This window comes from Noviherbaspirillum humi (genome assembly GCF_900188095.1).
Classification (GTDB): domain Bacteria; phylum Pseudomonadota; class Gammaproteobacteria; order Burkholderiales; family Burkholderiaceae_D; genus Noviherbaspirillum; species Noviherbaspirillum humi.
The window spans coordinates 1-55,717 of the sequence record NZ_FZOT01000017.1; the positions used below are offsets into that span (position 1 = coordinate 1).

56 protein-coding genes and 1 tRNA gene (1 of these 57 cut by a window edge) are annotated in these 55,717 nt (G+C 61.9%); 33 read left to right on the top strand and 24 right to left on the bottom strand.

Going from position 1 to position 55,717, the window contains the following annotated elements; genetic code table 11:
* Window positions 1-156 precede the first annotated feature (156 nt).
* The 4 genes from CHB88_RS19420 to CHB88_RS19430 all read right to left on the bottom strand — a co-directional run bounded on the left by CHB88_RS19420 (window position 157) and on the right by CHB88_RS19430 (window position 1,504).
* Window positions 157-405 carry a hypothetical protein gene (locus CHB88_RS19420; RefSeq protein ID WP_089401006.1) on the bottom strand — a complete coding sequence of 83 codons (249 nt, stop codon included), beginning with the start codon at window positions 403-405 and terminating at the stop codon, window positions 157-159.
* Between the two features lie 184 nt (window positions 406-589).
* Window positions 590-862, bottom strand: a complete 273-nt coding sequence (locus CHB88_RS19425; protein ID WP_089401007.1) for a hypothetical protein — start codon at window positions 860-862, stop codon at window positions 590-592.
* Between the two features lie 177 nt (window positions 863-1,039).
* Window positions 1,040-1,174: a hypothetical protein gene (locus tag CHB88_RS25915; protein ID WP_281255033.1), complete on the bottom strand. Its 135-nt coding sequence runs from the start codon at window positions 1,172-1,174 to the stop codon at window positions 1,040-1,042.
* Window positions 1,175-1,504 (bottom strand): type II toxin-antitoxin system HicB family antitoxin, encoded by a 330-nt coding sequence (locus tag CHB88_RS19430; RefSeq protein ID WP_089401008.1) that lies wholly within the window; start codon window positions 1,502-1,504, stop codon window positions 1,175-1,177.
* Between the two features lie 375 nt (window positions 1,505-1,879).
* Here CHB88_RS19430 and CHB88_RS19435 point away from each other — a divergent pair, with 375 nt between their 5' ends.
* The 3 genes from CHB88_RS19435 to CHB88_RS19445 all read left to right on the top strand — a co-directional run bounded on the left by CHB88_RS19435 (window position 1,880) and on the right by CHB88_RS19445 (window position 3,700).
* Window positions 1,880-3,121, top strand: coding sequence for a sensor domain-containing phosphodiesterase (locus CHB88_RS19435; RefSeq protein ID WP_089401111.1), 1,242 nt, complete (start codon window positions 1,880-1,882; stop codon window positions 3,119-3,121).
* 108 nt (window positions 3,122-3,229) lie between these two features.
* A tRNA-Arg gene (locus tag CHB88_RS19440) sits at window positions 3,230-3,306 on the top strand.
* Between the two features lie 205 nt (window positions 3,307-3,511).
* The gene (locus CHB88_RS19445; RefSeq protein ID WP_143131380.1) at window positions 3,512-3,700 is read left to right on the top strand and encodes a hypothetical protein; all 189 of its coding nucleotides are present in this window, start codon (window positions 3,512-3,514) and stop codon (window positions 3,698-3,700) included.
* A gap of 34 nt (window positions 3,701-3,734) precedes the next feature.
* On the opposite strand, the gene CHB88_RS19450 is transcribed toward CHB88_RS19445, so the two are convergent.
* Both CHB88_RS19450 and CHB88_RS19455 read right to left on the bottom strand, forming a co-directional pair.
* Window positions 3,735-5,750 (bottom strand): spermidine synthase, encoded by a 2,016-nt coding sequence (locus tag CHB88_RS19450; protein WP_089401010.1) that lies wholly within the window; start codon window positions 5,748-5,750, stop codon window positions 3,735-3,737.
* Window positions 5,747-6,127 (bottom strand): aminoacyl-tRNA synthetase, encoded by a 381-nt coding sequence (locus CHB88_RS19455; RefSeq protein WP_089401112.1) that lies wholly within the window; start codon window positions 6,125-6,127, stop codon window positions 5,747-5,749. The genes CHB88_RS19450 and CHB88_RS19455 overlap by 4 nt, the downstream gene beginning before the upstream one ends.
* Before the next feature lie 151 nt (window positions 6,128-6,278).
* Here CHB88_RS19455 and CHB88_RS19460 point away from each other — a divergent pair, with 151 nt between their 5' ends.
* Window positions 6,279-6,596, top strand: a complete 318-nt coding sequence (locus CHB88_RS19460; RefSeq protein ID WP_217900203.1) for a hypothetical protein — start codon at window positions 6,279-6,281, stop codon at window positions 6,594-6,596.
* A gap of 61 nt (window positions 6,597-6,657) precedes the next feature.
* Here CHB88_RS19460 and CHB88_RS19465 read toward each other — a convergent pair whose 3' ends face one another.
* Window positions 6,658-7,830, bottom strand: coding sequence for an L-lactate dehydrogenase (locus CHB88_RS19465; protein ID WP_089401012.1), 1,173 nt, complete (start codon window positions 7,828-7,830; stop codon window positions 6,658-6,660).
* Window positions 7,831-8,184: 354 nt separating this feature from the next.
* On the opposite strand from CHB88_RS19465, the gene CHB88_RS19470 reads away from it, so the two are divergent.
* Window positions 8,185-9,327, top strand: coding sequence for an ATP-grasp domain-containing protein (locus CHB88_RS19470; protein ID WP_089401013.1), 1,143 nt, complete (start codon window positions 8,185-8,187; stop codon window positions 9,325-9,327).
* Between the two features lie 39 nt (window positions 9,328-9,366).
* Here the strand turns inward: CHB88_RS19470 and CHB88_RS19475 are convergent, their stop codons facing one another.
* From CHB88_RS19475 to wrbA, 4 genes are read right to left on the bottom strand one after another with little or no spacing between them, the layout of a single operon-like run.
* The gene (locus CHB88_RS19475; RefSeq protein ID WP_089401014.1) at window positions 9,367-9,798 is read right to left on the bottom strand and encodes a DUF4124 domain-containing protein; all 432 of its coding nucleotides are present in this window, start codon (window positions 9,796-9,798) and stop codon (window positions 9,367-9,369) included.
* Window positions 9,795-11,201: an FAD-binding oxidoreductase gene (locus tag CHB88_RS19480; protein WP_089401015.1), complete on the bottom strand. Its 1,407-nt coding sequence runs from the start codon at window positions 11,199-11,201 to the stop codon at window positions 9,795-9,797. Before CHB88_RS19480 ends, CHB88_RS19475 begins: the two co-directional genes overlap by 4 nt.
* Window positions 11,198-11,593 (bottom strand): DUF2069 domain-containing protein, encoded by a 396-nt coding sequence (locus CHB88_RS19485; protein WP_089401113.1) that lies wholly within the window; start codon window positions 11,591-11,593, stop codon window positions 11,198-11,200. The genes CHB88_RS19480 and CHB88_RS19485 overlap by 4 nt, the downstream gene beginning before the upstream one ends.
* Window positions 11,593-12,201: an NAD(P)H:quinone oxidoreductase gene (gene wrbA, locus CHB88_RS19490; RefSeq protein WP_089401016.1), complete on the bottom strand. Its 609-nt coding sequence runs from the start codon at window positions 12,199-12,201 to the stop codon at window positions 11,593-11,595. Before wrbA ends, CHB88_RS19485 begins: the two co-directional genes overlap by 1 nt.
* A gap of 48 nt (window positions 12,202-12,249) precedes the next feature.
* Between wrbA and CHB88_RS19495 the strand changes: the two genes are divergently transcribed.
* Window positions 12,250-13,545, top strand: coding sequence for a YihY family inner membrane protein (locus CHB88_RS19495; RefSeq protein ID WP_143131381.1), 1,296 nt, complete (start codon window positions 12,250-12,252; stop codon window positions 13,543-13,545).
* Between the two features lie 32 nt (window positions 13,546-13,577).
* On the opposite strand, the gene CHB88_RS19500 is transcribed toward CHB88_RS19495, so the two are convergent.
* The 3 genes from CHB88_RS19500 to CHB88_RS19510 form a co-directional block, all read right to left on the bottom strand.
* The gene (locus CHB88_RS19500) at window positions 13,578-13,895 is read right to left on the bottom strand and encodes an Mpo1-like protein (RefSeq protein WP_089401017.1); all 318 of its coding nucleotides are present in this window, start codon (window positions 13,893-13,895) and stop codon (window positions 13,578-13,580) included.
* A 62-nt stretch (window positions 13,896-13,957) separates the two neighbouring features.
* Window positions 13,958-14,761 (bottom strand): alpha/beta fold hydrolase, encoded by an 804-nt coding sequence (locus CHB88_RS19505; RefSeq protein ID WP_089401018.1) that lies wholly within the window; start codon window positions 14,759-14,761, stop codon window positions 13,958-13,960.
* 2 nt (window positions 14,762-14,763) lie between these two features.
* Window positions 14,764-16,077, bottom strand: coding sequence for an O-acetylhomoserine aminocarboxypropyltransferase (locus tag CHB88_RS19510; RefSeq protein ID WP_089401019.1), 1,314 nt, complete (start codon window positions 16,075-16,077; stop codon window positions 14,764-14,766).
* A gap of 157 nt (window positions 16,078-16,234) precedes the next feature.
* Between CHB88_RS19510 and CHB88_RS19515 the strand changes: the two genes are divergently transcribed.
* From CHB88_RS19515 to purF, 19 genes are all read left to right on the top strand, one after another.
* Window positions 16,235-16,681, top strand: coding sequence for a CBS domain-containing protein (locus CHB88_RS19515; RefSeq protein ID WP_089401020.1), 447 nt, complete (start codon window positions 16,235-16,237; stop codon window positions 16,679-16,681).
* Window positions 16,682-16,819: 138 nt separating this feature from the next.
* The gene (gene aroC / locus CHB88_RS19520) at window positions 16,820-17,929 is read left to right on the top strand and encodes a chorismate synthase (RefSeq protein ID WP_089401021.1); all 1,110 of its coding nucleotides are present in this window, start codon (window positions 16,820-16,822) and stop codon (window positions 17,927-17,929) included.
* A gap of 116 nt (window positions 17,930-18,045) precedes the next feature.
* On the top strand, window positions 18,046-19,221 hold the full coding sequence (locus CHB88_RS19525) for an MFS transporter (RefSeq protein WP_176442562.1): 1,176 nt from the start codon (window positions 18,046-18,048) through the stop codon (window positions 19,219-19,221).
* Window positions 19,222-19,257: 36 nt separating this feature from the next.
* Complete coding sequence (locus CHB88_RS19530) at window positions 19,258-20,055, top strand: M48 family metallopeptidase (protein ID WP_245845093.1); 798 nt, start codon at window positions 19,258-19,260, stop codon at window positions 20,053-20,055.
* Window positions 20,056-20,209: 154 nt separating this feature from the next.
* Window positions 20,210-21,613: a 3-isopropylmalate dehydratase large subunit gene (gene leuC / locus CHB88_RS19535; protein WP_089401114.1), complete on the top strand. Its 1,404-nt coding sequence runs from the start codon at window positions 20,210-20,212 to the stop codon at window positions 21,611-21,613.
* Window positions 21,614-21,644: 31 nt separating this feature from the next.
* A complete protein-coding gene (locus CHB88_RS19540) occupies window positions 21,645-21,776 on the top strand; it encodes an entericidin A/B family lipoprotein (RefSeq protein WP_089401024.1) in 132 nt (43 codons plus the stop codon).
* Between the two features lie 60 nt (window positions 21,777-21,836).
* Complete coding sequence (leuD, locus tag CHB88_RS19545) at window positions 21,837-22,484, top strand: 3-isopropylmalate dehydratase small subunit (RefSeq protein WP_089401025.1); 648 nt, start codon at window positions 21,837-21,839, stop codon at window positions 22,482-22,484.
* A 17-nt stretch (window positions 22,485-22,501) separates the two neighbouring features.
* Window positions 22,502-23,572, top strand: coding sequence for a 3-isopropylmalate dehydrogenase (leuB, locus tag CHB88_RS19550; protein ID WP_089401026.1), 1,071 nt, complete (start codon window positions 22,502-22,504; stop codon window positions 23,570-23,572).
* A gap of 27 nt (window positions 23,573-23,599) precedes the next feature.
* Window positions 23,600-24,739, top strand: coding sequence for an aspartate-semialdehyde dehydrogenase (asd, locus tag CHB88_RS19555; protein WP_089401027.1), 1,140 nt, complete (start codon window positions 23,600-23,602; stop codon window positions 24,737-24,739).
* A gap of 244 nt (window positions 24,740-24,983) precedes the next feature.
* Window positions 24,984-27,785 carry a motility hub landmark protein FimV gene (locus CHB88_RS19560; protein ID WP_089401028.1) on the top strand — a complete coding sequence of 934 codons (2,802 nt, stop codon included), beginning with the start codon at window positions 24,984-24,986 and terminating at the stop codon, window positions 27,783-27,785.
* Between the two features lie 79 nt (window positions 27,786-27,864).
* Window positions 27,865-28,686: a tRNA pseudouridine(38-40) synthase TruA gene (gene truA / locus CHB88_RS19565; RefSeq protein ID WP_176442563.1), complete on the top strand. Its 822-nt coding sequence runs from the start codon at window positions 27,865-27,867 to the stop codon at window positions 28,684-28,686.
* Between the two features lie 80 nt (window positions 28,687-28,766).
* On the top strand, window positions 28,767-29,435 hold the full coding sequence (locus CHB88_RS19570) for a phosphoribosylanthranilate isomerase (protein ID WP_089401029.1): 669 nt from the start codon (window positions 28,767-28,769) through the stop codon (window positions 29,433-29,435).
* A 32-nt stretch (window positions 29,436-29,467) separates the two neighbouring features.
* Window positions 29,468-30,736, top strand: coding sequence for a tryptophan synthase subunit beta (gene trpB, locus CHB88_RS19575; RefSeq protein ID WP_089401030.1), 1,269 nt, complete (start codon window positions 29,468-29,470; stop codon window positions 30,734-30,736).
* Between the two features lie 95 nt (window positions 30,737-30,831).
* Window positions 30,832-31,644 carry a tryptophan synthase subunit alpha gene (gene trpA / locus CHB88_RS19580; RefSeq protein ID WP_089401116.1) on the top strand — a complete coding sequence of 271 codons (813 nt, stop codon included), beginning with the start codon at window positions 30,832-30,834 and terminating at the stop codon, window positions 31,642-31,644.
* Window positions 31,645-31,725: 81 nt separating this feature from the next.
* The gene (accD, locus tag CHB88_RS19585) at window positions 31,726-32,598 is read left to right on the top strand and encodes an acetyl-CoA carboxylase, carboxyltransferase subunit beta (RefSeq protein ID WP_089401031.1); all 873 of its coding nucleotides are present in this window, start codon (window positions 31,726-31,728) and stop codon (window positions 32,596-32,598) included.
* A gap of 94 nt (window positions 32,599-32,692) precedes the next feature.
* On the top strand, window positions 32,693-33,994 hold the full coding sequence (gene folC / locus CHB88_RS19590) for a bifunctional tetrahydrofolate synthase/dihydrofolate synthase (RefSeq protein WP_089401032.1): 1,302 nt from the start codon (window positions 32,693-32,695) through the stop codon (window positions 33,992-33,994).
* Between the two features lie 15 nt (window positions 33,995-34,009).
* On the top strand, window positions 34,010-34,975 hold the full coding sequence (locus CHB88_RS19595) for an SPOR domain-containing protein (RefSeq protein ID WP_089401033.1): 966 nt from the start codon (window positions 34,010-34,012) through the stop codon (window positions 34,973-34,975).
* An 11-nt stretch (window positions 34,976-34,986) separates the two neighbouring features.
* Entirely contained in the window at window positions 34,987-35,475 is a 489-nt protein-coding gene (locus CHB88_RS19600; protein ID WP_089401034.1) for a CvpA family protein, read from the top strand.
* 25 nt (window positions 35,476-35,500) lie between these two features.
* Window positions 35,501-37,018 carry an amidophosphoribosyltransferase gene (gene purF / locus CHB88_RS19605; RefSeq protein ID WP_089401035.1) on the top strand — a complete coding sequence of 506 codons (1,518 nt, stop codon included), beginning with the start codon at window positions 35,501-35,503 and terminating at the stop codon, window positions 37,016-37,018.
* Window positions 37,019-37,121: 103 nt separating this feature from the next.
* Here purF and CHB88_RS19610 read toward each other — a convergent pair whose 3' ends face one another.
* The gene (locus tag CHB88_RS19610; protein WP_089401036.1) at window positions 37,122-40,271 is read right to left on the bottom strand and encodes a two-component system response regulator; all 3,150 of its coding nucleotides are present in this window, start codon (window positions 40,269-40,271) and stop codon (window positions 37,122-37,124) included.
* Window positions 40,272-40,789: 518 nt separating this feature from the next.
* Here CHB88_RS19610 and CHB88_RS19615 point away from each other — a divergent pair.
* Window positions 40,790-42,031, top strand: coding sequence for a cystathionine gamma-synthase family protein (locus CHB88_RS19615; RefSeq protein WP_089401037.1), 1,242 nt, complete (start codon window positions 40,790-40,792; stop codon window positions 42,029-42,031).
* A gap of 49 nt (window positions 42,032-42,080) precedes the next feature.
* Here CHB88_RS19615 and CHB88_RS19620 read toward each other — a convergent pair whose 3' ends face one another.
* The 8 genes from CHB88_RS19620 to CHB88_RS19655 all read right to left on the bottom strand — a co-directional run bounded on the left by CHB88_RS19620 (window position 42,081) and on the right by CHB88_RS19655 (window position 47,361).
* Window positions 42,081-42,674, bottom strand: a complete 594-nt coding sequence (locus tag CHB88_RS19620; RefSeq protein ID WP_089401038.1) for an LOG family protein — start codon at window positions 42,672-42,674, stop codon at window positions 42,081-42,083.
* 64 nt (window positions 42,675-42,738) lie between these two features.
* Window positions 42,739-43,425: a TetR/AcrR family transcriptional regulator gene (locus CHB88_RS19625; protein ID WP_089401039.1), complete on the bottom strand. Its 687-nt coding sequence runs from the start codon at window positions 43,423-43,425 to the stop codon at window positions 42,739-42,741.
* A gap of 97 nt (window positions 43,426-43,522) precedes the next feature.
* Window positions 43,523-43,945 carry a fasciclin domain-containing protein gene (locus tag CHB88_RS19630; RefSeq protein WP_245845090.1) on the bottom strand — a complete coding sequence of 141 codons (423 nt, stop codon included), beginning with the start codon at window positions 43,943-43,945 and terminating at the stop codon, window positions 43,523-43,525.
* A 154-nt stretch (window positions 43,946-44,099) separates the two neighbouring features.
* On the bottom strand, window positions 44,100-45,050 hold the full coding sequence (locus CHB88_RS19635) for an esterase/lipase family protein (protein ID WP_089401040.1): 951 nt from the start codon (window positions 45,048-45,050) through the stop codon (window positions 44,100-44,102).
* A 105-nt stretch (window positions 45,051-45,155) separates the two neighbouring features.
* On the bottom strand, window positions 45,156-45,683 hold the full coding sequence (locus tag CHB88_RS19640; RefSeq protein ID WP_281255034.1) for an RDD family protein: 528 nt from the start codon (window positions 45,681-45,683) through the stop codon (window positions 45,156-45,158).
* 9 nt (window positions 45,684-45,692) lie between these two features.
* A complete protein-coding gene (locus CHB88_RS19645) occupies window positions 45,693-46,391 on the bottom strand; it encodes a DUF3106 domain-containing protein (protein WP_089401042.1) in 699 nt (232 codons plus the stop codon).
* Window positions 46,391-46,795, bottom strand: a complete 405-nt coding sequence (locus CHB88_RS19650) for a DUF3619 family protein (protein WP_089401043.1) — start codon at window positions 46,793-46,795, stop codon at window positions 46,391-46,393. Before CHB88_RS19650 ends, CHB88_RS19645 begins: the two co-directional genes overlap by 1 nt.
* A complete protein-coding gene (locus tag CHB88_RS19655) occupies window positions 46,792-47,361 on the bottom strand; it encodes an RNA polymerase sigma factor (RefSeq protein ID WP_089401044.1) in 570 nt (189 codons plus the stop codon). The genes CHB88_RS19650 and CHB88_RS19655 overlap by 4 nt, the downstream gene beginning before the upstream one ends.
* Before the next feature lie 502 nt (window positions 47,362-47,863).
* On the opposite strand from CHB88_RS19655, the gene CHB88_RS19660 reads away from it, so the two are divergent.
* The 6 genes from CHB88_RS19660 to CHB88_RS19685 all read left to right on the top strand — a co-directional run bounded on the left by CHB88_RS19660 (window position 47,864) and on the right by CHB88_RS19685 (window position 54,803).
* Window positions 47,864-49,591: an acetolactate synthase 3 catalytic subunit gene (locus CHB88_RS19660; RefSeq protein WP_089401045.1), complete on the top strand. Its 1,728-nt coding sequence runs from the start codon at window positions 47,864-47,866 to the stop codon at window positions 49,589-49,591.
* The gene (ilvN, locus tag CHB88_RS19665; protein WP_089401046.1) at window positions 49,591-50,082 is read left to right on the top strand and encodes an acetolactate synthase small subunit; all 492 of its coding nucleotides are present in this window, start codon (window positions 49,591-49,593) and stop codon (window positions 50,080-50,082) included. The genes CHB88_RS19660 and ilvN overlap by 1 nt, the downstream gene beginning before the upstream one ends.
* Window positions 50,083-50,114: 32 nt before the next feature.
* Complete coding sequence (gene ilvC, locus CHB88_RS19670; RefSeq protein ID WP_089401047.1) at window positions 50,115-51,131, top strand: ketol-acid reductoisomerase; 1,017 nt, start codon at window positions 50,115-50,117, stop codon at window positions 51,129-51,131.
* A gap of 284 nt (window positions 51,132-51,415) precedes the next feature.
* Window positions 51,416-52,054, top strand: a complete 639-nt coding sequence (locus CHB88_RS19675; protein WP_089401048.1) for a phosphatidylserine decarboxylase — start codon at window positions 51,416-51,418, stop codon at window positions 52,052-52,054.
* A 27-nt stretch (window positions 52,055-52,081) separates the two neighbouring features.
* Window positions 52,082-52,960 (top strand): CDP-diacylglycerol--serine O-phosphatidyltransferase, encoded by an 879-nt coding sequence (gene pssA, locus CHB88_RS19680; RefSeq protein ID WP_089401049.1) that lies wholly within the window; start codon window positions 52,082-52,084, stop codon window positions 52,958-52,960.
* Window positions 52,961-53,264: 304 nt separating this feature from the next.
* Entirely contained in the window at window positions 53,265-54,803 is a 1,539-nt protein-coding gene (locus CHB88_RS19685; RefSeq protein ID WP_089401050.1) for a 2-isopropylmalate synthase, read from the top strand.
* A gap of 7 nt (window positions 54,804-54,810) precedes the next feature.
* Here the strand turns inward: CHB88_RS19685 and CHB88_RS19690 are convergent, their stop codons facing one another.
* Window positions 54,811-55,320: a hypothetical protein gene (locus tag CHB88_RS19690; protein WP_089401051.1), complete on the bottom strand. Its 510-nt coding sequence runs from the start codon at window positions 55,318-55,320 to the stop codon at window positions 54,811-54,813.
* Between the two features lie 160 nt (window positions 55,321-55,480).
* On the opposite strand from CHB88_RS19690, the gene rpsO reads away from it, so the two are divergent.
* Window positions 55,481-55,717: the 5' portion of a 30S ribosomal protein S15 gene (gene rpsO, locus CHB88_RS19695; RefSeq protein WP_089401052.1), read on the top strand. Its footprint extends 33 nt past the window's final position; 237 of the gene's 270 nt are visible here — the first part of the coding sequence; the start codon lies at window positions 55,481-55,483; its stop codon lies off the right edge, out of view.

Consider the following 55,717-nt stretch of genomic DNA (forward strand, 5'->3'; position numbering starts at 1 on the left):
GACGGCCATCCCGATGAAGGCGGAGTGCCGATAGGGATAGCCTCTACAGACTTGGAATCAGAGGATGCTCTTGACATGCTGCTGGCGTCTGAAAAACTCGCTCGGGAGTTGATTGGAGCGATTTCATTGACGAGCGGGAGAAGGCGGTAATACCACTTATCTAAGAAAACTTAGAGGTAAATTGCCCTCGAAATTGCCAAAACCGGCCGCTTCGGCTTGCCCATAGCGGCGAGCTTTTCCCCATAGAACGTCCATAGTTTCCTTCGTGCGTTCCCGATCCGCTGGCAGCTTCGCGAGCAGCTCGGCGAAGCAAATCATTGCGTTCTGTTCCGCTTGCGAGAGCTTATCGAAATGGATCAAAAGCTCTTCCGTATGCGAACCAGCTTGAGTCGCTATGTCTTTCATGGCTATCAGTGTTGATTTGCATCAATCAATGCTAAACCAAAAATGTTTTACGAGCCATTTTTTCTGCGTTCGAGGAACCCAATCGGTTCAAAGAGCGCAAAAAAACCCGGCGTCTTTCGAGGCCGGGCAGATCGCTTTGGTCACTTGTTGCACCTCTGACCTTACTCCCCGCACAAGCGGCCAGTTAGATCTCCATCAAGCCGCGCAGCATCTTCGACCGCTGCACCAACTCATCACGCTCGGCAGATATAGGCGACCGCCTGGCGAAGTCCGTCAGATCCCGTAGCAGCTCGCCGAGCGCCTTCTTCTCTTCGTCAGTCCATGCGGCCTGAGCGACCTTCACCAGTTCCAGTATCGATTCCGGATCCACAACGGCGCGGAAAGCGGAATGGCCTTCCGGCGTGTCTTCCTCGATGGCTTCGAGGCAGGCTTGTTCGATGACGGGGAGGGCGTGCATAAGTTGGCAATCCAGAAATATTGGCGAAATTGGCAGCCCAACCTCTCTAATATATATAGAGGGATAGCCCGCAAACCCGCATAAATCCTAGGCTGTTAGAAACGTGTTGAATTAGAGGAAAACTGCGGGAAGCCAGATTTTATGCGGTTTCCCGGCTGAAGCGTGGCTAATTTGGGATCAGGTGGTCGGACGTTCGAATCGTCTCGCCCCGACCAGGAATTCAAGCAACACCGGAAAAGCCGCCTCGAGCGGCTTTTCTTTTTCTGTTTCTTCAGCGGATAGGTTCAGTCTCCGCATCTCGCCGCGTTCCATTCAATGCGCCCGCGGCCTCCGCCGCCTGTCCTCCTGCACCAGATTGATCGGCCCGGCGCCCGTGCCTTGGTCCGTATCGATGTCCAGGGATTCCCACATGCCTTCGGTGAACTTCGGATCCTGTATCAACCCCTCTACGGGGGATAGGTACAGGCATACATCCTGCCCGAACGATTGCAGGGTTTCCCAGCGCCCGAATAACCACGTCCTCATGTCTTGCAGCGCTTCTTCTGGCGTGGCGCCGCGGGCGAAGGAGCCGGGAATGTCGGGTGCCACCGCCGTAAAGTCACCGATTGGCGTGCGCTTGATGAATACCGGAACATGGACCATTTTTCCCGTCCTTGTCGGAATAGTGGGTGAATGACGACATTGCTCTTTCAAGCTGTCGCATGAGGCTTGAGAATTCGGTTCTCATCCTCAGATTAGCGAATGAATCACGAAGTGCGACCCACGCCTGCGGATTTTTTCTAATGACAGCCTTCCGCGTCCGCGCAAATGGCATTGCTGCCGGGCTGACTCATCGCAAGTATTCATGCATGCGATGCGCATGGAAATAGTCTGCCACGGTCAAAGCCTGTAAAGTTATCTCTTGATGGATGAACCGTGCGACAGGCAGGCGTTTGTCCAGTTACGCCATGCCAATCGGCGAAGCCCGGCCACGAGGCTTGCAACCGCCATGGCGTGCATCGGGGAACGACTTTTATGATGAGCGACAACACTTTCAACGGCACCGGGTTCGCATCCTTGCTGCCTGCCGGGTATGGCTGGGCGGAATCTACCGATAGAACCTTGCCCGAAGTAATGCATTCCATCCGCGAGCATCTCGGAATGGATATTGCCTTCATTGCCGAACTCAGTGACGGCAAGCGCATCTTCCGCGAAGTTGATGCGAAGGACGATGCTTGCCCGATCCGGGCCGGCAACAGCGACCCGCAGGAAGAAACCTATTGCCAGCGCATTGTTGATGGGCGTTTGCCGGAACTGATTCCCAATGTGTCGGCGGTGCCGGAAGCAGCCAGCCTGCCGATCACCGGGATGCTTGGCATCGGTTCCTACATGGGGGTTCCGATCCGGCTTGCGGATGGCAGCGTCTATGGCACCTTCTGCTGCTTCAGCCATGAGCCCGATACCACGCTCAACAAGCGCGATCTCGGCATGATGCGGGTGTTCGCAGACATCGCCGCCAGACAGATCGAGCGCGACCTCGGCGCGCGCCGGCAGCAACGCGAGAGCGAGGACCGCATCCGGTCGATGTTGAAAAGCGACGAGCTGTCCATCGTCTATCAGCCCATCGTGGATCTGCGGCAGCATCGAATAGCCGGCTTTGAAGCCTTGTCGCGATTCGCCGCGGTGCCGGCCCGGACGCCGGATCTGTGGTTCAACGAGGCGTCGCAGATCGGATTGGGCGTGCCGCTGGAGGAGAAGGCCATCCGCGCCGCGCTGCTCGGTTTCGACAGGCTGCCCGAAAATGTGTATGTGTCAATCAATGCTTCCCCCGAACTGATTCTCGAGGACCGATTGCATCATCTTTTGTCCGGGACGCCCCTGGAGCGCATCGTGCTGGAAATTACCGAACACGTTTCCATCGACCGCTACCAGGAAATCGGCGAGGTCACGCGCAAGCTGCGGGAACGCGGGTTGCGCGTGGCAGTGGATGATGCCGGGGCAGGCTATGCCAGCTTCCGCCACATCCTCAAACTGTCTCCTGACCTGATCAAGCTCGACATCAGCCTGACGCGAAACATCGATACCGATGCGCCGCGTCGCGCGCTGGCGTCGGCACTGATCCGCTTCGCCAAGGAGACGGGAAGCAAGGTGATCGCCGAAGGCGTGAAGACGCCTGCTGAACTTGGCGTCCTCCAGGATCTGGGCGTCGACATGGCCCAAGGCTTTTTGCTGGGCAAACCCTTGCCCTTGATGGAAAGCTTGATGACGCACTTGCATTGACGACATGCGCAAGATGCCTGTCCGTTCTTGCCGTTGAAACATCATGTGATACAAGGTAATATCCCTCGTCCGGTCGCCGCTGGCGCCGCAATCCATTTTCTTCATTGACTGTCCGTAGCTCAGTTGGATAGAGCAACAGCCTTCTAAGCTGTGGGTCGGGGGTTCGATTCCCTCCGGACAGGCCAGTCTCCCTGCGGCGCTTCTCCCGCCGCCGCCTCTGCATGTTCTTGTCCCGCTCCCTCAACCTGCTTCAGCTGCAAGATGAAATGGTCTGGAGACTTACGCCATGTGCCGCTCCTCTGACGGCGTAGGCGAACCCGGCCCACCCGCTATGGTCTAAATCGCATCATGCGAAACCGAACTTCCATGCGCAGCATGGCTGCGCTCATCATGGCTATCACCCTCGGCGGCTGCGCTTCCACCGTCGATCATCCTGGGCTGAACCAGACTCGGGCAATGACCGACGCCAACGGGACGCCGATCTCGCCCGGCCTTTCCGGCCTGGGTCCGGTTGGGGTTGGAATAGGCATCGGCAGCTGGGGCGGAGGAGGCGGCGTCGGCTTTGGTCTAGGCTTCTGAGCAGCTTTCCAACGCGCTGGCAAAAGTTGGCGGCTTACTTGAGCACCTGGAACAGGTTGTTGTAGTCGTCGCGCCATACGCCCAATCCGGGGATGGACTCGATCGGCGAAGACGCCTCGTCGAAAGCGTCGTTCAGCGCTTGCGCATCGCGGCTCACCAGTACCCAGTCGGTCACGGCGAAGCCGGTGCCCTCCGCATCGTCCGAGATCAGCACGCTCGCGAGGCCGGCTTCTTCCGCCAAGCGTTCCACCACCGGGGCCAGCGCCAGGAAGCGATTGGTGACGTGGAAAGCGATGATGCCGTCCGGCTTCACGTGCCTGAGATAAAGGGCGATCGCTTCCCTGGTCAACAGGTGCACCGGGATGGCGTCGCCGGAAAAGGCATCCACCGCCAGGATGTCGAAGCCTTGGGGCGCTTCCTTTTCCATCGAAAGCCGCGCGTCTCCCATCACCGTTTCGATCCGGGCTGCGCTGTCGCGCATGAAACTGAATTCCGTCTGCGCCAGATGGAGCACGTGCGGATCCAGTTCATAGAACCTGAATACATCGCCTTTCCTGCCGTACGCTGCCAAAGTGCCCGTGCCCAGTCCGATCAGCCCTAGCCGACGCGGCCCCTGCCGCAGATCGAGAGCGAGACCGATGCCGGAATCGGGACCATAGTAAGTGGTTGGTTCACGGCGGCGCTCCGCCGCCAGGTATTGCTCGCCATGCTTGATCGAGCCGTGCAGGAACTGGCGCACCACGCTGCGGCCATCGGCGGCCAGCACATCCTGGGTGCGCAAGGCGCCATAAAAACTGCGTTCCATTCGCCGCGCCTCGCGCAGGCCCTGGCTGATTTGTTTGGTCAGGAAGAAGCCGCAAAAAAGCGCCAGTGCGGCTGCGCCGCCGGCCAGCAACAGGGTGCGCCGCGGCAGCAGCAGTGCCAGCAGCGCCGCCGCCGCCAGTCCCAGCCCGAGTTCGTAGTAGGAAGCCAGCAGGCGCGGAGCCAGAAGGCCGACACCGATGCCGCCGATGGCGCCGCCGAGCGACAGCATCAGATAGAAACGGGTCAGATGGCGCGGTGCAGGCCGCATCTGCGCCAGTTCGCCATGCAGGCACATGCAGGCGAGGAACAGGCCGCCGGCATACAAGGGCACGGCCAGTTTCGCATTGAAGGCCACCGCATGATTCTGCAAGCCCCAGGCACATGCGCCCAGTACCAGGGCCGTGGGCAGCATGAAGCGCCTGCGTGCATACCAGCGATCGCTCTCGAAGCACAGCACGAAGCTCAGCAGGTAGAGCGTCAGCGGCAGCAACCAAAGGAAAGGGATGGCGGCAATGTTCTGGGTAATATGGTTGGTGACCGCGAGCAGCAGCCACGAGCCCGCGGCGGAGAGCGCCAGCCACAGCAACTGCCGGCGCCAGCCGGGCGCGGGCTCATCTGCCGCGTGCTTGCCGGCTTCGGTTTCAACGCTGCCGGCCGCGGCCCGTCGCACCAGGCTGAGAGTGCAGCCCGTGCATAACAGGGTGAACAGCACATAGCCGCCCGACCAGACACTGGCTTGGGTTGATACGGCGGCGTGCGGTTCGATCAGAAAGGGGTAGGACACCAGCGCAGCGAGCGAAGCCAGGTTGGAAAGGGAGTAGAAGCGATACACGGCGGCGCTGATCTGCAGCCGGCTGGCCCAGGCCTGGATCAGCGGCCCGGTGGTCGAGAGCAGGAAATAGGGTAGGCCGATGGAGGCCGATAGCAGCAACAGAATGCGCCAGGCAGGATCTTCGCTGCCGTGGGGCTTCCAATCGGGACCGGCCAGCACGGAAAAGGTCAAGGCGCTGACCGCCAGCAGCGACAGATGCAAGCCCGCCTGAAGGCGCGGCGGCAGGTGCCGGGTGATCCAGTCGGCGTAGGCGTAACCGGCCAGCAGGGTCACCTGGAAGAACACCATGCAGGTCGCCCAGACCGACGCCGATCCGCCGAACCAGGGCAGGATATGCTTGGATACGATCGGCTGGATCAGAAACAGGAGGAAGGCGCTGCAGAAAATGGTGGCGGCAAACAGCAGCCGGGTCATGACATGCTGGGGTGGTCGCCGTGGTGCCGATGACGCGCGTGCTCGATGCAGTGGATGGCCGCCTTGACGATGCCGAAGCGCAGCGCCGCGTCCGCGTTCGGATGGTCCGACAGATGAACCGTGACGGGGCCGATCGCCACCATGTCCGACTGGCCGCCGGCCGGCTCCTGAAGGAAGCGGATGTCGAGGTGGTAGCGCGACAGCAGCGGCCCGCAGGCCTGCCAGTCCCGGGTCCACTTCGGCAACGCCTTGCTGTTTTCCCAGAGCGTGCCGGCACTCTCATAGCACTCTTCGATATTGTGGTGGCCGAGCAGCTGGGCGAGATGACGTTCCTGTGCCACACAGCTGCGGAAATACTGGTCGTCGCTCATTCGCATGGAAGGCATTCCCGTCAATAGGCAGATAAGAGGCAGATAGCTGATCCAGCTTAGCAAACCGGCGCCGTCATCCCTTGGGCTGGAATAAGAAATCGCAATGAACTATTGGCGCAACACGACTCCAATCCGGAAGCGGCCCAAGCCGCCGTGATTGCAAAACCGGCCGGGGTTTCATGTACACTGCCTGCATTCATTTCTTGCCAGGAATATTTTTCTTCAGGTGAATCCCCTCATCGTCAAGCTGAACGGTTTGTCGGTTATCCGCTGCCCTTCGTCGCAGTGCGGCCGTCCCTATCAGATCAATCAGTTCGGTGCCCGGTTCTCCGCCCAGCGTGAGCGCGCCAAGATCATTTGTCCGCATTGCGGTTTGCAGCTGTATGGCGACCGGGACTCGGTCTACCTGACGCACGCCCTGTCCGAAGAAGAAGAGCGGCGCTTCGAAGAGGAAGCGCTGAAGTCGCTCAAGTAATCCGCCCGCCGCGCATCACCGACCGGCCTTCGCCGCAGTGCAATTTTTCAGCGGCGCCCGATCAAGCGGCCCGTGCCTGTTCCGGCGACCATGCGGATTGCAGGGCGCGTCGGTCGATCTGCGCAATGCCGGTCAAACCCTGCAAGGCCATGGTGCTTTCGAGTTCCCGCTTGACCGTCGCCAGCATCGCTCCCACCGCCTTTTCCCCGCCGGCGGCCAGCGCCCACGCCCACGGCCGGCCGAACAGCACTGCCCGGGCGCCCAGCGCCAGCGCCTTGGCCACGTCCTGGCCGCTGCGCACGCCGCCATCCATCAGCACCTGCAGGCGATCACCCACCGCATCGGCGATGGCAGGCAGGGCGGAAATCGTGGAGGGCGCGCAATCCAGCTGGCGTCCGCCATGGTTGGAAACCACCACCGCATCGGCGCCGATGTCGTGCGCCGCGCGGGCATCGTCCGGGTCCATGATGCCCTTGATGATGAGCGGGCCGCGCCAGTTCTCGCGCACCCAGACCAGGTCCTTCCACGTCACCGAAGGATCGAGCTGGCGGTTCACCCAGGCCGACAATTCGCTCATGGTGCGTGCATTCGGAATCGACCCGGCCAGATTGCCGAACACCAGCGGGCGCCCGCCCAGAGCGACGTCCCGGGTCCAGTGCAGGTGCGCCAGCGCGTTCAGCGCCTTCGCTGCCAAGCGGCCGAGGCGGAAACTGCTGCCGACGCTGTGGCGCACTTCGCGGTAACGCATGCCATACGCCGCCAGGTCGACGGTGATGAAGAGGGCGCTGCACCGGGCCGACTGGGCGCGTTGCAGCAGTTCGCGCACGATTCCGCGGTCGCGCATCATGTAGAGCTGGAACCAGAATGGGGCGTTGATGGCCTTGCTTACTTCTTCAATGGAGCAGACCGACAGCGTCGACAGCGAAAACGGGATGCCGGCGGCAACGGCTGCCCGCGCCGCTTGCACTTCGCCCCTGCGCGCCATCATGCCGGCGAAGCCGACCGGCGCCAGGGCCAGCGGCAAGGCGAGCCGCTGGCCCAGGAGTTCGGTGGACGTGTCCAGATGCTCGACGTTCCACATCACGCGTTGGCGCAGGCGCAGTGTGCGCAGATCGGCCCGATTGGCGGCGAGCGTGATTTCGTCGTAACTTCCGCCGTCGATATAGTCGAACAGGGCGCGCGGCAGCCGCTGCCTGGCAAGGGTACGGTAGTCTTCGATCGAGGCGGGAGTCATGGCGGAGGGGGCCCTGGAAGATGTTGAGAGTGAGAAAAAGCATAAAAACCCTGGGCAGCGAGGGCAAGGCGCGAAATGACGATGCCTGCGTTCAGTCAACCATGTCAGCTTTCTGCAAGGGCATTATTAAGGCGAGGCGGAACAGTATTGCAAGGCTGGAGAAGCGACAGCGCATCCTTTTGTTTCCATATTTGCGCTATGGCATGTATTGAGTGAATATCGGCCCAATAAACTCCGTCATAGGAATTTACTTGCGGTGTAACAATTAGTTATGAAGCGCTCTGAGTACAGTTGTTTTGCCAGCGCACCAGTTGAGGCGCTGTAAAAAACAATAGACACACTCAGGGAGTCGACATGGCTGATTTCGTATTGGTCGGAAAGAGCCGCTTCGTGGTGATAGCGGTGCTGCAGACAATCTACAGTTCGCGCAGGGCGGGGTGCGTCGTGTTCGGCGACGAGGAGACGCGCAGCTTTCGATGGTCGACGATGTGTCGCCGACATGTCGAGATACGTTTCGATGGTTCGGATGACCAGCGGTTTCTCGACTGCGTCAACGCCATGGCGGCAGAGAATCCGGATCTGGTCCTGATTCCCTGCGACTGCGACGGCATACGCTTGACCGACCGGGTAAAGCATCGACTCAAGGTTAGAACGACGCCGATTCCGCAAGCAGCGACGCTGGAGATGTTCGACGACAAATGGCGTTTTTATGAGTTCTGCCGTCAGCACGAGCTGCCGACGCCGGACACCTTCTTCGTCGGCGAAAAAGCCGCGCTCGACTTTGATGTCATCGTCTCCCGCCTAGGCCTGCCCTTCATGCTCAAGCCGGCCAACCAGGCCGGTTCGATCGGCGTGCAGGTGGTACGCAGCCGTCAGCATTTCGAGGAAGCCATCTGCCGCAATCCCGAATACCGATTCGGCCGCCTGATCGCCCAGCGCTACATCGATGGTGTCGACATCGACCTCAGCCTGCTGGCGGTGCAAGGCGAGGTGCGGGCGTTCGCGATCCAGAAGAACGATGGCGTGGAAATCAATTTCGTGCCGCACGCGCAGCTCGAAACGCTTGCCGCGTTGGTGCCGAGATTGAGCAATTACCACGGCCTGATGCATATCGACGCCCGCATCGACCGCAAGACCGGCGCGCTCTATCTCATCGAATGCAATCCGCGTTTCTGGGCCTCGCTGACGGAAGCGGCATGGTGCGGCCTGGACTTCGTGCAGGCGACGCTGCAGGCGGAAAGGCTGGCGAACGAAAAAGCTCGGGTGGCGGGCCTGACACAGGGAACCGCCTATACCCGCCATCCGCTGATCAGGCCGGCATCATGGCCGCTGCTGCTGGCGCCCGGGGTACGCGGTCGGCTGATGCGCGCAATGATGCTCGACCCCTATAGCGTCAAGACCTTCCTGTCCTTGCTGCCGGAGATCGCCTGGCGCTACGCCAACAAGCGCGCCTTCTCGGGCGTGCGTCGTCTGCGTCCGCGCAAGGCGGCACTTTGAGAGGCGTTGAATAAAGGCTGGCGGAAAAGCGTCCGGGCCTCAGGACCTGACGCACATGGTCTGGTAGCTTTCCGCGATCCGCCTCGCCCTGCGCTTGGCCTTCTCCGTCGATTTCATCGGCGCGCTGGCGGCATCCTCCTGCGCCCAGCGCAGCTTTTGCGCCAGCGAGGTGCAGCGCTTCTGTTCCACTTGCTGGGCACGGGCGGCGTGAATTCGGGCTTTTTCATCCTGCCGCTCCTGCTTCGTCCGCTCGGCCTGGATGCGCGCGAGTTCCTGCTTCTCCCGCGCGAGCCGTCGCGCCGCTTCAGGATCGGCTGGCGGGTTGGCGAGATCCATGCGCTGTCCGCCGGGGCAGGGCGCATCGCCGTAGGTGGTCGTGCCGTTGCTCTCGCACTTGTAGACGGCGAAGGCCGGCGCAGCATGCAGGCCGCCGGCGCACAACATCATGCACAGCAGGGCGCGCAAGCTCATATCACCTTCCCGGGATTCATGATGTTTTTCGGATCGAGTGCTTGCTTCAATGCCCGCATCAGTCCCATCTCGATGTCCGACTTGTAGCGGCAAATCTCATCGCGCTTGAGCGCGCCGAGCCCGTGTTCTGCCGAAATCGAGCCGGTGAATTCATGCACGCTGTCATGCACCACCTTGTTGACCTCCGGCTGGCGCTTGATGAAGTCTTCATCGGCGGCATTTTCCGGCGCCGAGACGTTGTAGTGCAGATTGCCGTCGCCGAGATGGCCAAAGGTCACCATGCGGCAGCCCGGGAAGCTTTCCTGAAGCCGCTGATCGGTCATGCGGATGTAGTCGCCGATGCGCGAGATCGGCACCGAGATGTCGTGCTTGATGTTCTTGCCTTCCTCGGCCTGCGCCAGCGGGATGTGCTCTCGCAGGTTCCACAGGCCCTTGGACTGGGCGATAGACGAAGCCACCACCGCATCCTGAATCACTTCCTGCTCCAGCGCGGCGGTGATCACCGCTTCCAGCATGGCATTGGCATGCTCTTCAGACTCGCTGTCGGACAGCTCGAGCAGCACATATTGCGGATAGCGGTCGGGGAAGGGCGACTTCAGCTGCGGAAAATGCTTGGCCACCAGCGCCAGGCAAAAGTCCGACATCAGTTCGAACCCGGTCAGCGTGGCGCCGCATTTGCCCTGCGCCAGCGATAACAGCTGCAGCGCGTCATCGGCCGACTGCATGGCGGCGAAGGCGGTGAGTCGGACCTTGGGTTGCGGGAACAGCTTCATCACGGCGGCGGTGATGACGCCGAGCGTGCCCTCGGCGCCGATGTAGAGATCGCGCAGGTCGTAGCCGGTATTGTCCTTGCGAAGGCCGCGCAAACCATTCCAGATTTCACCCTGCGCCGTCACCACTTCCAGGCCGAGGCACAGCTCGCGCGTGTTCCCGTAACGGAGTACCGCCGTGCCGCCGGCATTGGTTGCAAGATTGCCGCCGATGGTGCAGCTGCCTTCGGCCGCCAGCGAGAGCGGGAACAGCCTGCCGGCGTCGGCCGCCGCCACCTGGACCTGCTGCAGGATGGCGCCCGCTTCCACCGTCATGGTGTTGTTGATGGTGTCGACGGCACGGATGCGGTTCATGCGGTTGAGCGAGAGCACGATCGCCTGTCCGCTTTCATCCGGCACGCTGCCCAGCACCAGGCCGGTATTGCCGCCCTGGGGCACTACCGGCACGCGGAATTCATTGCACAGCCTGACGATGGCTGCGACTTCCTCGGTGGTGGAAGGGCGAATGACGGCTTGTGCCCGGCCGGTGAAGCGGCGGCGCCAGTCGGTGAGATAGCCTGCCATGTCGGCCGGCTCGGTAATCACGTGCGGCGCGCCGACCGCTTGCCGGCACTGCTCGAGGAAGTCGTTCATTTGGATGCTCTCCGGATGACTTGCTGCGCCAGTTCCTTCGCAGCTTTCTTGTAAGGTCTCAGGTAACAGATGATGCTGATGAAGAAAACCAGCGTCAGGCCGGTCTCGACCCAGCCGAGCAAGGCAGAATTGCCTTTGTCGCTGCTGGCGCGCACCACGCCCTCCGCGAAATACAGCAGGATGAGCATGGAAGACCATTGCATGGTGTAGATGTTCCGCTTGAGTATCCCGCGCAGCGGGATCAATAGCGGCACCACCTTGAGCACCAGCCAGGACCCGCCCGGCCGCAAGGGGGCCAGGGCCAGTTCCCATGCCACGCAAAGCACTATGAGCAGCACGATGCAGGCAGTCGTGAGCGCGTAGCAGATTCGTTGCGTACGGTTTTCCTGCATCATCCGGCTCCCAGGCGGCGCGCGGTCTCGGCAAGGCGGCGGCCGAGCGCCACGGCGAGCGTTTTGGAGTCTTCGGACAGCGGCTGATTGCCGCCGCTGCCGGCCCAGTGACTGGCGCCATAGGGGCTGCCGCCCGTGCTGGTGGCCATCAGCGCCGGCTGGGTGTAGGGCAGTCCGAGCAGCAGCATGCCATGGTGCAGCAAAGGCAGCATCATCGACAGCAGCGTCGACTCCTGGCCGCCGTGCATGCTGCCGGTGGAGGTGAAGACGCAGGCGGGCTTGCCGGCGAGGGTGCCGGCAAGCCATTCGGCGCTGGTGCCATCGAGGAAGTACTTCAACGCGGCCGCCATGTTGCCGAAGCGGGTCGGGGAACCGAGCGCGAGGCCGGCGCATTGGTGGAGATCGGCGAGTTCGACGTAGGGTGCGCCGCTGGCCGGCACGTCGGGCTCGGTGGCTTCGCTGACGGTCGACACCGCCGGCACGGTGCGCAAACGCGCATCGCATCCGGGCACGCTCTCGATGCCTTGCGCGATCAGCTCGGCCAATTTCCGCGTCGCACCATGCCTCGAGTAGTAAAGGACGAGAAGAGTGAGGTTGGAAGAATTCATGCTTGCTATTATAGGATGCTTTAATTGCTTTCCTTTCAAACAGGACCCATGCCGCAGCAGCCTTCCGCCTCGACCATCGCCAGCCTCGAACCGCCGGGCCGCAAGCCTGTGCCGGAGCGCCGGGCGCACGGCCTGATCTGGTTCGCGCGCCAGCGGCTGCGTGAGGAACGCCTGCCGCAGGTGGCCGGCAGCCTGACCTTCACCACGGTGCTGGCGCTGGTGCCGATGCTGACCATCGCACTGGCCGTGTTCACGACCTTCCCGCTCTTCAATACCTTCCGCACGTCGCTCGAGGCCTATTTCCTGCGCAGCCTGATGCCGACCTCGATCTCGAACACCATCCTCGACTACCTGAACCAATTCGCCAGCAAGGCCACGCGCCTGTCGGCGGTCGGCGCGGTGGCCCTGGTGTTGAGCGCGATGGCGATGATGCTCACCATCGACCGCGCTTTCAACCATATCTGGCGCGTCAAGTCGTCGCGACCGTTCGCCCAGCGCATGATCGCCTATTGGACGGTGGTCACGATGGGGCCGCTGCTGATCGGCTTCTCCATCACCCTGACCACTTCGCTGGTGGCGGCCACCCATGGGATGGTGGGCGAGACACCTTTTTTGCGCTCGCTGTTGTCCTATGGGGTGTCCATCGCCCTGACCATGCTGGCTTTCGCGCTGCTCTACGCCACGATTCCGAATCGCGCGGTGGCGTGGCGCGATGCAATCGCCGGCGGCCTGTTTGCGTCAACGGCCTTCGAGATCGCCAAGCACATCTTCGTGGTGTTCATATCCAAGTTCCCGACCTATACCGTGATCTACGGCGCCCTGGCGGCGATGCCCATCTTCCTGGTGTGGATCTTCGTCTCCTGGCTAATCATCCTGATGGGAGCGGTGCTGACGGCGGTGCTGCCGGTGGTGAAGTACGAGCGCTGGTGGCATGTGCCGGCGCCGGGCGACGCTTTCATCGATGCGATGGCGGTGCTGGAAGTGCTGGTGGATGCGCGCGAGAACGAGGGCGCGGCGGTCGATGCCGCCACGCTGCGCCGACGCACGCGACTCGGCTTCGATGAATGCGATGCCTTGCTGGATGCGATGTATCGCGCCGGGTGGGTGGCGAAGATCCAGGCGGAGCTGTCGCGCCGCATCAAGTGGAGCCGGCGCCTGGACCAGGGCGGCGAGCGCTGGACGCTGCTCGTCAGCCCGCGCCGGCTGATGCTGTCGGAAGTCTATCGCCTGTTCGCCTTTCATCCCGAAGGCGATCGGCAATTGGCGGAGAAAGTGGAAAGGGCGATCGAGCAAGGGCTGACGCAAACCCTGGAGGGTTATTTCGCCAGCCGCCGGGCACAGTGACGACGCTGCCTGTTCGTCTCAGCTGCGGTGATTCAGAAGGAAGCCTGTCCGGTCAGCATCTGCCAGTACATCACCCAATCGCCCATCAATGAATAAAGCGGGTGCTTGAAGGTCATCGGCTGATTTTTCTCAAAGAAAAAATGGCCGATCCAGGCAAAACCGTAGCCTGCAGTCAGCGCCCCGAGCAGCCACCAGAAGTTGCCCGTGACCAGCGCCACGCCGATGCAGATCAGCGCAAGCGTCGATCCGGCGAAATGCAGCTCCCGGCAGGTGCGGTTTGAATGTTCGCTCAGATAAACCGGGTAGAAGTCGTCGAAGGAAGCGAAATCCCGTTTAAGCACGGTGGACATGGTGTTCTCCCCAAGGAATCGATGTGTTCAGCGTAGTCCCAAATCCGGCGATTGCAACCCATTCATGCCGTCGCGAAGTCGAACAGATGGTCGAGCACCGCGTCCGGCTGATCCGTCATCAATGCATGGCCGCAAGGCAGCTGCGTTACTTTCGCCTGCGGCAGCGCGGTGGTCAGCCGGGCGGCGGCCTTGGGCGGCGTCATCTGATCGCTTTGCCCCAGCAGGAACAGGGTCGGACAGGTTACGGCTCGCGCCGCTTCCTCGCCGCCGGCGTAGGCGTTGCAGGCGCTGAAGTCGGTATGGAACACCGGTTCCGGATTAGTTTGCGCAATGCGCTGCATCAGGCGGCGGTTGCCGCCCTGAACCGAAAAGCCTGGTCCCGGAAACGAAGGCTTCTGGGCGATGCCGGAATGCGACCAGATGTTCACCATATCGATCGCCTGCTGCGGCTTTTCTCGTGAGGTTTCCAGCAGCGCCGGCGACACCCGCATCGGGAAGGCGGTTGCCAGCAAGGCCAGTTTGCACACCCGCTGCGGGGCGTCGGCGGCCGCCTGCAGGGCGATGAGCGAGCCCATGCTGTGGCCAGCGAGCAGGGCCTTTTCCACGCCGGCCGCATCCAGCAGCGCGAGGATCCACTGCGCCATGGCGTCGACGCTGGTCAGCGCCGGTCCGCCGCTGCGGCCGTGACCAGGCAGGTCGGGCGCCAGCACCGCATGGCCATGATGGGCGAAATAGCGCGACTGCAGGGCCCAGACCGAGTGGTCATGCTGGGCGCCATGAATGAAGACAACACAGGGCAATGCCGGATCGAACGGCTTGCCGCCGGTGTAGCAGTAAGCAGGTTTCCCGTAAACCTGGAGCAGCATGGTCAGGCTCCTTTCTGGGCGGCTCGCAAGCCGCGCGACAGGTCTTCGATCAGGTCGTCAGCATCCTCAAGCCCCACCGACAGGCGCATCGTGCCTTCCCGTATGCCGGCGGCTTCCAGTTGCGCCGCCGGCACCCGAAAATGCGTGGTGGAGGCGGGATGGATCACCAGCGACTTGGCGTCGCCCACGTTGGCCAGATGGGAAAAGATGCGCAGCGCTTCAACGAAGCGCCGGCCCGCCGCCCGGTCGCCTTTGATGCTGAAGGAGAACACCGCGCCGCAGCCTCTGGGCAGCAGCTGCCGCGCCAGCGCATGGTCGGGATGGTTTTCCAGCTCCGGATACGAAACGGACTCCACCGCCGGATGGGCAGCGAGAAACGCCACCACGCGGCGGGTATTGGCAACGTGGCGCTCCATGCGCAGGCTCAACGTTTCGATGCCCTGCAGGATGGCGAAGGCATTGTGCGGACTCATCACCGCGCCGAAGTCGCGCAGACCCTCGCGCCGCGCCCGCAGCGAAAAGGCGGCGACGCTGGATTCCTCGGTGAAGACCATGCCATGGAAACCGTCGTACGGTTCGCACAATTCGGCGAAGCGGCCGGTCTTTTCGTAGGCCAGCTGCCAGTCGAAGGTGCCGCCGTCGACCAGCAGGCCGCCGATGGCGGTGCCATGGCCGCAGAGGAATTTGGTGGCGGAGTGGAAGACGAGGTCGGCGCCGTGATCGAAGGGCTTGAGCAGGTAGGGCGTGGTGAAGGTGCCGTCCACCATCAGCGGCAGGTGATGCTCATGCGCCAACTGCGACAGGCGCGGGATGTCCAGCACATCCAGGCCCGGATTGCCGAGGGTCTCGCCGAACAGGACTTTGGTATTGGGGCGGATGGCGGCGCGCCAGGCGTCGATGTCGCGCGGGTTCACGAAGGTGGTCTCGATGCCGAAACGCTTGAGCGTGTAGGCAAGCAAGTTCTGCGAGCCGCCATACAGCGCGCGCGACGCGACGATATGGGAACCGGCGCCGGCGATGGTGCTCAGCCCGAGGTGCATCGCCGCCTGTCCGCTGGCCACCGCCAGGCCGGCCACGCCGCCTTCCAGCGCCGCGATGCGTTCCTCCAGCACCGCATTCGTCGGATTCGAGATGCGCGAATACACATGGCCGGCGCGCTCCATGTTGAACAGGGCCGCCGCATGGTCGGAATCCTTGAAGACGAAGGACGTGGTGAGGTAGATCGGGGTGGCGCGGGCGCCGGTCGCCGGATCGGGCGCCGCGCCGGCATGCAGGGCCAGGGTATCGAAACCGGGATAATGCGGTTCGCCGCTCATTGGCGTGTCTCCTGTTCTGGGGTAAGCATTCTTATGCCTGCCATCCTAACACCGAATGCGCTCTGTCCAGGCTCATGCCGCGGTCGCTCCCTGCTGGATTTTTGCGGCGCGTTAGGCTACATTGCTCGTGTAAAAACGATAACCTAAAGGGCAAAGCATGAAAGTATCCGAGATCCTCAAGGTCAAGGGAGACATCCTCTACACAGTCAGCCCGGATACGCCGATGCGCGACGCTGTCGACACCATGGCCGAGCGGGATATCGGTTCCCTGGTGGTGATGGAGTTCGGCGAACTGGTCGGCATGCTCACCTTCCGCGAAGTAATGAAGACGCTGTACCAGAACAAGGGCAGCATCGGCACCGAGACCGTGCGCAAGCACATGGACGATCATCCGATCTCGATCACGCCCGACACCGAGGTGAACGAAGTGCGGCGCCTGATGCTGGAGCGCCATGCGCGCTACGTTCCGGTGATGGACGCCAAGACCTTGCTAGGTGTCATATCGTTCTACGACGTCGCCAAGGCAGTGCTGGAGGCGCAGAGCTTCGAGAACAAGATGCTCAAGGCCTACATCCGCGACTGGCCGGCCGAAACCGACGAATAATCTTTCTTATTCCGCCTTCCTGCATGTTTTCACGCTCTCGGGCGCGCTTTTCCGGATCGATGGCCGTCCTGGCGGCGGCCGTTAATCCGGCTCAATACGGTAGAATGCTGGCTTTCCTGCATCTCCTCCATTCCTACCATGTCCGGCAATACCATAGGCACGCTCTTCACAGTCACTACCTTCGGCGAATCCCATGGGCCGGCCATCGGCTGCGTGGTGGATGGCTGCCCGCCGGGCATGGAACTGTCGGAAGCCGACATCCAGCCCGAGCTCGACAGGCGCAAGCCAGGCACCTCGCGCCACGTCACCCAGCGCCAGGAAGCTGATCGGGTTGAAATCCTGTCCGGCGTTTTTGAAGGCAGGACCACCGGCACGCCGATCGCGCTGCTGATCCGCAATGAGGATCAGCGTAGCAAGGACTACGGCAACATCCTCGATACCTTCCGCCCCGGTCACGCCGACTACACCTATTGGCAGAAATACGGGATTCGCGATCCCCGCGGCGGCGGCCGTTCCTCCGCGCGGCTGACCGCGCCGGTCGTCGGCGCGGCGGCGATCGCCCGCAAGTGGCTGCAGCTGCAGTACGGCACCCGCTTCAAGGGATGCATGAGCCAGCTCGGCGAGTTGCCGATCCCGTTCGAATCCTGGGAACATGTGCCGAACAATCCTTTCTTCGCCGCCAATGCCGGCATGATCCCGCAGCTCGAGGAGTACATGGATGCGCTGCGCAAGAGCGGCGATTCCTGCGGCGCCCGCATCGACGTGGTGGCCGAGAACGTGCCGGTCGGCCTGGGCGAACCGCTCTACGACAAGCTGGATGCCGACATCGCCCACGCCATGATGGGCATCAACGCGGTCAAGGGCGTGGAGATCGGCGCCGGCTTCCGCTCCATCGCGCAGAAAGGCAGCGAACACGGCGACGAACTGACGCCGGAAGGCTTCGTCACCAACAATGCCGGCGGCATCCTCGGCGGGATCTCGACCGGCCAGGACATCACCGTGTCTATCGCCATCAAGCCCACCTCCAGCATCCGCACGCCGCGCCGCTCGATCGACAAGGATGGCAAGCCGATCAGCGTCGAAACCTTCGGCCGCCACGATCCCTGCGTCGGCATCCGCGCCACGCCGATCGCCGAAGCCATGCTGGCGCTGGTCCTGATGGACCATGCCCTGCGCCATCGCGCGCAATGCGGCGACGTCAGCGTTGCCACGCCGCGCATTGCCGCGGCTGTCGGACGGGCCGGCTGATCAATTCCTTCATTCCCAGCGGCGCCCGGCGCCGCTGAATCCATTTTTCCAATCATCGCGTCAGAAGGGGCGGGCTCCGGGCCGGCCTGCGCAATCGGAATCTTCCTGGAACGACCGTGCATCAGCCCATCAGGTCCCGACAATTCGCCAGCTTTGCCCTGTTCTTCTTCGCCTATTACGGTTACGTGGGCGTGTTCTCCCCCTATGCCAGCCTGTATTTTGCCGACAAGGGCATGAATGCGGCCCAGATCGGCCTGCTGATGTCGCTGATGCAGGTGATGCGCATTTTCGGTCCCAACCTGTGGGGCTGGATCGCCGACCATACCGGCAAACGGGTGGGCGTGCTGCGGCTGACGGCGCTGGCGGCGGTAAGCTGCTTCGGCGGCATGTTCTTCGGCAGCAGCTTCACCTGGTTCTTCCTGGTGATGGTGGCGGTGAATACCTTCACCAGCGCGCAGGGGCCGCTGTCCGAGGCGCTGATGCTGTCCGAAATGCGGGGCGATCTGAGCCACTATGGCCGCATCCGCCTGTGGGGCTCGGTCGGCTTCATCGCCAGCGTGTCGGTGGCGGGCAAGTTGCTCGACTGGTGGGGGATCGATGCCATGCCATGGATTGCCTTGAGCCTGCTGGCCCTGGTGCTGGCGGCGTCGCTGAGCATGCGCGAGGCGCCTGCCGCGGCGGAACATGGCATGCCGCCGGCAGTGGCCAGCCTGCTGCGGCGGCCGGAGGTGGCAGCTTTCTTCGCGTCCACCTTTCTCATGATCGCCGCCCATGCCTCGCTGTACGTGTTTTATTCGCTGTACCTGGCGCAGCTCGGGTACAGCAATACGCTGATCGGGCTGATGTGGTCGCTCGGCGTGATCGTCGAAATCGTGTTCTTCTACTACCAGGCGCCGCTGTTTCGCCATTTCGGCATCCGCAAGCTGATGCTGGCCAGCCTGTGGCTGGGCGTGATCCGCTTTCTGCTGATCGGCTACGGCGCCGATTCGGTCGTCCTGCTGCTCATCGCTCAGGTCTTGCATGCGGCGACTTTCGCCACCCATCATTCGGCATCGGTGGCAACGCTGCAGCGCTGGTTCTCGGGGCCGCTGCAGGCGCGCGGCCAGGCACTGTTCACTAGCATTTCCTATGGCCTCGGCGGCACGCTTGGTGGTTTAATTCTGGGTTACTGCTGGGACTCACTGGGTTCCCGCACGGTCTATCTCGCGGCTGCCTTGTTTTCGCTGCTGGCGGCGGTGGCAGCCGCATTGTCGTATCGTTGGCAAGCCCGAGGACACGTTAAAGGAGAGTAAATGACGAGGTTAACAAGGTACGCATTTCAGAAGTCCATGTTGTGCCTGCTGACGGCAGCCTCCTTGTCTGCTTGCGAGACGGTGCAAACGACCCAGGCCGGCACAGTCGGTGTCGACCGCAGCCAGCGCATGATGGTGCCGGCGGCGGAAATCGAGAACGCGGCACGCCAGGAGTATGGACAGCTGATCGCCAAGGCAGGCCAGCAGGGCGTGTTGAACCGCAACCCGACCCAGGTGGAGCGGGTGAGGGCGGTGGTCAATCGCCTCATCCCGCAAGCGGTGAATTTCCGCCCTGACGCGGTGAAATGGGCTTGGGAAACCAATGTGCTGAGTTCGGCCGAAGTCAACGCCTGGTGCATGCCGGGTGGGAAAATGGCTGTCTACACCGGCTTGATCGAGAAGTTGCGCGTCACCGACGATGAACTGGCGGCGGTGATGGGCCATGAAATCGCGCATGCGCTGCGGGAGCATGCCCGGGAGCGGGCTTCGCAGCAGATGGTGGCCAATAGCGTGATCACTGTCGGCTCGGCCCTGCTGGGCCTTGGCGAACTGGGGCAGAAGGGTGCCGAATTTGCCTACATGGGCTTGCTCGGCCTGCCGAATTCCCGCGCTCATGAAACCGAGGCCGACCGGGTCGGGATCGAACTGGCCGCCCGCGCCGGCTATGATCCGCGGGCAGCCATCACCCTGTGGCAGAAAATGGCCCAGGCCGGCGGAGGCGAAGCGCCGAAATTCCTGTCCACCCATCCCTCCCGTGAAGATCGCTTGAACGACCTGACGGTGTATTCCCAGCGAGTCATGCCGCTTTACGAGCAGGCCAGAAGCCGGCGCTGAGGTTGGTTGTCATTTCCATAATCGAAAACGCCCGCCCTCTGTTCGGAGGGCGTTTTTCATTGCATAAAATCGTTCGCGTGTCGATAAGCGACTGGCCCGCTATGGCATAATCAAGAGTTATTCATCTTGATTCGCCTCACTCCTACCGTTGACCATGGCCAAGACTCTTTACGACAAACTCTGGGAATCGCACGTCGTCCATACCGAGCCGGACGGCACCGCCATCCTGTACATCGACCGTCATCTGGTGCATGAAGTCACCAGCCCGCAAGCTTTCGAAGGCCTGAAGCTGGCCGGCCGCAAGCCGTGGCGCGTGTCGGCGAACCTGGCGGTGGCGGACCACAACGTGCCGACCACCAACCGTGACGAAGGCATCGCCGATCCGGTGTCGCGCCTGCAGGTGGAAACCCTGGACGCCAATGCCAAGGAACACAAGCTGACCTACTTCAGCATGCGCGACAAGCGCCAGGGCATCGTGCACGTGATCGGGCCGGAGCAGGGCGCGACGCTGCCAGGCATGACGGTGGTGTGCGGCGACTCCCACACCTCCACCCACGGCGCCTTCGGCTGCCTGGCGCACGGCATCGGCACCTCGGAAGTCGAGCACGTGCTGGCCACCCAGACCCTGCTGGCCAAGAAGTCCAAGGCCATGCTGATCCAGGTCGATGGCGAGCTGCCCTTCGGCGTCACCGCCAAGGACATCGTGCTGGCGATCATCGGCAAGATCGGCACCGCCGGCGGCACCGGCTACGCCATCGAGTTCGCCGGCTCGGCCATCCGCTCGCTGTCGATGGAAGGCCGCATGACCGTCTGCAATATGGCGATCGAAGCCGGCGCCCGTGCCGGCATGGTGGCGGTCGATGAGATCACCATCAACTACGTCAAGGGCCGTCCACTTTCGCCGGTCGGTCCGCACTGGGATCGCGCGGTCGACTACTGGCGTACCCTGCACTCCGACCCGGGCGCGAAGTTCGACCTGGTGGTGACCCTGAATGCCGCCGAAATCAAGCCGCAAGTCACCTGGGGCACCTCGCCCGAGATGGTGGTGCCGGTGGATGACCGCGTGCCTGATCCCGACAAGGAAAAAGATCCGGTCAAGCGCGACGCCATGGAAAAGGCGCTGGTCTACATGGGCCTGAAGCCCAATACCGCCATGTCCGACATCCGCATCGACAAGGTCTTCATCGGCTCCTGCACCAATTCCCGCATCGAGGACCTGCGCGCCGCCGCGGCTGTCGTGCGCGGCAAGCAGCGCGCCTCCAACGTCAAGCTGGCGATGGTGGTGCCGGGTTCCGGCCTGGTGAAGGAGCAGGCCGAGCGCGAAGGCCTGGACAAGATCTTCAAGGAAGCCGGCTTCGAATGGCGCGAGCCGGGCTGCTCCATGTGCCTGGCAATGAACGCCGACCGCCTGGAGCCGGGCGAGCGCTGCGCCTCCACCTCGAACCGCAATTTCGAAGGCCGCCAGGGCCAGGGCGGCCGCACCCATCTGGTGTCGCCTGCCATGGCAGCAGCGGCGGGCATCGCCGGCCATTTCGTCGACGTGCGCGGCGTGCGCTGAGCCTCCGCGCTTCACACAGGGAGTCATAACAATGAAAAAGACTTTGCTGCTGTTGCTGTCCGCCTGCATCGCCGTCCTGATGGTCGGCTGCAACACCATGCAGGGCATGGGCAAGGATGTGAAACGCATGGGCGAGGCGGTCGAGAACGCCGCCAAGAAGTAAGTTCAGATACGGCGGGCAGCCAGCCGACAAGCGCGCCCGCCGACAGCCGAGAGAACAAGCATGGACAAATTTACCGTACACGATGGACTGGTCGCTCCGCTGGATCGCCCCAACGTCGACACCGACGCCATCATCCCGAAGCAATTCCTGAAGTCGATCAAGCGCACCGGTTTCGGCGAGAACCTGTTCGATGAATGGCGTTACCTCGATCATGGCGAACCCGGCATGGACAATGCGAAGCGTCCGGTCAACCCGGACTTCGTGCTCAACCAGCCGCGCTACCAGGGCGCTTCCATCCTGCTCACCCGCAAGAACTTCGGTTGCGGCTCTTCGCGCGAGCATGCGCCGTGGGCACTGCAGCAGTTCGGCTTCCGCGCCGTGATCGCGCCGAGCTTCGCCGACATCTTCTTCAACAACTGCTTCAAGAACGGCCTGCTGCCGATCGCGCTCACCGAGTCGCAGGTCGACCACCTGTTCAATGAAGTCAAGGCTTTCCCCGGCTATCGCCTGGTAATCGACCTGGAGAAGCAAACCGTCGGCAACATGAACGGCAGCGCGGTCTATCCTTTCGAGATCGATCAGTTCCGAAAGTATTGCCTGCTCAACGGCCTGGACGACATCGGCCTGACCCTGCGCCATGCCGACGTGATCCGCGCTTATGAAGAACGCCATCTCTCCAGCCAGCCCTGGCTGGCCAATACCATCTGACGCGCATAAGAACGATAATGAAGATCGCAATTCTCCCCGGCGACGGCATTGGCCCTGAAATCATCGAGCAGGCAGTTCGCGTACTCAATACCCTCGATGAGAAGTTTGAAATGGAAACCGCGCCGGTCGGAGGCGCCGGCTACGAGGCGCACGGCCACCCGCTGCCGGAAGGCACGCTGAAGCTGGCCAAGGAAGCGGATGCGGTGCTGTTCGGCGCGGTCGGCGACTGGAAATACGACACGCTGGACCGGCCGCTGCGTCCGGAGCAGGCGATTCTCGGTCTGCGCAAGAACCTGAACCTGTTTGCCAATCTGCGTCCCGCCATCCTGTATCCCGAATTGGCCGGCGCTTCCACGCTGAAGCCGGAAGTGGTTTCCGGTCTGGACATCCTGATCATCCGCGAACTGACCGGCGACATCTATTTCGGCCAGCCGCGCGGCGTGCGCACCGCGCCGGACGGCGCCTTCAAGGGCGAGCGCGAAGGCTTCGATACCATGCGCTATGCCGAGACCGAAATCCGTCGCATCGCCCACGTGGCGTTCCAGGCCGCCCGCAAGCGCGGCAAGCGCCTGACCAGCGTCGACAAGGCGAATGTGCTGGAGACTTTCCAGTTCTGGAAGGACATCGTCACCGACGTGTCCAAGGACTATCCGGACGTGGCGCTGGACCACATGTACGTCGACAATGCGGCCATGCAGCTGGTACGCGCGCCGAAGAAGTTCGATGTCATCGTCACCGGCAACATGTTCGGCGACATCCTGTCCGATGCAGCGGCGATGCTCACCGGCTCCATCGGCATGCTGCCGTCCGCCTCGCTGGATGCGAACAACAAGGGCCTGTACGAGCCGTCGCACGGCTCCGCGCCGGACATCGCCGGCAAGGGCGTCGCCAATCCGCTGGCGACCATCCTGTCGGCGGCGATGATGCTGCGCTACTCGTTGAACAAGGCCGAGCAGGCCGACCGCATCGAAGCCGCAGTGAAGCAGGTGCTGGCGCAGGGCCTGCGCACGCCCGATATTTATGAAGAAGGCACCACCAAGGTCGGCACCCGTGAAATGGGTGACGCGGTGGTCAAGGCATTGGCCTGAATGAATCTGAATTAAGCCAAGGAGAAAATGGTGAAGCTAGTTGGTCTGGTAGGTTGGCGCGGCATGGTGGGTTCGGTCCTGATGCAGCGCATGCAGGAAGAGGGCGATTTCGCCCACATCGAGCCGGTGTTCTTTTCGACGTCCAATGCCGGCGGCAAGGCCCCGGCCATGGCCAAGAACGAGACCGCGCTCAAGGATGCGGGCAATATCGACGAGCTGAAGAAGTGCGACATCATCCTGACCTGCCAGGGTGGCGACTACACCACCGAGATCTATCCGCAGCTGCGCGCTGCCGGCTGGAACGGCTACTGGATTGATGCCGCTTCTACCCTGCGCATGAAGGATGACGCCATCATCGTGCTGGATCCGGTCAACCTCGACGTTATCAAGTCGGCGCTCAAGCGCGGCGTCAAGAACTACATCGGCGGCAACTGCACCGTGTCCTGCATGTTGATGGGCCTCGGCGGCCTGTTCCAAAACGACCTGGTGGAGTGGATGACTTCCATGACCTATCAGGCGGCTTCCGGCGGCGGCGCTCAGCACATGCGCGAGCTGCTGACTCAATTCGGCAGCATCAATGCCGAAGTGAAGGCGCTGCTCGACGATCCGGCTTCCGCCATCCTCGAAATCGACCGCAAGGTGCTGGCCAAGCAGCATTCCATGACCGCCGAGGAAACCAAGCAGTTCGGCGTGCCGCTCGGCGGCAACCTGATTCCCTGGATCGACAAGGATCTGGGCAACGGCGTGTCGCGCGAAGAGTGGAAGGGCGGCGCCGAGACCAACAAGATCCTCGGCCGCGGCGAAGGCTTCGGTCCCGGCGCCGAGCCCGCGATTGCAGTCGATGGCCTGTGCGTGCGCATCGGCGCCATGCGCTGCCATTCCCAGGCACTGACCATCAAGCTGCGCAAGGACGTTCCGCTGGATGAGATCGAAGGCATCATCGCCGAGAACAACCAGTGGGTGAAGGTCGTTCCGAACACCCGCGAAGCATCGATGAAGGACCTGACGCCGGCCGCCACCACCGGAAGCCTGACCATCCCGGTCGGCCGTCTGCGCAAGATGCAGATGGGCGGCGAATACTTGTCAGCCTTTACCGTCGGCGACCAGCTGCTGTGGGGCGCGGCCGAACCGCTGCGCCGCATGCTGCGCATCGTGCTGGAAGACTGACGCTTTCACTCATAAAGGCCTGAACGACAGCATCCCTATGTTGTCATTCAGGCCTTTTTGTTGTCCTGTGGCAACGAAATGCCAATGACCTATGGCATGCGCTTCGATGCAAAGGTCTCAAGAAACCGTGAGAATTCATCGACTTACGTGCGAAAGTTGCCGATGACGTGGTGAAACTTCCGCAAAACAATGTTACAGTGGCCCGGCACACAGTATCCGCCGAACTTGCATCCGGAATCCTTCCATGCCATTGAAAAACTCTCGTCGAACCCGCTCCCAGATGGCTTTCCTCGGTCTGAAGACGCTTAGCGCTGCGGTGTTGTCCACACTCGTCCTGTCGCAGGCTTCGGCCGCCGGGCTGGGCAAGCTCACCGTACTCTCCGCGCTTGGCCAACCTTTGAGAGCGGAAATCGAGGTGAGCGCCGTCTCCAAGGAAGAGGCTGGCGCGCTCGTGGCCAAACTGGCTTCGCCGGAAGCCTACCGCCAGGCGAATGTCGAACTCAATGCCGCGCTGCTGTCGCTGCGTTTCGCCGTCGATCAGCGGGGGGAAAAGGCAACGATCCGGGTAAGCTCCGCCCAGCCGATCAATGAGCCGTTCGTCGACATGCTGCTGGAGCTGACCGGTCCTGGCGGCCGCCTGATCCGGGAATACACTTTCCTGCTCGACCCCGCCGAACTGCGGGCCACTCAGTCGGCACAGGTCAGCCCTGCGACCAGGTCGGACATGCCGGCCGCTGCTGCTGTTCCTGCGCCGCGGCGTCAGGCCGAGCCGGTCGCATCTTCCCCGGCAGCGCCCTCCCGTCCTGTTCCCAATCGTCCGGCAGCGCAACCGCGCGGCCAGGCTGGCATCGCTGCAAATACAGAGGGCGCAGCCGGCGAATACCAAGTCAAATCCGGCGATTCCCTGGCGCGCATCGCGGGTCAAGTCAAGCCGGCCGGCGTATCGCTCGACCAGATGCTGGTGGCGCTGTACCGGGCCAATCCCGAAGCCTTCGCCGGCGAAAACATGAATCGGCTGCGTGCCGGCCGCATCCTGACGGTGCCGGGCGCCGAAGACGTGCGCATGATCGACCAAGGCGAAGCGCGGCAGGTGGTGCTGACCCAGTCAGCCGATTTCAATGCCTATCGCAGCAAGCTGGCATCGCAAGTGTCCGCCTCCGAGGCGCGCAAGACGGCGGAATCGGGACAAAGCGTATCCGGCAAGATCACCGCCAAAGTCGAAGAGCCAGGCGCGCCGGCAAATCAAGCCAAGGACAAGCTGACGCTTTCCAAGGCTGATGCCGGCAATGCTTCGGATCGCAAGGCGGTCGGTCCTTCGGCGGAAGACCAGATCGCCAAGGACAAGGCGCTGGCCGAGGCTCAGGCGCGCATGCGGGAACTGGAGCGTAATGTCTCCGACCTTCAGAAACTGTTGGAGTTGAAGAATAAGGGCCTGGCGGAACAGCAGGATAAGGCTGGCCTGAAGTCGGAAGAGCCGAAGGTGGCCGCCAAACCGGCCGAGCCGGCCAATCCGGCGACTGCGCCGGCGGCGCCCGTTGCGCCCGCCGCCGAAGCGCCGGCACCCGCGAAGGAAGCGGCTACCGAAGCGGGCAAGGCGAGCGCGGAACCTGCGCCGTCGGCCAGCGCGCCTGCGGCCAACCCGGCGCCGGCCAAGCCGAAAGCGGTCCTGGTTCCGGCGCCCACACCGGAACCGAGCCTGGTGGACGATCTCATCGGCAGTCCATTGCTGCCCGGCGCCGGCGCTGTCCTGCTGCTGCTCGGTGCTCTTGGCATCTATCGCGCCCGCCGCAGCAAGCAGCAGAAAAATTTTGCCGACAGCGTCATGCCGGAGTCCAGTCTGAAGACGAACTCCCTCATCGGCACCACCGGCGGACAGAGCATCGACACCAGCAACAGCGTCTTCAACTCGAGCTTCTCGCCGACGGCCAACCAGCTCGACAGCAATGAGGTCGATCCTGTCGCCGAAGCCGATGTCTACATCGCCTATGGCCGGGACGCCCAGGCGGAGGAAATCCTCAAGGAGGCCCTGCGCACCCAGCCCGAGCGTAATGCCGTGCGCCTGAAGCTGCTCGAAATCTATTCCAACCGCAAGGACGCGCGTGCCTTCGAAGTGGTGGCGAGCGAGCTGTACGCCAGCACCAAGGGGCAGGGCGAGGATTGGGCAAGCGCCGCGGCGCTCGGCCTGGCGCTCGATCCGGCCAATCCGCTTTACGCCTCCGACAAGGGCGTGACGGCCACAGCAGCGGATGAGGTTCCAGCGGATCTTGGCGCATCGACCCAGCCTCTCGCGATGGATGAGCCGGCTCCGGCACGTCCGGCCGCAGATTTGGCTGTTGATGAACCGTTGGCCTTCGAGCAGCCCGAGGCCGATTTCGCCAGGGCCGAGCCGTTCATCGCCGACGAGCCTTTGATCGAAGCGCAGGCCGAACCGGCGCCGCAGCCAGCCGCACAGGAAGTGGAACAGCCGGTCTCCGATCTGGGTTCCAACATGCTGGATTTCGATCTTGACGGCATCAGTGCCAAGACGCCGGAAGCGGCCGCGGAGAAGGAATTGCCGCCGCCTGACCTCTCTGCCGACCTCGCCGGAATCAATTTCGATTTCCTCGACCAGTCGACCAGCGAAACGACGAAGCCGGCCGACGCTGGCATGGATCTGCCCGCCAGCCAGTCGACCCAGGATGCAAGTGCCGATTTCAACATCGCATCCTTTATGGACGAACTGGAATCCGGCAAGGCAGAAGGTGCAGTGCCGGCGGCGTCCGGTACCCATGCGGACCAGTCGGAACTGAGCGCTACACCGCTCGATTTCGACCTGTCGGACATCAGTCTTGAACTGGATGACGGCAAGAGCGGCGATGTCGCCGGCGCGGGCGCGAGTCCGGAAGCGGCGAGCGCGGCGGAGATGGCGACGAAGCTTGACTTGGCGCTGGCCTATCATGAGATTGGCGACAAGGAGGGCGCGCGCGAGCTGCTCGACGAAGTCATCAAGGGAGGCACGGCGGAGCAGAGCGAAAGGGCACGTTCCCTGCTGCTCGAACTGGCCTGATCCAGTCAAACGCAAAACGACGGGCGCAAGTAAAATTGCGCCCGTTTCCTTTTTTGATCGGCGAGCCGGCGGTGGTTAGATGGTGAAAAGAATCGTTCTCGGCGTCCAGTACGACGGGCTGTCCTGGCGCGGCTGGCAGACCCAGCCTTCGGGCGATACGGTGCAGGACAGGCTGGAGGCGGCGCTGGAGAAATTTGCACTGGTGCCGCTCGCCACGACTTGTGCCGGACGCACCGATGCCGGCGTCCATGCACTGGAACAGGTGGTGCATTTCGATACCGACCTCGACCGCGACCTGTTCTCCTGGGTGCGTGGGGTGAATGCCTTCCTGCCGCCATCCATTGCGGTGCGCTGGGCGCATGAGCTGAATGCCGAGGGCGAGTCGGCATTTCATGCCCGCTTCAGTGCTACCGCCAGGACTTACCACTATGTGTTGTACAACGAGCCGGTGCGCTCACCCTTGCTGGCCGGCCGCGCCGGCTGGGTGTTTCGGCCGCTGCAGCTCGAGCCGATGCGCGAAGCCGCCGCCTGCCTGATCGGCACGCATGACTTTTCCGCCTTCCGCGCCGCCGAATGCCAGGCGAAGACGCCGGTCAAGACCATGCATGACATCCGCATCACCCAACAGGGCCGCATGTTCGTCTTTACCCTCAGCGCCAGTGCCTTCCTGCATCATATGGTGCGCAACATCGTCGGTTCCCTGATCTGCGTTGGCAATGGCAACCAGCAGCCCGCCTGGCTGCAATCTGTACTCGAGGGCCGCGACCGCAGCCGCGCAGCGCCGACTTTCATGCCGGACGGCCTGTATCTGGCAAGGGTGACTTACGATCCCAAGTGGAACTTGCCGCAGGAAGCCGGCAACGCCTTGCCGCTGTTCGGGTTGAACGAGACCGCTGGTTGAGGGCAGGGCTGACCCGGACTGCCTTACCGCGTCAGGCCGGCACAAATCGACGATAATGGCGCCTCTCACCCGGTGATCACATGAACCAGCGCACAAGAATCAAGATTTGCGGGCTTTCTCGCCCGGAAGACATCTCGGCTGCCGTCGGGGCCGGTGCCGACGCCATCGGACTGGTTTTCTATCCCAAGAGCCCGCGCTTCATCGAACCGCAAGCCGCCGCGCGTCTGCTGGCGGCGTTGCCGCCTTACCTCGGCGTGGCGGGCCTGTTCGTCAATGCGTCGGAGCAAGAGGTGCTGGCCATCAGCGCCAAGGTGCCGTTGACGCAATTGCAATTCCACGGCGATGAAACCCCGCAGCAATGCGCAACGATTGCACAGGCCGCCATGCGGCCGTTCACCCGCGCGCTGCGGATCACGGCGGATATGAGTGGCGCCGATTTGCTAGAATACGAGTCCGCATACCGCTTGTCTTCGCCGCTTTTTTCCGGCCTCATCCTCGATACTTTCGTGGACGGCTACGGTGGCGGTGGAAAGGTCTTCGATTGGTCCCTCATCCCAAAAGAGCTCGCGCCTCGGGTCGTTTTAAGTGGTGGCTTGAGCGTGCAAAACGTCGCTGAAGCGATCGCTTCGGTTCGTCCCTATGCCGTCGACGTCAGCAGCGGCGTCGAAGCATCCAGGGGCATCAAGGATCCGGCCCGGATACGCGATTTCATCGCCGCCGTGCGCCGGGCAGACCAGGCGGTCGTCTAGCACTGCCAAGCACCAGACAGAAAAGATCCATCATGAAAGAACTCGATCCCGTTGCGGCATTCGCCGAGCGCCAGGCCGCGCCCACTGCCGCCATCCACCAGACTGCGAACTACAATCTGCCGGACGCGAGGGGGCATTTCGGCCCCTACGGCGGCACCTTCGTCTCCGAGACCCTGACGCATGCGCTGACCGAACTGAAGGAAGCCTATGCGCATTTCAGCAAGGATCCGGAATTCCTCGCCGAATTTCACAACGAACTGAAGCATTTCGTCGGTCGCCCCAGCCCGATTTACCATGCAAAGCGCTGGTCCGAGATGGCCGGCGGCGCGCAGATCTATTTCAAGCGCGAAGACCTGAACCATACCGGCGCCCACAAGATCAACAATGTCATCGGCCAGGCGCTGCTGGCCAAGCGCATGGGCAAGCCGCGCGTCATCGCCGAGACCGGCGCCGGCCAGCATGGCGTGGCCACGGCGACCATCTGCGCCCGCTTCGGCCTGGAATGCGTGGTCTACATGGGCAGCGAGGATACCAAGCGCCAGCTGCAGAACGTGTACCGCATGGAACTGCTGGGCGCCCGCGTGGTGCCGGTGGAGTCCGGCTCCAAGACCCTGAAGGATGCGCTCAACGAAGCCATGCGCGACTGGGTCACCAATGTCGAGAACACCTTCTACATCATCGGCACCGTCGCCGGCCCGCATCCCTACCCGATGATGGTGCGGGACTTCCAGTCGGTGATCGGCCAGGAGTGCCTGGAGCAGATGCCTGAGCTGACCGGCCGCCAGCCGGATTACGTGCTGGCCTGCATCGGCGGCGGTTCGAATGCGATGGGCATTTTCCACCCCTACATCAACTATCCTGAGGTGCGGCTGGTCGGCGTCGAGGCGGCCGGGGAAGGGCTGGATAGCGGCAAGCATTCCGCCTCGCTGACCGCCGGCTCGCCGGGCGTGCTGCACGGAAATCGCACTTATCTCCTGCAGGACCAGAACGGGCAGATCATCGAGACGCATTCAGTCTCGGCCGGCCTTGATTATCCTGGGGTCGGCCCGGAACATGCCTGGCTGAAGGATTCGCGCCGGGCGGAGTATGTGTCGGTCACGGACGACGAAGCGCTGGAAGCCTTCCACAACTGCTGCCGCATCGAGGGCATCATCCCGGCGCTGGAGTCCAGCCATGCGATCGCCCACGCGGTCAAGCTGGCGGCCACGCTGCCGAAGGACAAGACCATCCTCGTCAATCTTTCTGGCCGGGGTGACAAGGATATGCATACCGTCGCCGAGCGCATGAAGCGCAAGATCTGAATCCGACCGACGGCTCCGACCCTTGCTGAAAGGCGGGCGGAGCCGCGATGAACCACAGCTTCTGCGCTCCTGCGCGCCATCATTCGAACAAAACCATGTCACGTATTCAGCCCACTCTCTCCAAGCTCGCCGAGCAGCGCCGCAAAGGCCTGATCCCATTCATCACCGCCGGCGATCCCGCCCCGGACCTTACCGTTTCCCTCATGCATGCGCTGGTCGAGGGCGGCGCCGACATCATCGAACTCGGGGTGCCTTTTTCCGATCCCATGGCGGATGGGCCGGTGATCCAGCGCGCTTCCGAACGAGCGCTCGTCAACGGTGTCGGAATGAAGCAGGTGCTGGGTTTCGTGCGTGAGTTCCGCCAACGCGATAACGCCACGCCGGTGGTGCTCATGGGTTATGCCAATCCGATCGAGCACATGGGCCAGCAAGCTTTTATCGCCGCCGCTGCCGAGGCTGGCGTCGACGGCGTGCTGGTGGTGGACTATCCGCCGGAGGAATGCGAGGACTTCGCTGCCGCGCTCAAGGCGAGCGGCATGGACATCATCTTCCTGCTGGCCCCGACCTCAACCGACGAGCGCATCGAGCAGGTCGGAAAAATTGCCAGCGGCTATGTGTATTACGTCTCGCTCAAGGGGGTGACCGGTTCCGGCCACCTCGATCTGGAAGCAGTCGGCAGCATGATCCCGCGCATCCGGCGGCATGTGAACGTGCCGGTCGGCGTAGGCTTCGGCATTCGCGACGCGGCCACGGCCAAGGCGATTGCCTCGGTGTCGGATGCCGTGGTCATCGGCAGCCGCATCATCCAGGAACTGGAGAACACGCCGCGGGATCAGGCGGCGCAGGCGGTAAAGACTTTCATTGGAGGCATTCGCACCGCGCTTGACGAGGAAGTCGTCGCGGCTTGATGCCAGCGGGCAATAGAGGAGTTGGCGCGGGTTAACGGCAAAGGGTACAATCCGCAGGCAAAAAACTGAAACGAGGTATCCATGAGTTGGCTTGAAAAACTGTTACCCCCGCGCATCCAGCGCACCGGATCGTCCAATCGCAAATCCGTGCCGGAAGGCCTGTGGGTCAAGTGCCCGTCATGCGAAGCGGTGCTGTACCGCACCGACCTCGAATCCAACATCCATGTCTGCCCGAAATGCGATCACCACATGCGCATTCGCGCCCGCGAGCGCCTCGACGCGCTGCTGGACGCAGGCGGCCGCTATGAGATCGGCCAAGAAGCCTTGCCGGTCGATTCACTGAAATTCAAGGACAGCAAGAAATACCCGGACCGCCTGAAGGATGCAATGGAAGGCACCGGCGAGACCGATGCGCTGGTGGTCATGGGCGGCGCCATCATGACCCTGCCGGTGGTGGTGGCCTGCTTCGAATTCGAGTTCATGGGCGGCTCCATGGGTTCGGTGGTCGGCGAGCGCTTCGTGCGCGGCGCGCAGGCCGCGCTGGAGCAGAAGGTGCCGTTCATCTGCATCACCGCCACCGGCGGCGCGCGCATGCAGGAAGGCCTGCTGTCGCTGATGCAGATGGCGAAGACCACCGCCATGCTGACCAAGCTGTCGGAAAAGAAGCTGCCCTTCATCTCGGTGCTGACCGATCCGACCATGGGCGGCGTGTCGGCCTCTTTCGCCTTCATGGGCGACGTGGTGATCGCCGAACCGAAGGCGCTGATCGGCTTCGCCGGTCCGCGCGTGATCGAAAACACCGTGCGGGAAAAGCTGCCGGAAGGTTTCCAGCGTGCCGAGTTCCTGGTGCAGAAGGGTGCCGTCGACATGATCGTCGACCGGCGCAAGATGCGCGAGGAGATCGCCCGCCTGCTGGCGCTGCTGCAAAACCAGCCGGCGGAAGTCCTGGCCTGATACGCGGACGCACCGACGCAGCCCGGACTGAGATTCAGCCGGGCTTTTTTCATTTTCAGCCGCTGCTTGAGCGGCATTCGACAAGCGATACATCATGACGACATCCGCCCGCAGCCTGAGTGAATGGCTGGCCCACCTGGAAACCCTGCATCCGAAGGCGATCGAACTCGGACTGGAGCGGGTGAGGGCAGTGAAGGACCGCCTCGGCATCCGGTTCGACTGTCCCGTGATCACCGTCGGCGGCACCAACGGCAAGGGATCCACCTGCGCCATGCTGGAGAGCATCCTGCTGCAAGCCGGCTATCGCGTCGGGCTCTATACCTCTCCGCACCTGATTGACTTCAACGAGCGCGCCAGGCTGGATGGCGAGCCGGTGGATGACGCCGCGCTGGTCGCCCAATTCGAAGCGGTGGAGGCAGCGCGGGGCGAGGTGTCGCTGACCTATTTCGAATTCACCACCCTGGCCATCCTGCGCCTGTTTGCGCAGTCGGGCCGCGACGCGGTGATCCTGGAAGTCGGCCTCGGCGGCCGGCTGGATGCGGTCAATATCATCGATGCCGATGTCGCCATCGTCACCAGCGTCGATCTCGATCACATGGATTATCTCGGCGATACCCGGGAAAAGATCGGTTTCGAGAAGGCCGGCATCTTTCGCCCGGGCAGAACCGCGATCTGCGGCGACCCGGTGCCGCCGTCCACCCTGGTGCAGCATGCCGAGGCCATTAGCGCCGATCTCTGGCTGTTCGGGCGCGACTTCAATTATTCCGGCGACAAGCAGCAATGGAACTACGGCGGCCGCAGCCAGCGCCGCAATTCCCTCGGGTATCCCGCCTTGCGCGGCGCAAACCAGTTGCTCAATGCCTGCGCTGCGCTGGCCGCGCTCGAAGCGCTGCGCGACCGCCTGCCGATAGGCGCCCAGGAAGTTCGCAACGGCCTCGTGCTGGTGGACCTGCCGGGACGCTTCCAGGTGCTGCCGGGCCGGCCGGCCGTCATCCTGGATGTGGCGCACAACCCGCATGCGGCGGCGACCCTGGCGCAGAACATCGACAACATGGGCTTCTATCCCTATACCTATGCGGTATTCGGCGCCATGCAGGACAAGGACATTTCCGGCGTCATCGCCCAGATGAAGGACAGGGTGGACCACTGGTGCCTGACCGACCTGCCCTTGCCGCGCGCCGCCAGTGCTGAATCGATCCGCGCGCAACTCCAGGCGGCGGGCGTGGTTGCCAGCGATACCCAAGGCAGTGAAAAGTCGATAACAACCTTTTCTTCCCCGGCTGACGCCTATGCGAATGCACTGAGCCGTGCTGGAGAGAATGATAGAATTGCGGTTTTCGGATCTTTCCTGACGGTAGCCGGTGTCATGCAAGCCCGCAGATCCGGCCAATCCTGAAGACTCCCTTACCGCATGAGCTTGTTATCGTTTCTCCGCAAGAACAAGCAGGAAGCCGCTTCCACAGAAAGCAAGTATGTCTCGCGCAGCGAGGCGGCTTCCGCCACACCCAACCGCAGCCGTTCCCGCCGCAAGTCCAGCGATAAGTCCGACGCACCGCTCGATCCGGTTCTGCCGGAGAAGAAGCGGGCGCGGCGGCGACTGATCGGCGCGGTGGCGCTGGTGCTGGCCGCCATCATCGGCCTGCCGATGATTCTCGATTCCGAACCGAAGCCGCTGTCGGACGACATCGCGGTACAGATTCCCTCCAAAGACAAGCCCGCTGCACAGCCGGCGCCGCAGCCGAAATCGTCCTCGCCGACGACTTCCCAAGCCGATGTGTCCAGCACCGTGCCGCAGACGGCAGCGCTGGATCCAAAGGAAGAAGTGGTGGAGCCGCCATCAATGCCGCCGGTTGCGGCATCCAAGCAGGCATCGCCGTCGCCAGCCAAGTCCGCCGAGCCGCATGCTGCGAGCGAAAAGACCAAGGCAGCCGCCAAGCCGGCAGACGAGCCGGAAAAGCATGCCGAACATGCTGCCAAGCCGGCAACAGTCGCCAAGCCTGAATCCGCCGTTGCGGCAAAATCCGGCGATGTCGCCAAATCAAGCATCGATGCCAATGCAAAAAAGGCCGAAAAACCGCAGGATTCCGCACGCGCCGTGGCACTTTTGGAGGGCAAGAACGATCCTAAGCATGCTACCGACAGGAAACCCGGGAATTTCGTGATCCAGGTAGCTGCATTGGCCTCCAGGGACAAGGCGAGCGAAGTGCAGGGCAAGCTGAAGGATGCCGGCATCAAGTCCTATACAGAGAAGGTCAGCACCGATGGCGGCGAGCGCATACGCGTGCGGGTCGGTCCATTCGGCAGCAAGGAAGAGGCAGACAAGGTCAAGCAGAAGCTCAACAAGCTTGGATTGAACGGCAGCCTGCTGCCGGCTTGATTTCCTGAACTGTGACGCTATTTGATTATCTGGTTGTTTTCGTGCTGGCCGCGTCCGTCATCATCAGCACCCTGCGCGGATTGATCAAGGAAGTGGTGTCGCTGCTGGGATGGATCGTTTCTTTCATCGTTGCCAACGCCTACAGCGAAGAACTGGGGGTGCTGCTGCCCACCATGATTCCCGGCGCCACCGTTCGCCTGATCGTAGCCTTCATCGCGCTTTTCATCGGTGTACGCATCCTGATGGCGCTGCTCGGCGCGGCGCTGGAAGCTCTGGTCAAAGCCGCCGGCCTCAGTGTTGCTGACCGCGGGCTGGGTGGATTGTTCGGCCTTGCGCGCGGGCTGCTGCTGGTGCTGGCGGCAGTGCTGCTGTGCGGGATGACGGCCATTCCGCAGCAGGCTTTCTGGCGGGACGCCGTGCTGAGCCCGCTGGCGGAAACCGCCGCGCGCACCGTGATGCCTTTCCTGCCGGGCGATATCGCCCGGCATATAGAGTTTTGAACTTGTTCTAGTCGAGGAGTCCACCATGTGTGGCATTGTAGGCGTCGTTTCCCATAGCCCCGTCAACCAGCTCATCTATGATGCGCTGCTGCTGCTGCAGCATCGCGGCCAGGATGCGGCAGGCATTGCAACCAACCACGGCAATACCTTCAGCATGTACAAGGCCAACGGCTTGGTGCGCGACGTGTTCCGTACCCGTAACATGCGCTCGCTGCCGGGAAATGCCGGCATCGGCCAGGTGCGCTATCCGACCGCCGGCTCGTCCAGCGAGGAAGAAGCGCAACCGTTCTACGTCAATGCGCCATTCGGCATCATCCTCGCGCACAACGGCAACCTGACCAACTGGGAACAGCTGAAGATCGAACTGTTCAAGAACGATCGCCGCCACATCAACACCGCCTCCGATTCCGAAGTGCTGCTGAACGTGCTGGCGCACGAGATCCAGCTGGCGACGACCGGCTACTCGCTCGACCCGTCGGCGCTGTTCAAGGCGGTTTCCGCCCTGCATCGCCGCGTGCGCGGTTCCTACGCCGTGGTCTCGCAGATCGCCGGCTACGGTCTGCTGGCCTTCCGCGACCCGTTCGGCATCCGCCCGCTGTGCATCGGCTTCAATGAAGGCGAAGCCGGTCCGGAGTACATCGTGGCCAGCGAATCGGTAGCCCTGGAAGGCCTGGGCTTCCGCTTCCTGCGCGACGTGATGCCGGGCGAAGCCATCTTCATCGACATGGACGGCAACCTGTATAACCAGCAGTGCGCCGACAATCCGGTGCTCAATCCCTGCGCCTTCGAGTTCGTCTACCTCGCCCGCCCGGATTCGGTCATCGACGGCGCCTCGGTCTACCATTCCCGCCTGAAGATGGGCGAATACCTGGCCGAAAAGATCCACCGCGAGATCAGCAGCGGCGCCATCGACGTGGTGATGCCGATCCCCGACTCCTCCCGTCCGGCGGCGATGGAGCTGGCGCACAAGCTGAACCTCAACTACCGCGAAGGCTTCATCAAGAATCGCTACATCGGCCGTACCTTCATCATGCCCGGCCAGGCGCTGCGCAAGAAATCGGTGCGCCAGAAGCTCAATGCGATCGGTTCCGAGTTCAAGGACAAGAGTGTGCTGCTGGTGGACGATTCCATCGTGCGCGGCACCACCAGCCGGGAGATCGTGCAGATGGCGCGCGAATCCGGCGCCAAGCGCGTGATCTTCGCTTCAGCGGCGCCGCCGGTGCAGTTCCCGAACGTCTACGGCATCGACATGCCGACCCGCGATGAATTGATTGCCCACGGCCGCAGCCAGGAGGAAGTCTGCCGCGAGATCACCGCCGACGCCCTGGTGTACCAGGACCTCGACGCGCTCAAACGTGCCATCTCCGACGTCAACCCGGCGCTTCGCAATTTCGAGGCTTCCTGCTTCGACGGTAATTACATCACCGGTGACATATCCCGTGACTACCTCGATCGCCTGGAATATGCCCGCAATCATCCCAAGCAGCAGATTGAAGAGGGTACCAAGACTCAGCTCAACCTGAATCTGGCGCGGGTCGATTAAGGTCCGTCCAGCCGGCGGTTGTGCCGGCCTGCAAACAAAAACGCTTGCCGCGGTTTCCCGGGCAAGCGTTTTTTTATGGCTTTGCGCTGAGGTGCGACAGGCGTCAATGGCAGCGCAGCAGGTCGGCGAATTCGTGGGCAGGGAGCGGCTTGCTGAAGAAGTAGCCCTGCATTTCGTCGCAATGATGGTCGCGCAAGAAGGCGACCTGTTCCTCCGTCTCCACGCCCTCGGCGATCACCTTCAGGTTCAGGCTGTGGCCGAGTTCGATCACCGTGCTGGTGATGGCTGCATCGTCCGCATCGGTGGCGATGTCGCGTACGAAGGATTGGTCGATCTTCAGGTGATGCAGCGGGAAGCGCTTCAGATAGCTCAGGCTGGAGTAGCCGGTGCCGAAGTCATCGATGGACAATCGCACGCCCAGGCTCTCCAGCTCCTGCAGCTTGGAGACGAACACTTCGGCGCTGTTCATCACGATGCTCTCGGTCAGCTCCAGTTCCAGGTGTCTGGAAGCCAGGCCGACGCGGTCCAGGGTGCCGGCGACCGATTCCACCAGATCGTCCTGATTGAACTGGCGTGCCGACAGATTGACCGACACGCTGATCGGCGGCAGTCCCTCATCCTGCCAGGCGCGGTTCTGCTCGCAAGCGGTATTCAGCACCCAGTCGCCGATCGGCACGATCAGGCCGATTTCCTCGGCCATCGGAATGAAGCGGGTCGGCGGCACCATGCCCATCTCGGGATGATTCCATCGGATCAGCGCCTCGGCCCCGATGATGCGCCGCGTGCTGGCTTCCACCTTGGGCTGGTAGAACAGCTCGAACTCCTTGCGTTCCAGCGCGCGGCGCAAGGCGCTTTCGAGTTCCGCCCGTTCCATGGCGCGGACGCTCATGTCGCGCGAGTAGAACTGGAAGGCATTGCCTTGTTCTTCCTTGGCGCGGTACATGGCGATGTCGGCATTGCGCAGCAGCGCATGGATGTCGCCGGCATCGTCCGGGAACAACGTGGCGCCGACGCTGACCGTCACATACAGCTCGTGCGGACCGATCAGGAAAGGTTCCGAAAATTCGCGAAAGATCTTGGAGGCGACCGCCACCACGTCATCCGGCTTGCGGATGTCGGTCAGCAGCAAAATGAACTCGTCGCCGCCCTGGCGCGCCACCGTGTCGCCATCGCGCACGCTGCGCTTGAGCCGTTCGGATGCCGTCACCAGCAGCGCATCGCCCACGGAGTGGCCGAAACTGTCGTTGACACTCTTGAAGCGGTCGAGGTCGATGAACAGCACCGCCACCATCGAACGGCTGCGCCGCGCATGAGCGATGGCCTGGTTGATGCGGTCGGCCAGAAGATTGCGATTGGCCAGGCTGGTGAGCGAATCGTGGTCGGCGAGATACTCGATGCGCGCTTCGTACTCCTTGCGCGCGCTGACGTCGATGGCGATGCCATCGCAGCGAACTATCTTGCCGGTTTCATCCCGCACCGGACGCGCCCGTTCCTCGATCCAGCGCAGCCCGCCATCCGGCCGGACGATGCGGTATTCGACGGTGATGCTCTGTTCCTTCTGCAGGCGCGAATGCGCCAGCCTGACCGCCTCGCGGTCGTCCTGATGCACCACTTCCAGCCACAGCTTCTTGTTCCGGTAAAAGGCTTCCGGCGGCAAGCCGTAAATATCCTCCACCACCGCGTTCAGATAAATGAAGCCGTTCGCGTTCATCGACCACACCACGTTGTCGATGGAACCGAGGATTCCCGACAACTTTTCCTGGGTGGCCCGCAGTTCGCGGTCGGCCTGTTCATGGGCTTCGCGGGCGCGCATGCTGCCGATGCCGAAGGCGATGTCGTGGGCGATCTCCTGCAGAACGCCGATCTGCTCGGCGTCGAAGGAATCGCATTCCGCCTCGTAGATCGCCAGCATGCCGAAGCTGCTGACGCCATCGCGCAGGGGCAGGAAAATCGCGAGGTCATGATCCGGCCCGCCATGCGGCGTAGGGCCGTCGCGCCCGACATGGGTGACCAGCCAGGAGGTCAGCATGGGTGGAATCTCGCCCTCCGCCGCGGCATGGGTTCCGGCCGAAGCCACGCGGCGGATGTCGCCGCTCGCTTGATCGGCATAACCTATCCAGGCCATGCCGTAGCCGCCTTCGGCCACCATGGCTTCGCACACGCGACGCACGAGATCGGCTTCATCATGCGCATGCACCATCGCATGGGTGCATGCCGCCATCACGGTTCGCGCCCGCAGGGTGCGGCGCAGCGCTTCCTGCGCCTGACGGCGCTCGTTCACCTCATTGCTCAGCTGCCGATGCTGGTGGCGAATTTCCCGCTGCAGCACCAGGTTTTCGTAGACCACGGCGAGCTGGGCGGCCACCGCCGCGGCGGACCTGGCGTCGATCTCGCTGAAGCCGGGTCCGCCCAGCTTGTCGCCGAGGCAGAGCCAGCCATGGAGGCGACCCCTGGTTTCCATCGGTACCGCGATCATGGTTACCGGCGCATCGGGAGCAGGCTCATAGCGCATGGCGCGCTCCAGCAAGCCGCCATGGGCCAAGGTATCAGCCGCAGCGTGATCGAGGCCTCGGGCAACCTGCTGACGCAGCGCGCCATCGTCATCGGCAATGCCGATGACGGCGCTGCCGGCGCCGCAAATATCCTGAACCAGACGGCAGCCGAGTTGGAGCATGCGCTTGGCATCCCGTTCGGACGCAAGTTCGATGCAAAGCTCGATCAATGAAGCCAGCCGCAGGCTGACGCACTGCAGGCGGGACAGCGTTTCAATGAGTTCGCCGGTGGCGCGACGGGTCGCATGCTTCAGCGGAGCTTCGTCGATGTCGCCGCGGTGCGGGTCGAGTTGCTCCTGCTCGATATGGGATTCGCCGCAGGCGGTGGCCAGTTCGCACATCAATGCCTGCCGTACCGCCTGCAGTACCGTTTCCGGTTCGACCGGCTTGGGCAGTATCCATTGCACGCCACAGCGCGCAGCTGCCTGGCCGGCGCTATCGCGGCCTTGGGCGGAGGTGTAAAACATGACCGGCAGGTTGTTGTCGCCGCGCCGGCTTCGCAATTCATCGACGAAATCATCGATTTTCATGGCGGACCAGTGCGCCTCGGTGATGACCAGGTCAGGCTGACCGTCCATGATGGCGGCAAACGCCGCTTGGGCGTTGTCCGCTTCGAGCACCCGATGGCCGCCGTGGGCGAGGAGCGCCGATAGGTAACGGCGGCTCAATACATGCTCATCGACGATGAGTATCGTTGCCATGTGTACTCCTTATTGTTGTTTCCGGTTCGGCGTGAGTCTCAAACCGCAGCGGCGATTGCTGCCACGGGAAGAGGCGCGGACATGGCCGCGCAGCCTAACGGATTCGTGCGATCAGATCCGATGTGCGCCCAAGCTGCCCTGAGGAAGGTGGGTGCTGGAGAAGGGTTGGGCTTCGCCACTCCTGTGCGGGCGGCGAGCAGGCCTTGCTATTGCTTCACTTGTCATGGGATCAGTCGGATGCATTAGTATCTCGCGGCTGTTTCGGGAAAAGTGCAGCCGCTGCCCTGTATGGGAGCGTGGAGAAGGTGATGCTTTTTTAATAACTCCAGGAAATGCTCCCGCTGCTGTGACCGGATCGCCAGAGAAAAATTCCAGAATGACTTACAAAATTATTCTGATCCCATGAGTTGCAGGATAGGCGGAACAGTCCGCTTCGATAGCGGCAAGGCAAACGGCGTTAAAATGAGGGCAAGCCAACATTACCCGTTCAGCTGGAAGCGACGGGTTTTTTTATTGCCATGAACGACACCAAAAAATACGGTTTCACCACCACCATCCTGCACAGCGACCGCCAGAAGCCGATCGAACACGGTTCCTTGCACAAGCCCATTCATACATCGGTCGCTTTCGGCTATCAGGACGCGCGCGAGCTGGCGTCAGTCTTCCAGGGCAAGCAGCCCGGGTTCCGCTACGGTCGCCAAGGCAATCCGACGGTTTCCGCGCTGGAGGAAAAAATCACGCGCATGGAGCAGGGCCTCGCCACCATCTGCTTCGCCACCGGCATGGCCGCCATCGGCTCCCTGGTGCAGGCGCTGCTGCGCAATGGCGATCATGTGGTGTCGTCGTCCTTCCTGTTCGGGAACACCAACAGCCTGTGGCAGACCGCCACCGGCCAAGGCATCGAGGTGAGCTTCGCCGATGCGACCGATGTCGCCAACGTCGAGGCGGCGCTGACGCCCCAGACGCGCATGGTGTTCGTCGAGACGATCGCCAATCCCCGCACCCAGGTGGCGGACTTGAAGCGCATCGGCCAGCTTTGCCGCGATCGCGGCATCCTTTACGTGGTGGATAACACCATGACCTCGCCGTATCTGTTCCGGCCGAAGATGGTGGGCGCCAGCCTGGTGGTGAATGCGCTCACCAAGTCGATTGCCGGCCATGGCAACGTGCTCGGCGGCGCTGTCACTGACACCGGCCTGTTCGACTGGTCGCGCTATCCCAACATCATCGAGACTTACAAGCGCTATGCCCAGGCGCAGTGGGGCCTGGCCCAGATTCGCGCCAAGGCGCTGCGCGATTTCGGCGCTTCGCTGGCGCCGGAGTCGGCCCATCATATCGCCGTCGGCGCCGAAACCATCGCCCTGCGCATGGAGCGGGAATGTGCCAATGCGCTGGCGCTGGCGCGCATGCTGGAGGCGGACAAGCGCGTGGCTGCGGTGCATTATCCGGGCCTGCCGTCACATCCGCAGCATGAGATTGCAACGAAGCTGTTCCGCGCCTGCGGCAGCCTCCTGAGCTTCGAGCTGCAGCCGGAGGTGGATTGCTTCGATTATCTGAATCGTCTGAAGCTTGGCGTCCCCGCCAGCAATCTCGGCGATACCCGTACCCTTGTGATTCCGGTCGCGCATACCATCTTCTACGAAATGGGTCCGGAGCGGCGCGCCAGCATGGGCATCGCTGAATCGCTGATCCGGGTGTCGGTCGGCATCGAGGATACCGAGGATCTGGTGGAAGACTTCCGGCAGGCGCTCGACGCCTGACGATGGCATGGTGGTCCGCGACGGCCTTGCGCGGCGGACCGATCTTGCATCAAACGATATTCTTTGCCGTCGCCTCGTCGAAGACTTTTTCGATCCGCACCGGGCGATGCGTCTGCAGGCGATCCAGCAGCAATTCGGCATCCGGTTCATGGATCAGCATGGATGCCTGGTTGGCCTGCACGAAGCCCTGGTTGACGGTGTGCTGCAGGAAGGCGATCAGGCCGTCATAGAAGCCGGCCGCGTTGAGCAGGCCGATGGGCTTGGTGTGAAAGCCGAGCTGGAACCAGGTGAAGATCTCGAACAGTTCTTCAAAGGTGCCGATGCCGCCCGGCATGGCAATGAAGCCGTCGGCAAGCTCCGCCATCAGGGCTTTGCGTTCGTGCATATTCTTGACCACATGCAGCTTGGTAAGCCCGCGATGGCCGACTTCCTTGTCCATCAATGCTTGGGGGATGACGCCGACGGCTTCGCCGCCGAGTCGCAGGATTTCGTTGGCGATTTCGCCCATGAGGCCGACCCGGCCGCCACCGTAGACAAGGCCGATTCCCTTGTTGACCATCTGTCCGGCGAGGGCGCGCGCCGCCTCGACGTAAGCCGGATTTTTGCCTTTGGAAGAACCGCAATAGACGCAGATTGATTTCATGTGGATTCGAGAATCATCAAAAGAAAAGGTAGAGTGTTTGCGTGAGGCGGCAGCAGCAAAGAGATTATGAGTCGCCAGCGGCCGCGGCCGTCGGGTCCATGCGGCGCTGGTAATCCTCCGCCAGCTTTTGAAATCGCGCGCGCGTCTCGGCCCGCAGGTAGGGCGCGATCAGCGACAGGACCTGGTAGCAGCCGCGCGACAGGGTTTCCGCTTCCTGTTCGCTGAACTTGCGTGGATTGCGCACGTACTCGTAGGACAGCCAATAGGTGGCCACGACGACGATATTGCTGGCGAGCGCATCGATCTCCGCATCGCTGCCTTCGAACAGCTGGTCGCCGCGCAGGCCGATGCATAGCTGGCGCGCGACGCCGATCTTGTGCGCGAAGATTTCTTTGAAGCGCAGCTCCAGCTTGCGATTGCGCGACAGCAGATCGCTCAGGTCGCGATAAAAGAAGCGGTACTGCCAGACCAGTTCGAACATCAGGTGCAGGTAGTTCCAGACATCGTCGATGGTCGGGCGGCGGTCGGCCGGCACCGCCAGCATCCGGCCGATCTCGGCGCCAAACTGGTCGAACAGGGAATCGACGATGTCGTCCTTGTTCCGGAAGTGGTAATAGAGGTTTCCCGGGGAAATCCGCATTTCCTCGGCGATCACGGTGGTGGTGATGTTGGGTTCGCCGAAGTCGTTGAACAGCCTGAGGGAAAGCTCTAGGATTCTGTCCCGGGTTCGCCGTGGCGCTTTCGATTGCATGCAGCAACTCTTTACGATGCTTGGTCTGCGGCAAGGATAGCATCATTGCCCCTGAGGCTGTGCTTGCTCGGCCCTAAACCCACGAGCCCGGCGGACGCTACTCCGGCTTCGGCAGAACCACCGTATCGACGATATGGATTACGCCATTGTCGGCGTTGATATCGCTTTGCGTGACGTTGGCGTCATCGACCGTCACTTTGCCGTTGTCCGACTTCAGGTTCACCGGTTTGCCGTCCAGCGATTCCACCTTGCCCGGCTTGACTTCCGTCACCAGGACCTTGCCCTTGATGACGTGATGGTTGATCACCTGCGCGAGTTTGGCCTTGTCCTTGAACAGCGAGTCACGCGTTTCGTTCGGCAACTTGTCGAAGGCGGTGTTGGAGGGGGCGAAGACGGTGTAAGGGCCACCTTGCTTCAGCGCTTCCGCGACGCCTGCATCTTTAACTGCCGCGGTGAAGGTCTTGATTTCGCTCGAGCGGGCGGCCGTGTCGACCAGATCGGCGGCACTGACGGATGTCATTAGGAAAATGCCGATGTGAAGCGTGAAAAGGCGGGTTATCGTGCGCATGATAATGAGGTGCAAGAACGTTATCCCAGATTCGGTTTCCGAGTCCGGTCAAAAGTTCAATTCGTTAGCGGCCTGATTGCTTGCGACTGGCAATGTATCAATGCCGTCAGCCCCGTATGGCGGCGCTGCAGGAGGCTTCCCGTATCTCGTCGATGACGCATTCATGCACGCCGGCCATGAGCCCGAGCGCGACGTGGCCGATGCCATGCAGCTCGATGTTGCGGGCGCCTGCCAAGTGGGATGAGGTTTGCGGGGAAATGATGTTGTCGTGATGGGAGTAGATGGACGTGATGATGGCCCGGGTCTCCTCCGATTCGGCGTTTGCCAGTGCCCTCAGCCAGGCGCTGGACGCCCCTTCGACGCCATCGCGCTGCCACTCCATTTGGCGGCAGTTCTCCCCCACGCCGAAGCGGGCGATACCGGTGCCATTGTGCGGGCTGCCGAGGGTAACGAGCCGGGCGACGCGGCCGGCGCCCCAGCGCTTGAGGTAGGCGCGGGCGGCAAGACCGCCCATGCTGTGGGCGACGATGATGATCCTGGGGCTGCGTGTCGCCTGGCAGATGGCATCGATGCCTCGATGGATCAGTGGAACGTATGTGTCAATGCTGGCTGCGACCGGCTCGAGGTCCAGGGCGTAATGGGTGATGCCTGCCTTCTGCAAGGCCTTGCTGAGAAAATGCCAATAGCCGCTGTTGCAGCCATAGCCATGCACCAGCAACACCGGCAACTGACACTGGCCGTTGCCTTCGCGTTGCCAGAAGGTGCAAAAGGGCATGGTCCAGGAGGAGGAAATCATGGTGGCCATGAATTCCTGAAGAAACAGCTTCAGGCCGCGGGCTGGGCCAATCACGAACGCTTCCGGCGTCTCACTGCGGAAGGTCCAGGAAAGATGAAAATTGTTGGCCGTGATGGCCATGCGCACCGAAAGCACGATGAGCAGGGCAAAAAGGAGGGAGGTGAGGGGCCCAAGTTGCGCAACGCGCACCAGTGCAAAAGCGATGAGGCCGGCGAACAGCAGTTGAAGCAGGAGCAGAAAGCGGGTGAGACGGGCGACCATGCTCGCAGATGCCTTGCAGGAAGCGTATCGGAAGGTGCCATTCTAGCCGTTTCCGGTGCCGGTCACGGCGCGGCCGGCGAAGTCTTGAAGGCGAGCTTGAGTGCTTCAGGCAGGCTGCTTCGACCCGTTGGGCTTTGCCGCCTCCGCCATGCCGATCAGACGAGTGCCGACGATTCGGTCATGCAGGAATTGCCTGTCGCGGTCGAACAGCGCAGCCATCCCCCAGATCAGCACGTTCGCGGCCGGCATCAGCACCATCGCCCATCCCTTGGCGCCGAGTGCCCAGGCCAGCATCAAGCCCGGCAGCACCCACATCCAGGCCAGCAGATAGCGGCAAAGCGCCTTGCGCCAGCTGATGTCCTGGCCGTCCCGTCCCACCAGTTTTATCCGCCAGGTTTTCATGGCCAGCGTCTGGCCCCTGTGGGTCCAGAACCAGATGAAGTAAACAGCGAGAACAAGGAACAGCCAGTTCTGCATCAGGTGCCGCAAATAGAGTGCATGACGCTGCTGCAACAAGGTGGAAAACAGCCAGCCGGAAAGAAATACCACCCCGAAAAGCAGCATGGATTCATAAACCATGCTGGCGAAGCGGCGTGCGAGGGGAGGGGCGGTGCTGCTCGAAACGGCGTTCAAGATCGGGATTTACTTGGATGAGGCAGGCACCGGCGCGATTGCCGGGACGACCTGCGGGTTGGCGGACTGCTCGATCACCGGACGCGGCGTAGCCTTGATCGGCGACACGGCGCTCGGCTTGGCTTGCGACGGCGGCGGAAGGGTCGCCACTTTCTTTTGCATCGCCGCATCGGCAGCCAGCTTCTTCTTTTGTTCTTCAGGCAGCTGCTGATATTCCTGCCATTTTTCCGATTTCTGATCGGGCTTCAACTGCTTGGCCATGGCGAAGCTTTCACGGGCAACGCGGCGCTGCTCGGGGGTGAGCTTCACCCACTCGCGCATGCGCTCCTGCAAGCGTTGCTGCTCGTCGGGCGTCATGGAAGCGTACTTCTTGCTGATCTTGAGCCACTTCGCCTTGCGATTGGCATCCATCCTGTCCCATTCGGTGGCAAGCGGTGCCAGCGCGGTCTGCTGGGCGGGACTCAGTTCTTGCCATGCCGGCCGGCTGACATTGGCGGGGATGACTTGCGGCTTTGTCGCTGGTGCTGCAGGACTAGTCGAAACAGGAGCAATCGGCGTGGCGGACGGAGAAGCGGCATGCGCCTTGGGCGCTTCCACCAGCGACCCCTCGGCCGCCGCAAAAGTCAGCGAGGCCACGACGGAAAGAAATCCGACCGCCGCCCCGGTCTTGGCCAACGGCGTGAATTTGGGGTTCGCCGGCTTTGCCATTACTCTCCCCGGGTAGCCAGGAAGGCGTTGAAGCCGTGGTCGGTGTACGCCGACAGGGGCAGTTCGTCAGACAGCACCGCGGCATCGATTTCTGCAGTCTCGTTGATGCGGTGCTTCTGTTCGACTTCGTAAATGCCGATCAGGCCGGTGACCAGCGCCACCATCGGCAGGGCCACCCCGATTCGGCTGATCCAGGAGAACGAACTGCCGAATACCTGGCCGGCATTGCCGGCGAAAAGCCGCTGCGGCACCAGCATGCTGAGGCGAGACTCCTTCTTCCGACGGGCGAGCGCAGCCTTGCGCGCGGTGGCAAGACGCTGCAGCGATGCTTCGGGCATGTCGTCCAGGGTTTCGTTGAGCGCGTGCCGGATCTTGTAGGCGAAATTGAGTTCTCTATTATTCATAATGTAATTCCTTTGGCTCTGAGCGCCTGGGCGAGCGCATGGGTGGCGCGAGAACAATGCGTCTTGACGCTACCTTCGGAGCAGCCCATCGCGGCAGCAGTTTCGGCTACATCCATATCCTGCCAATAACGCATGAGAAACGCTTCCCGTTGACGTCCGGGGAGCTTTTGGATCTCTGCTTCGATCAATGCAAGCACCTGCCCGCGTTCCACCTTGTCGGCGCTGGATTCTGCGGCTTGACTGCCTTCCTCGGATTCGTACACCTCCAGCAAGTCGAAACCCTCACGGTCTTCGTCATCCGCATTCAGGCCTGAAAAGAGGCTGACCCAGGTATTTCTTACCTTTTCGCGTCGAAAATAATCATGGATCGTGTTCTGCAGGATGCGCTGAAACAGAAGCGGCAGTTCCGCCATCGGCTTGTCGCCATACTTCTCGGCCAGCTTGATCATTGCATCTTGAACAATATCTAAGGCTGCTTCGTCCTTTCGGACTGCGTATACGGCCTGCTTGAACGCCCGTCGCTCCACGCTTTCGAGGAAATCGGATAATTCTTTCTCAGTTGCCATGCGACGAAACGCGTTGCTCCAGCTTCATGAATGGGGAGGGTGCCGGACAGGAATTTTTCCCGTCTTCTTCTTGACTGACGGCATGCTAGCAAAAATTGCCTGTGTATGCGCAGAAATTGGGGGTGAAGACCTTGATTTCACATGTTTTTTATTTAAATCTTCTTGACCTGAATGGTGCAACGCATTAACGTATGACTCCTTTCGACATCCCGAAAGTCGTCATTTCCGTCCAGGCGCATAATGCCGTGCCGCAAATGATTCGCTTTAAGTCAAGAAGCTGTTTGCTCTAACCCGCGCCACAAGCGCGAGAAACCGTTACCGGATCTTCGGAATCCCGAGCTGAACGAGTCGCGTCAAGCGTCACTCTGCAGCGCATCTACGGGTGCGTGAACGAGGGACGTCGCCGCACAAGGAAGGGAAGCCCGGGCGCCGTTGATCCAGACGATTTCGCCAGGAAGGAGCATCCGATCAATCTCCTATGGACCTTGAAAGGAACCTAGCAATGAGCAGTACGGAACTCACCGGCGCCGAGATCGTCGTGCGCTGTCTCGCCGAAGAGGGCGTGGAGCATGTGTTCGGTTATCCGGGCGGCGCGGTGCTCTACATCTACGACGCCATCTTCAATCAAGACGCCTTCCAGCATATCCTCGTACGCCACGAGCAAGCCGCCATCCACGCTGCCGATGCCTATTCGCGCAGCTCGCAGAAGGTCGGCGTGGCCATCGTCACTTCCGGTCCGGGCGTGACCAATGCCGTCACCGGCCTCGCCACCGCCTACATGGATTCGATTCCCATGGTGGTCATCAGTGGCCAGGTGCCGTCGACCGCCATCGGCCAGGACGCTTTCCAGGAGTGCGATACGGTCGGCATCACCCGTCCCTGCGTCAAGCACAACTTCCTGGTGAAGGATGTGAGGGACTTGGCGGAAACGATGAAGAAGGCTTTCTACATCGCGACTACCGGACGTCCGGGCCCGGTGCTGGTGGATATCCCCAAGGACATCACCATGCACAAGTGCGCCTTCGAGTACCCGAAGGCGGTCGAGATGCGCTCCTACAAGCCGGTCGACAAGGGGCATTCCGGCCAGATCCGCAAGGCGGTCCAGCTGCTGCTCTCCGCCGAACGCCCGATGATCTACACCGGCGGCGGCGTGATCCTGGCAAACGCTTCGGACGAGCTGAACAAGCTGGTCGACAAGCTGGGCTTCCCCTGCACCAATACCCTGATGGGCTTGGGCGCCTACCGGGCTTCCAGCGACAAGTTCGTCGGCATGCCCGGCATGCACGGCACCTACGAAGCCAACATGGCCATGCAGCACTCTGACGTGCTGATCGCCATCGGCGCGCGCTTCGATGACCGGGTCATCGGCAATCCGAAGCACTTCGGCTCGCATGCCCGCAAGATCATCCATATCGACATCGACCCCTCGTCGATCTCCAAGCGGGTCAAGGTCGACATTCCCATCGTCGGCAACGTCAAGGATGTCCTGCACGACCTGCTGGCGCAGATCGATGCCGCCGAAGCAGCCGGCACCCGGCCGAATCAAGTCGCGCTCGGCAGCTGGTGGAAGCAGATCAATGAATGGCGTGGCCGTCAGTGTCTGAAGTACGCGCCGTCGAACGAGGTCATCAAGCCGCAGTCGGTGGTGGAAAAAGTTTGGGAAGTGACCAAGGGCGACGCCTTCATTACGTCCGACGTCGGCCAGCACCAGATGTGGGCGGCCCAGTACTACGGCTTCGACAAGCCGCGCCGCTGGATCAACTCCGGCGGCCTCGGCACTATGGGCGTCGGCCTGCCTTACGCCATGGGCGTGCAGATGGCCAATCCGGATGCGACCGTGGCCTGCATCACCGGCGAAGCCTCGATCCAGATGTGCATCCAGGAACTCGCCACCTGTAAGCAGTATCACCTCACGCCGAAGATCATCCTGCTGAACAACCGCTTCCTTGGCATGGTCCGGCAGTGGCAGCAGATCGACTACGGCTCGCGCTATTCCGAGTCCTACATGGATTCACTGCCCGACTTCACCAAGCTGGCCGAGTCCTTCGGCCATGTCGGCATGCGCATCGAGAATCCGGCCGATGTCGAAGGCGCGCTGCGCGAAGCCTTCGGCATGAAGGATCGCCTCGTGTTCATGAACTTCATCACCGACCAGACGGAAAACGTATGGCCGATGGTCAAGGCAGGCAAGGGCCTGACCGAAATGCTGCTTGGATCGGAGGACCTGTAATGCGTCATATCATTTCCGTCCTTCTCGAAAACGAGGCGGGTGCGCTGTCCCGCGTCGTCGGCTTGTTCTCGGCGCGCGGCTACAACATCGAAACCCTGACCGTCGCGCCTACCGAGGATGCAACGCTGTCGCGCATGACCATCGTTACCAGCGGCTCGGACGACGTGATCGAGCAGATCACCAAGCATCTGAACCGCCTGATCGAGGTGGTGAAGGTGGTCGACCTGACCGAAGGCGCCCACATCGAGCGCGAGCTCATGCTGATCAAGGTGCGTGCCGTCGGCAAAGAGCGCGAAGAGATGAAGCGCACCGCCGACATCTTCCGCGGCCGCATCATCGACGTGACCGAGAAGACCTACACCATCGAACTGACCGGCAACAAGCCCAAGCTTGACGCCTTCATCGAGTCGATCGACCGCAGCGCCATTCTGGAGACCGTCCGCACCGGCGGTTCCGGCATCGGCCGCGGCGAGCGCATCCTCAAAGTCTAAGCAGCACCATCAATAACCCTTTAGGAACAACAATGAAAGTTTTTTACGATAAAGATTGCGACCTGTCCCTCATCAAGAACAAGAACGTCACCATCATCGGTTACGGCTCCCAGGGACACGCGCATGCGCAGAACCTGAACGATTCGGGCTGCAAGGTTACCGTGGCGCTGCGCAAGGGTGGCGCATCCTGGAACAAGGCCAAGAACGCCGGTCTGAACGTCGCTGAAGTGAATGACGCCGTCAAGGACGCCGACGTCATCATGATCCTCCTGCCGGACGAGAACATCGCCCAGGTCTACAAGGAAAACGTCGAGCCGAACGCCAAGCAGGGCGCCGTGCTGGCCTTCGCCCACGGCTTCAACGTCCACTACGGCCAGGTCGTTCCCCGCGCCGACCTCGACGTCATCATGGTCGCTCCTAAGGCGCCGGGCCACACCGTGCGCGGCACCTATACCCAGGGCGGCGGCGTGCCGCATCTGGTTGCCGTGTACCAGGACAAGTCCGGCAGCGCCCGTGACATCGCCCTGTCGTACGCCATGGCCAACGGCGGCGGCCGTGCCGGCATCATCGAAACCAACTTCCGCGAAGAGACCGAGACCGACCTGTTCGGCGAACAGGCAGTCCTGTGCGGCGGTACCGTCGAGCTGATCAAGGCCGGTTTCGAGACCCTGGTGGAAGCCGGCTACGCTCCCGAAATGGCTTACTTCGAGTGTCTGCACGAACTGAAGCTGATCGTCGACCTGATCTATGAAGGCGGCATCGCCAACATGAACTACTCCATCTCCAACAACGCGGAGTATGGCGAGTACGTGACCGGTCCCCGCGTCGTTACCGAAGACACCAAGAACGCGATGCGTCAGTGCCTGAAGGACATCCAGACCGGCGAATATGCCAAGAGCTTCATCCTCGAGAACAAGGCCGGCGCCCCGACCCTGATTTCCCGCCGCCGTCTGACCTCGGAGCACCAGATCGAGCAAGTCGGCGAGAAGCTGCGCGCGATGATGCCGTGGATCAAGAAGAACAAGCTGGTCGACCAGTCCAAGAACTAAGTCGATACGGTCATGAAACGCGGTGGTTCATTCCGTCATTTAGACCAAGTCCTTTGCGGGGCCATGATCGATTGACGCTAGAGCCGCCGCGCTCGATCCAAGGCGTACCTCGGTACGCCTTTTTTGTTGCTTGGGGAATGCGGCTTTACCATCCCGGGCGGCACTTTTAGCAAAAAGAAAAATCAAAAAACGCGGAAAGTGACGCAGGCAGCCATCCGCGCTTATCCATTTCACGACAGTAGTCTAGAATACCGTTGCCTTAATTGTATTTACCTGGAGCAAAGTTGAAGAATTATCCGCATCCGATTATTGCCCGCGAGGGATGGCCCTTCCTGGGGCTGGCTGTTGCAATCGCCGTCATCGTGACGGTATTGGCGCCCGGTTGGTCGATCCCGTTCTGGCTGATCGCACTGTTCGTGCTGCAGTTTTTCCGTGACCCGGCCAGAGAAATTCCGCAGAAGGCGAATGCCGTTCTGTCGCCGGCCGACGGACGCATCGTGGTGGTGGAAAAGGCGCAGGATCCTTACGCCAACCGCGAGGCGCTTAAGATCAGCGTCTTCATGAATGTCTTCAACGTGCACTCCAACCGGTCGCCGGTCGACGGCAAGATTCAGTCAGCTCAGTATTTCCCCGGCAAGTTCGTCAACGCCGACCTCGACAAGGCGTCGCTGGAAAACGAGCGCAATGCCTTGACCATCACCACAACCGGCGGTCAGCTGGTGACCTGCGTGCAGGTGGCGGGATTGATCGCGCGCCGCATTCTTTGCTACGTGAAGCCGGGCGACAACCTGCAGCGCGGGCAGCGTTACGGGTTCATCCGCTTCGGATCGCGGGTCGACGTGTATCTGCCCCTGAACGCGTCGCCCAAGGTGACCGTCGGCGACAAGGTCTCCGCCACCGAAACCATCCTTGCAGAACTTTGACCTCCGCATCACATCCACGGAAACCGAATGGCAAGCTTTCATCGTCGCAAGCCTAAGACAAGCCCCGGCATTCTGCCCAAGGTAACCCGGTTCAACAGGAAGGCCGCCTACAGCGCCGGACGCGATGATGAGGATCAGGATCTGCACGAGATGCCGCGCCGCCGCGGCATCTACCTGCTGCCGAACGCCTTCACCACCGCCAACCTGTTCTGCGGTTTCTTCGCCATCGTCATGGCGATGAATCTCAAGTTCGATCTCGCGGCGATCGGCATCTTCGCCGCCATGGTGCTCGACAGCATCGACGGCCGGGTGGCTCGTCTCACCAACACGCAGAGCGAGTTCGGCGCCCAGTACGACAGCCTGTCCGACATGCTGTCCTTCGGCGCCGCGCCGGCGCTGGTGGTCTATGAATGGTCCCTGCGCGGGCTCGGCAAGCTCGGCTGGCTGGCTGCCTTCGTCTACTGTGCCGGCGCAGCACTGCGGCTGGCCCGCTTCAATACCAATATCGCGGTGGTCGACAAGCGCTATTTCCAGGGCTTGCCCAGTCCCGCATCGGCAGCGCTGGTGACCGGCTTCGTCTGGCTGATGGATGATCTCGGGTTCGTCGGCACCGACCTCAGCTGGTATGCCTGGGCCATCACGCTCTATGCCGGCCTCACCATGGTGACCAACGTGCCGTTCTACAGCTTCAAGGAAATCAACTTCCGCAAGTCGGTGCCCTTCATCGCCATCTTCGTAATCGTGTTGATCTTCGTACTGATCTCGAGCGATCCGCCGAAAGTGCTGTTCGGCCTGTTCGTGCTCTATGGACTGTCCGGCTACGCGGTGTATTTCTGGCGGCTGTCGAAGGGCAAGCCGGTCAGCATCGTTCAAACCGAGCCTGAACCGGCCGACGGCAAGGAGTAGGCGCAATCACCGCCGCCCAAGGGCGGCGTTTTCATTTGGCGGCGCCCATTATTGCCGCAAGTATTTGAATGGTTGCACTTTTGTAGGTTTGCGCTTATATTCGAGGCATGACACGCGATATCCACATTGCTGTTCTCGCTTCTTCCATCGGCCTGCTGCTAGGCCGACTGCCGCTATTCCTAGTGCGTTAAGCGCGCTAAATCCCCTTATCCCACAATCTGTGTAGTCTGAGGCCACTGCCTGGAGCGGAGGGGCCCAAAAACCATTCACAGGACTCCAATTCCATTTATCAAGGAGCAAAACCATGGCTGACAAATTGATTATTTTCGACACCACCCTCCGGGATGGTGAACAGTCCCCCGGCGCGTCGATGACCAAGGATGAAAAAATCCGCATCGCCAAGCAGCTGGAGCGGCTGCGCGTCGATGTGATCGAAGCCGGTTTTGCTGCCGCTTCGCCCGGCGACTTTGAGTCGATCAAGGCGATTGCGGGCGTGATCAAGGATTCCACCGTCTGCTCGCTCTCGCGCGCCAACGACCGCGACATTTCGCGCGCCGCCGAAGCACTGGCAGCAGCATCTCGCAAGCGCATCCATACCTTCATCGCCACCTCGCCGCTGCACATGGAGAAGAAGCTGCGCATGTCGCCGGATCAGGTGCTGGAGCAAGCCAAGCAAGCGGTTCGCTTCGCGCGCCAGTTCACCGATGATGTCGAGTTCAGTCCGGAGGACGGCAGCCGCTCCGAGATGGATTTCCTGTGCCGCGTGATCGAGACGGTAATCGCCGAGGGTGCGCGCACCATCAACTTCGCCGACACCGTCGGCTATGGCGTGCCCGAGCTCTACGGCAACATGATCAAGACGCTGCGCGAGCGCATCCCCAATTCCGACAAGGCGGTATGGTCGGTGCATTGCCATAACGATCTCGGCATGGCGGTGGCCAATTCCCTCGCCGGTGTGATGATCGGCGGCGCGCGCCAGGTGGAGTGCACCATCAACGGCCTCGGCGAGCGCGCCGGCAACACGGCGCTGGAAGAGATCGTCATGGCGGTCAAAACCCGCAAGGATTATTTTGACCTCGAACTGAACATCGACACCACGCAGATCGTGCCGGCTTCCAAGCTGGTGTCGCAGATCACTGGGTTTGCGGTCCAGCCGAACAAGGCGGTGGTCGGCGCCAATGCCTTCGCCCATGCATCCGGCATACACCAGGATGGCGTGCTCAAGGCGCGCGACACTTACGAGATCATGCGTGCTGAAGACGTGGGTTGGACCGCCAACAAGATCGTGCTCGGCAAGCTTTCCGGCCGCAACGCGTTCAAGCAGCGCCTGGAAGAACTTGGCCTCGAACTCGAATCGGAAGCCGAGGTCAATGCCGCCTTCGCCCGCTTCAAGGAACTGGCCGACCGCAAGGCCGAGATTTTCGATGAGGATATTTTCGCCGTGGTCTCGGACGAGCAGCATGCGCAAGAGAACGAGCACTTCCGCTTCGTCTCCCTGGCGCAGCATTCCGAAACCGGTGAGCGGCCCAAGGCGAAGGTGGTGTTCAGCATGGGCGGTCAGGAACTGGTATGCGAAGGGCAGGGCAACGGCCCGGTGGATGCGACCGTCAATGCGATCGAATCCAAGGCTGCCAGCGGCTCCGAACTGCTGCTGTTCTCGGTGAACGCCATCACCACCGGCACCCAGTCCCAAGGCGAAGTGACGATGCGCTTATCGAAGGCCGGCCGCATTGTCAATGGCGTCGGCGCCGATCCCGACATCGTGGTCGCGTCCGCCAAAGCCTATCTCTCGGCGCTGAATAAGCTGCACTCCAAAGCGGAGCGGCTCAACCCGCAGTTCTAAGCCCGATTCATCGCAGCCCGAAGGGGAAGCGGCGGTCCGGATCGAAACGCGGGTCCGGACCGCTCATCATCCGCTGCACGATGCCGTTGCGGTCGAAGTGCACATGCATCAGCGAATTCCAGACGCCGCTCTCCTTGTAGGGATAAGTCCATACCTCTAGATCCGATAGGGACAGATAGGATGTCCCACTCGGCGCGCCAATAGCGTGCAGCACATCGTTCTTGCCCGCTTCGCCAACCTTGATGCTGGCGAATTTCTCGTTCGTCAGCACCTGCTCGTATGACGCAAGCCGACCGTCGCTGCCGATGCGAGCCATGTAGGTGCGCTGGCCGAAGGGGCCCGTCTTGTACTCGAGGAGCTTGCCGTTTCCATCCTGGTACACGTGAGTCGGCTGGCCTAGCCGGCCGATCACCTGGGCTTCTGGTTCGCCCATGGCTGGCGGCGTGGGATTCAGAATGGCGCAGCCGTGGAGCAGGACGACGAACAGAAGGGGCGCGCAGCGGATGGGGAGAGACATGCGTTTTCCTTCGAGGAAGCAGTTGGATCAGGGTTTGAATGGGCGGGCGGTTTCCTATATAATCCCGCTCTTGGTCGTTTTGACCAAGTTTTTTTATTAATTGTTCACGGTTCATAGGGTTGCTTCGCTTAACTCTGTGCTCCGCAAGTGAGAGGTCAATATGTCAGTCGGTGATATCAACAAAGCAGAAATTATCAAGAGCAACGGCCGCGGTCAAAACGACACCGGCTCCCCGGAAGTGCAGGTCGCGCTGCTGACTGCTCGCATCAACGAGCTCAACAGCCACTTCAAGACTCATTTGAAGGACCACCATTCCCGTCGCGGCCTGATCCGCATGGTCAACCGCCGCAAAAGCATGCTGGCCTATCTGAAGAGCAGGGATGCCAACCGCTACCGC

Bases quoted from the DNA above. Each gene is read 5' to 3' on its own strand.
- CHB88_RS19420 (WP_089401006.1), bottom strand. From the start codon at position 405: ATGAAAGACATAGCGACTCAAGCTGGTTCGCATACGGAAGAGCTTTTG.
- CHB88_RS19425 (WP_089401007.1), bottom strand. From the start codon at position 862: ATGCACGCCCTCCCCGTCATCGAACAAGCCTGCCTCGAAGCCATCGAG.
- CHB88_RS25915 (WP_281255033.1), bottom strand. From the start codon at position 1,174: ATGGAACGCGGCGAGATGCGGAGACTGAACCTATCCGCTGAAGAAACA.
- CHB88_RS19430 (WP_089401008.1), bottom strand. From the start codon at position 1,504: ATGGTCCATGTTCCGGTATTCATCAAGCGCACGCCAATCGGTGACTTT.
- CHB88_RS19435 (WP_089401111.1), top strand. From the start codon at position 1,880: ATGAGCGACAACACTTTCAACGGCACCGGGTTCGCATCCTTGCTGCCT.
- CHB88_RS19445 (WP_143131380.1), top strand. From the start codon at position 3,512: ATGGCTATCACCCTCGGCGGCTGCGCTTCCACCGTCGATCATCCTGGG.
- CHB88_RS19450 (WP_089401010.1), bottom strand. From the start codon at position 5,750: ATGACCCGGCTGCTGTTTGCCGCCACCATTTTCTGCAGCGCCTTCCTC.
- CHB88_RS19455 (WP_089401112.1), bottom strand. From the start codon at position 6,127: ATGCGAATGAGCGACGACCAGTATTTCCGCAGCTGTGTGGCACAGGAA.
- CHB88_RS19465 (WP_089401012.1), bottom strand. From the start codon at position 7,830: ATGACTCCCGCCTCGATCGAAGACTACCGTACCCTTGCCAGGCAGCGG.
- CHB88_RS19470 (WP_089401013.1), top strand. From the start codon at position 8,185: ATGGCTGATTTCGTATTGGTCGGAAAGAGCCGCTTCGTGGTGATAGCG.
- CHB88_RS19475 (WP_089401014.1), bottom strand. From the start codon at position 9,798: ATGAGCTTGCGCGCCCTGCTGTGCATGATGTTGTGCGCCGGCGGCCTG.
- CHB88_RS19480 (WP_089401015.1), bottom strand. From the start codon at position 11,201: ATGAACGACTTCCTCGAGCAGTGCCGGCAAGCGGTCGGCGCGCCGCAC.
- CHB88_RS19485 (WP_089401113.1), bottom strand. From the start codon at position 11,593: ATGCAGGAAAACCGTACGCAACGAATCTGCTACGCGCTCACGACTGCC.
- wrbA (WP_089401016.1), bottom strand. From the start codon at position 12,201: ATGAATTCTTCCAACCTCACTCTTCTCGTCCTTTACTACTCGAGGCAT.
- CHB88_RS19495 (WP_143131381.1), top strand. From the start codon at position 12,250: ATGCCGCAGCAGCCTTCCGCCTCGACCATCGCCAGCCTCGAACCGCCG.
- CHB88_RS19500 (WP_089401017.1), bottom strand. From the start codon at position 13,895: ATGTCCACCGTGCTTAAACGGGATTTCGCTTCCTTCGACGACTTCTAC.
- CHB88_RS19505 (WP_089401018.1), bottom strand. From the start codon at position 14,761: ATGCTGCTCCAGGTTTACGGGAAACCTGCTTACTGCTACACCGGCGGC.
- CHB88_RS19510 (WP_089401019.1), bottom strand. From the start codon at position 16,077: ATGAGCGGCGAACCGCATTATCCCGGTTTCGATACCCTGGCCCTGCAT.
- CHB88_RS19515 (WP_089401020.1), top strand. From the start codon at position 16,235: ATGAAAGTATCCGAGATCCTCAAGGTCAAGGGAGACATCCTCTACACA.
- aroC (WP_089401021.1), top strand. From the start codon at position 16,820: ATGTCCGGCAATACCATAGGCACGCTCTTCACAGTCACTACCTTCGGC.
- CHB88_RS19530 (WP_245845093.1), top strand. From the start codon at position 19,258: ATGTTGTGCCTGCTGACGGCAGCCTCCTTGTCTGCTTGCGAGACGGTG.
- leuC (WP_089401114.1), top strand. From the start codon at position 20,210: ATGGCCAAGACTCTTTACGACAAACTCTGGGAATCGCACGTCGTCCAT.
- CHB88_RS19540 (WP_089401024.1), top strand. From the start codon at position 21,645: ATGAAAAAGACTTTGCTGCTGTTGCTGTCCGCCTGCATCGCCGTCCTG.
- leuD (WP_089401025.1), top strand. From the start codon at position 21,837: ATGGACAAATTTACCGTACACGATGGACTGGTCGCTCCGCTGGATCGC.
- leuB (WP_089401026.1), top strand. From the start codon at position 22,502: ATGAAGATCGCAATTCTCCCCGGCGACGGCATTGGCCCTGAAATCATC.
- asd (WP_089401027.1), top strand. From the start codon at position 23,600: ATGGTGAAGCTAGTTGGTCTGGTAGGTTGGCGCGGCATGGTGGGTTCG.
- CHB88_RS19560 (WP_089401028.1), top strand. From the start codon at position 24,984: ATGCCATTGAAAAACTCTCGTCGAACCCGCTCCCAGATGGCTTTCCTC.
- truA (WP_176442563.1), top strand. From the start codon at position 27,865: ATGGTGAAAAGAATCGTTCTCGGCGTCCAGTACGACGGGCTGTCCTGG.
- CHB88_RS19570 (WP_089401029.1), top strand. From the start codon at position 28,767: ATGAACCAGCGCACAAGAATCAAGATTTGCGGGCTTTCTCGCCCGGAA.
- trpB (WP_089401030.1), top strand. From the start codon at position 29,468: ATGAAAGAACTCGATCCCGTTGCGGCATTCGCCGAGCGCCAGGCCGCG.
- trpA (WP_089401116.1), top strand. From the start codon at position 30,832: ATGTCACGTATTCAGCCCACTCTCTCCAAGCTCGCCGAGCAGCGCCGC.
- accD (WP_089401031.1), top strand. From the start codon at position 31,726: ATGAGTTGGCTTGAAAAACTGTTACCCCCGCGCATCCAGCGCACCGGA.
- folC (WP_089401032.1), top strand. From the start codon at position 32,693: ATGACGACATCCGCCCGCAGCCTGAGTGAATGGCTGGCCCACCTGGAA.
- CHB88_RS19595 (WP_089401033.1), top strand. From the start codon at position 34,010: ATGAGCTTGTTATCGTTTCTCCGCAAGAACAAGCAGGAAGCCGCTTCC.
- purF (WP_089401035.1), top strand. From the start codon at position 35,501: ATGTGTGGCATTGTAGGCGTCGTTTCCCATAGCCCCGTCAACCAGCTC.
- CHB88_RS19610 (WP_089401036.1), bottom strand. From the start codon at position 40,271: ATGGCAACGATACTCATCGTCGATGAGCATGTATTGAGCCGCCGTTAC.
- CHB88_RS19615 (WP_089401037.1), top strand. From the start codon at position 40,790: ATGAACGACACCAAAAAATACGGTTTCACCACCACCATCCTGCACAGC.
- CHB88_RS19620 (WP_089401038.1), bottom strand. From the start codon at position 42,674: ATGAAATCAATCTGCGTCTATTGCGGTTCTTCCAAAGGCAAAAATCCG.
- CHB88_RS19625 (WP_089401039.1), bottom strand. From the start codon at position 43,425: ATGCAATCGAAAGCGCCACGGCGAACCCGGGACAGAATCCTAGAGCTT.
- CHB88_RS19630 (WP_245845090.1), bottom strand. From the start codon at position 43,945: ATGACATCCGTCAGTGCCGCCGATCTGGTCGACACGGCCGCCCGCTCG.
- CHB88_RS19635 (WP_089401040.1), bottom strand. From the start codon at position 45,050: ATGGTCGCCCGTCTCACCCGCTTTCTGCTCCTGCTTCAACTGCTGTTC.
- CHB88_RS19645 (WP_089401042.1), bottom strand. From the start codon at position 46,391: ATGGCAAAGCCGGCGAACCCCAAATTCACGCCGTTGGCCAAGACCGGG.
- CHB88_RS19650 (WP_089401043.1), bottom strand. From the start codon at position 46,795: ATGAATAATAGAGAACTCAATTTCGCCTACAAGATCCGGCACGCGCTC.
- CHB88_RS19655 (WP_089401044.1), bottom strand. From the start codon at position 47,361: ATGGCAACTGAGAAAGAATTATCCGATTTCCTCGAAAGCGTGGAGCGA.
- CHB88_RS19660 (WP_089401045.1), top strand. From the start codon at position 47,864: ATGAGCAGTACGGAACTCACCGGCGCCGAGATCGTCGTGCGCTGTCTC.
- ilvN (WP_089401046.1), top strand. From the start codon at position 49,591: ATGCGTCATATCATTTCCGTCCTTCTCGAAAACGAGGCGGGTGCGCTG.
- ilvC (WP_089401047.1), top strand. From the start codon at position 50,115: ATGAAAGTTTTTTACGATAAAGATTGCGACCTGTCCCTCATCAAGAAC.
- pssA (WP_089401049.1), top strand. From the start codon at position 52,082: ATGGCAAGCTTTCATCGTCGCAAGCCTAAGACAAGCCCCGGCATTCTG.
- CHB88_RS19685 (WP_089401050.1), top strand. From the start codon at position 53,265: ATGGCTGACAAATTGATTATTTTCGACACCACCCTCCGGGATGGTGAA.
- CHB88_RS19690 (WP_089401051.1), bottom strand. From the start codon at position 55,320: ATGTCTCTCCCCATCCGCTGCGCGCCCCTTCTGTTCGTCGTCCTGCTC.